51 protein-coding genes (2 of these 51 running past the window's edge) are annotated in these 57,671 nt (G+C 60.8%); 33 read left to right on the top strand and 18 right to left on the bottom strand.

Annotated features, from left to right (window positions below):
• The 5 genes in view from gpt to BM229_RS02165 are tightly spaced (at most 47 nt apart) and all read left to right on the top strand, a layout consistent with a single transcriptional unit that may run on beyond the window.
• Positions 1–230 carry the end of a xanthine phosphoribosyltransferase gene (gpt, locus tag BM229_RS02185; protein WP_093926060.1) on the top strand. It extends 304 nt beyond the left edge of the window, so only the last 230 of its 534 coding nucleotides appear in the window; its start codon lies off the left edge, out of view; its stop codon occupies positions 228–230.
• 47 nt (positions 231–277) lie between these two features.
• Entirely contained in the window at positions 278–1,459 is a 1,182-nt protein-coding gene (locus tag BM229_RS02180) for an aminotransferase (RefSeq protein ID WP_093926059.1), read from the top strand.
• A 30-nt stretch (positions 1,460–1,489) separates the two neighbouring features.
• Complete coding sequence (locus BM229_RS02175; RefSeq protein ID WP_093926058.1) at positions 1,490–3,334, top strand: peptidyl-prolyl cis-trans isomerase; 1,845 nt, start codon at positions 1,490–1,492, stop codon at positions 3,332–3,334.
• Between the two features lie 12 nt (positions 3,335–3,346).
• Positions 3,347–4,858, top strand: a complete 1,512-nt coding sequence (trpE, locus tag BM229_RS02170; protein WP_093926057.1) for an anthranilate synthase component I — start codon at positions 3,347–3,349, stop codon at positions 4,856–4,858.
• Between the two features lie 2 nt (positions 4,859–4,860).
• On the top strand, positions 4,861–5,901 hold the full coding sequence (locus BM229_RS02165) for a succinylglutamate desuccinylase/aspartoacylase family protein (RefSeq protein WP_093926056.1): 1,041 nt from the start codon (positions 4,861–4,863) through the stop codon (positions 5,899–5,901).
• A 12-nt stretch (positions 5,902–5,913) separates the two neighbouring features.
• Here BM229_RS02165 and BM229_RS02160 read toward each other — a convergent pair whose 3' ends face one another.
• Positions 5,914–7,440, bottom strand: coding sequence for a divergent polysaccharide deacetylase family protein (locus BM229_RS02160; protein ID WP_093926055.1), 1,527 nt, complete (start codon positions 7,438–7,440; stop codon positions 5,914–5,916).
• A gap of 165 nt (positions 7,441–7,605) precedes the next feature.
• Between BM229_RS02160 and BM229_RS02155 the strand changes: the two genes are divergently transcribed.
• The 7 genes from BM229_RS02155 to lexA all read left to right on the top strand — a co-directional run bounded on the left by BM229_RS02155 (position 7,606) and on the right by lexA (position 13,087).
• Entirely contained in the window at positions 7,606–8,187 is a 582-nt protein-coding gene (locus BM229_RS02155) for an anthranilate synthase component II (RefSeq protein WP_093927181.1), read from the top strand.
• The gene (gene trpD, locus BM229_RS02150; protein ID WP_093926054.1) at positions 8,184–9,200 is read left to right on the top strand and encodes an anthranilate phosphoribosyltransferase; all 1,017 of its coding nucleotides are present in this window, start codon (positions 8,184–8,186) and stop codon (positions 9,198–9,200) included. The genes BM229_RS02155 and trpD overlap by 4 nt, the downstream gene beginning before the upstream one ends.
• Complete coding sequence (locus tag BM229_RS02145) at positions 9,197–9,856, top strand: uracil-DNA glycosylase (protein WP_093926053.1); 660 nt, start codon at positions 9,197–9,199, stop codon at positions 9,854–9,856. The genes trpD and BM229_RS02145 overlap by 4 nt, the downstream gene beginning before the upstream one ends.
• 7 nt (positions 9,857–9,863) lie before the next feature.
• Positions 9,864–10,676 carry an indole-3-glycerol phosphate synthase TrpC gene (gene trpC, locus BM229_RS02140; RefSeq protein ID WP_093926052.1) on the top strand — a complete coding sequence of 271 codons (813 nt, stop codon included), beginning with the start codon at positions 9,864–9,866 and terminating at the stop codon, positions 10,674–10,676.
• Positions 10,676–11,149, top strand: coding sequence for a cyclic pyranopterin monophosphate synthase MoaC (gene moaC / locus BM229_RS02135; protein WP_093926051.1), 474 nt, complete (start codon positions 10,676–10,678; stop codon positions 11,147–11,149). Before trpC ends, moaC begins: the two co-directional genes overlap by 1 nt.
• Positions 11,146–12,318 (top strand): molybdopterin molybdotransferase MoeA, encoded by a 1,173-nt coding sequence (locus BM229_RS02130; RefSeq protein WP_093926050.1) that lies wholly within the window; start codon positions 11,146–11,148, stop codon positions 12,316–12,318. Before moaC ends, BM229_RS02130 begins: the two co-directional genes overlap by 4 nt.
• Positions 12,319–12,391: 73 nt before the next feature.
• Positions 12,392–13,087 carry a transcriptional repressor LexA gene (gene lexA / locus BM229_RS02125; RefSeq protein WP_093927180.1) on the top strand — a complete coding sequence of 232 codons (696 nt, stop codon included), beginning with the start codon at positions 12,392–12,394 and terminating at the stop codon, positions 13,085–13,087.
• On the opposite strand, the gene BM229_RS02120 is transcribed toward lexA, so the two are convergent.
• Positions 13,081–15,120 carry a ComEC/Rec2 family competence protein gene (locus BM229_RS02120; RefSeq protein WP_093926049.1) on the bottom strand — a complete coding sequence of 680 codons (2,040 nt, stop codon included), beginning with the start codon at positions 15,118–15,120 and terminating at the stop codon, positions 13,081–13,083. The genes lexA and BM229_RS02120 overlap by 7 nt on opposite strands.
• A gap of 114 nt (positions 15,121–15,234) precedes the next feature.
• Here BM229_RS02120 and gltX point away from each other — a divergent pair, with 114 nt between their 5' ends.
• The 3 genes from gltX (at position 15,235) to BM229_RS02105 (ending at position 18,826) form a co-directional block, all read left to right on the top strand.
• A complete protein-coding gene (gene gltX, locus BM229_RS02115) occupies positions 15,235–16,635 on the top strand; it encodes a glutamate--tRNA ligase (protein WP_093926048.1) in 1,401 nt (466 codons plus the stop codon).
• Between the two features lie 116 nt (positions 16,636–16,751).
• Positions 16,752–18,047: a citrate synthase gene (locus BM229_RS02110; RefSeq protein WP_093926047.1), complete on the top strand. Its 1,296-nt coding sequence runs from the start codon at positions 16,752–16,754 to the stop codon at positions 18,045–18,047.
• Between the two features lie 479 nt (positions 18,048–18,526).
• A complete protein-coding gene (locus BM229_RS02105; protein WP_093926046.1) occupies positions 18,527–18,826 on the top strand; it encodes a hypothetical protein in 300 nt (99 codons plus the stop codon).
• Between the two features lie 3 nt (positions 18,827–18,829).
• Here BM229_RS02105 and BM229_RS02100 read toward each other — a convergent pair whose 3' ends face one another.
• The 10 genes from BM229_RS02100 to BM229_RS02055 all read right to left on the bottom strand — a co-directional run bounded on the left by BM229_RS02100 (position 18,830) and on the right by BM229_RS02055 (position 30,089).
• Positions 18,830–19,603, bottom strand: coding sequence for an enoyl-CoA hydratase-related protein (locus tag BM229_RS02100; protein WP_093926045.1), 774 nt, complete (start codon positions 19,601–19,603; stop codon positions 18,830–18,832).
• 67 nt (positions 19,604–19,670) lie between these two features.
• Positions 19,671–20,123: a cytochrome c-type biogenesis protein gene (locus tag BM229_RS02095; RefSeq protein WP_093926044.1), complete on the bottom strand. Its 453-nt coding sequence runs from the start codon at positions 20,121–20,123 to the stop codon at positions 19,671–19,673.
• Positions 20,120–22,084 carry a heme lyase CcmF/NrfE family subunit gene (locus BM229_RS02090; RefSeq protein ID WP_093926043.1) on the bottom strand — a complete coding sequence of 655 codons (1,965 nt, stop codon included), beginning with the start codon at positions 22,082–22,084 and terminating at the stop codon, positions 20,120–20,122. Before BM229_RS02090 ends, BM229_RS02095 begins: the two co-directional genes overlap by 4 nt.
• Positions 22,085–22,158: 74 nt before the next feature.
• The gene (locus tag BM229_RS02085) at positions 22,159–22,734 is read right to left on the bottom strand and encodes a holin family protein (RefSeq protein ID WP_093926042.1); all 576 of its coding nucleotides are present in this window, start codon (positions 22,732–22,734) and stop codon (positions 22,159–22,161) included.
• On the bottom strand, positions 22,725–23,336 hold the full coding sequence (locus tag BM229_RS02080; RefSeq protein WP_093926041.1) for a holin-associated N-acetylmuramidase: 612 nt from the start codon (positions 23,334–23,336) through the stop codon (positions 22,725–22,727). Before BM229_RS02080 ends, BM229_RS02085 begins: the two co-directional genes overlap by 10 nt.
• An 80-nt stretch (positions 23,337–23,416) precedes the next feature.
• Positions 23,417–23,860, bottom strand: a complete 444-nt coding sequence (gene ccmE, locus BM229_RS02075) for a cytochrome c maturation protein CcmE (protein WP_093926040.1) — start codon at positions 23,858–23,860, stop codon at positions 23,417–23,419.
• Positions 23,857–24,885, bottom strand: a complete 1,029-nt coding sequence (argC, locus tag BM229_RS02070; RefSeq protein ID WP_093926039.1) for an N-acetyl-gamma-glutamyl-phosphate reductase — start codon at positions 24,883–24,885, stop codon at positions 23,857–23,859. Before argC ends, ccmE begins: the two co-directional genes overlap by 4 nt.
• 38 nt (positions 24,886–24,923) lie before the next feature.
• Positions 24,924–25,733: a glutamate racemase gene (locus BM229_RS02065; RefSeq protein ID WP_093926038.1), complete on the bottom strand. Its 810-nt coding sequence runs from the start codon at positions 25,731–25,733 to the stop codon at positions 24,924–24,926.
• 9 nt (positions 25,734–25,742) lie between these two features.
• Positions 25,743–26,615: a lysophospholipid acyltransferase family protein gene (locus BM229_RS02060; RefSeq protein WP_338117440.1), complete on the bottom strand. Its 873-nt coding sequence runs from the start codon at positions 26,613–26,615 to the stop codon at positions 25,743–25,745.
• Positions 26,616–26,672: 57 nt separating this feature from the next.
• Positions 26,673–30,089: an indolepyruvate ferredoxin oxidoreductase family protein gene (locus BM229_RS02055; RefSeq protein ID WP_093926036.1), complete on the bottom strand. Its 3,417-nt coding sequence runs from the start codon at positions 30,087–30,089 to the stop codon at positions 26,673–26,675.
• A gap of 170 nt (positions 30,090–30,259) precedes the next feature.
• Between BM229_RS02055 and BM229_RS02050 the strand changes: the two genes are divergently transcribed.
• Complete coding sequence (locus BM229_RS02050) at positions 30,260–31,171, top strand: LysR family transcriptional regulator (RefSeq protein ID WP_093926035.1); 912 nt, start codon at positions 30,260–30,262, stop codon at positions 31,169–31,171.
• Between the two features lie 284 nt (positions 31,172–31,455).
• Positions 31,456–33,615, top strand: coding sequence for a phosphoribosylformylglycinamidine synthase subunit PurL (gene purL / locus BM229_RS02045; RefSeq protein WP_093926034.1), 2,160 nt, complete (start codon positions 31,456–31,458; stop codon positions 33,613–33,615).
• A gap of 209 nt (positions 33,616–33,824) precedes the next feature.
• Here purL and BM229_RS02040 read toward each other — a convergent pair whose 3' ends face one another.
• Both BM229_RS02040 and BM229_RS02035 read right to left on the bottom strand, forming a co-directional pair.
• Positions 33,825–35,084, bottom strand: coding sequence for a vWA domain-containing protein (locus tag BM229_RS02040; protein ID WP_093926033.1), 1,260 nt, complete (start codon positions 35,082–35,084; stop codon positions 33,825–33,827).
• A 5-nt stretch (positions 35,085–35,089) separates the two neighbouring features.
• Complete coding sequence (locus BM229_RS02035) at positions 35,090–35,998, bottom strand: AAA family ATPase (RefSeq protein WP_093926032.1); 909 nt, start codon at positions 35,996–35,998, stop codon at positions 35,090–35,092.
• Between the two features lie 185 nt (positions 35,999–36,183).
• On the opposite strand from BM229_RS02035, the gene BM229_RS02030 reads away from it, so the two are divergent.
• The 10 genes from BM229_RS02030 (at position 36,184) to BM229_RS01985 (ending at position 47,123) form a co-directional block, all read left to right on the top strand.
• The gene (locus BM229_RS02030) at positions 36,184–37,203 is read left to right on the top strand and encodes a glycosyltransferase family 2 protein (RefSeq protein ID WP_093926031.1); all 1,020 of its coding nucleotides are present in this window, start codon (positions 36,184–36,186) and stop codon (positions 37,201–37,203) included.
• Positions 37,200–37,826 (top strand): sulfotransferase, encoded by a 627-nt coding sequence (locus BM229_RS02025; protein ID WP_093926030.1) that lies wholly within the window; start codon positions 37,200–37,202, stop codon positions 37,824–37,826. Before BM229_RS02030 ends, BM229_RS02025 begins: the two co-directional genes overlap by 4 nt.
• A complete protein-coding gene (locus BM229_RS02020) occupies positions 37,826–40,177 on the top strand; it encodes a glycosyltransferase family 2 protein (protein WP_093926029.1) in 2,352 nt (783 codons plus the stop codon). The genes BM229_RS02025 and BM229_RS02020 overlap by 1 nt, the downstream gene beginning before the upstream one ends.
• Before the next feature lie 3 nt (positions 40,178–40,180).
• Positions 40,181–40,870, top strand: a complete 690-nt coding sequence (locus BM229_RS02015) for an FkbM family methyltransferase (protein WP_093926028.1) — start codon at positions 40,181–40,183, stop codon at positions 40,868–40,870.
• 1 nt (position 40,871) lies between these two features.
• Positions 40,872–41,921, top strand: a complete 1,050-nt coding sequence (locus tag BM229_RS02010) for a glycosyltransferase family 2 protein (protein ID WP_093927179.1) — start codon at positions 40,872–40,874, stop codon at positions 41,919–41,921.
• 146 nt (positions 41,922–42,067) lie between these two features.
• On the top strand, positions 42,068–43,027 hold the full coding sequence (locus BM229_RS02005) for a phosphoadenosine phosphosulfate reductase (RefSeq protein WP_093926027.1): 960 nt from the start codon (positions 42,068–42,070) through the stop codon (positions 43,025–43,027).
• Positions 43,028–43,073: 46 nt separating this feature from the next.
• Complete coding sequence (pyrC, locus tag BM229_RS02000) at positions 43,074–44,105, top strand: dihydroorotase (protein ID WP_093926026.1); 1,032 nt, start codon at positions 43,074–43,076, stop codon at positions 44,103–44,105.
• A gap of 55 nt (positions 44,106–44,160) precedes the next feature.
• On the top strand, positions 44,161–44,838 hold the full coding sequence (locus BM229_RS01995) for an orotate phosphoribosyltransferase (RefSeq protein ID WP_093926025.1): 678 nt from the start codon (positions 44,161–44,163) through the stop codon (positions 44,836–44,838).
• Between the two features lie 151 nt (positions 44,839–44,989).
• Positions 44,990–46,492 carry a replicative DNA helicase gene (locus BM229_RS01990; RefSeq protein WP_093927178.1) on the top strand — a complete coding sequence of 501 codons (1,503 nt, stop codon included), beginning with the start codon at positions 44,990–44,992 and terminating at the stop codon, positions 46,490–46,492.
• 175 nt (positions 46,493–46,667) lie between these two features.
• Complete coding sequence (locus tag BM229_RS01985; protein ID WP_093926024.1) at positions 46,668–47,123, top strand: DsrE family protein; 456 nt, start codon at positions 46,668–46,670, stop codon at positions 47,121–47,123.
• Between the two features lie 42 nt (positions 47,124–47,165).
• On the opposite strand, the gene BM229_RS01980 is transcribed toward BM229_RS01985, so the two are convergent.
• Together BM229_RS01980 and BM229_RS01975 are read right to left on the bottom strand one after the other, a co-directional pair.
• On the bottom strand, positions 47,166–48,485 hold the full coding sequence (locus BM229_RS01980) for an alpha/beta hydrolase family protein (RefSeq protein ID WP_420855236.1): 1,320 nt from the start codon (positions 48,483–48,485) through the stop codon (positions 47,166–47,168).
• An 88-nt stretch (positions 48,486–48,573) separates the two neighbouring features.
• Positions 48,574–49,299: a sterol desaturase family protein gene (locus tag BM229_RS01975; protein ID WP_093926022.1), complete on the bottom strand. Its 726-nt coding sequence runs from the start codon at positions 49,297–49,299 to the stop codon at positions 48,574–48,576.
• Between the two features lie 129 nt (positions 49,300–49,428).
• Here BM229_RS01975 and alr point away from each other — a divergent pair, with 129 nt between their 5' ends.
• The 5 genes from alr (at position 49,429) to purF (ending at position 55,358) form a co-directional block, all read left to right on the top strand.
• The gene (gene alr / locus BM229_RS01970; RefSeq protein ID WP_093926021.1) at positions 49,429–50,472 is read left to right on the top strand and encodes an alanine racemase; all 1,044 of its coding nucleotides are present in this window, start codon (positions 49,429–49,431) and stop codon (positions 50,470–50,472) included.
• A gap of 280 nt (positions 50,473–50,752) precedes the next feature.
• A complete protein-coding gene (locus BM229_RS01965) occupies positions 50,753–51,553 on the top strand; it encodes a DNA repair protein (RefSeq protein ID WP_093926020.1) in 801 nt (266 codons plus the stop codon).
• Between the two features lie 104 nt (positions 51,554–51,657).
• The gene (gene radA, locus BM229_RS01960) at positions 51,658–53,025 is read left to right on the top strand and encodes a DNA repair protein RadA (protein ID WP_093926019.1); all 1,368 of its coding nucleotides are present in this window, start codon (positions 51,658–51,660) and stop codon (positions 53,023–53,025) included.
• Between the two features lie 29 nt (positions 53,026–53,054).
• A complete protein-coding gene (locus BM229_RS01955) occupies positions 53,055–53,609 on the top strand; it encodes a CvpA family protein (RefSeq protein ID WP_093926018.1) in 555 nt (184 codons plus the stop codon).
• Positions 53,610–53,873: 264 nt separating this feature from the next.
• Positions 53,874–55,358: an amidophosphoribosyltransferase gene (gene purF, locus BM229_RS01950; protein WP_093926017.1), complete on the top strand. Its 1,485-nt coding sequence runs from the start codon at positions 53,874–53,876 to the stop codon at positions 55,356–55,358.
• 82 nt (positions 55,359–55,440) lie between these two features.
• Here purF and BM229_RS01945 read toward each other — a convergent pair whose 3' ends face one another.
• Positions 55,441–55,710: a hypothetical protein gene (locus BM229_RS01945; RefSeq protein ID WP_093926016.1), complete on the bottom strand. Its 270-nt coding sequence runs from the start codon at positions 55,708–55,710 to the stop codon at positions 55,441–55,443.
• 145 nt (positions 55,711–55,855) lie between these two features.
• On the opposite strand from BM229_RS01945, the gene infC reads away from it, so the two are divergent.
• Positions 55,856–56,458, top strand: a complete 603-nt coding sequence (gene infC, locus BM229_RS01940) for a translation initiation factor IF-3 (protein ID WP_435988794.1) — start codon at positions 55,856–55,858, stop codon at positions 56,456–56,458.
• A 117-nt stretch (positions 56,459–56,575) separates the two neighbouring features.
• Here infC and BM229_RS01935 read toward each other — a convergent pair whose 3' ends face one another.
• On the bottom strand, positions 56,576–57,671 hold the 3' portion of the coding sequence (locus BM229_RS01935; RefSeq protein WP_093926014.1) for an OmpA family protein. The gene runs 875 nt beyond the window's last position; 1,096 of the gene's 1,971 nt are visible here — the last part of the coding sequence; the start codon falls outside the window, past its right edge — the gene reads right to left on this strand; its stop codon occupies positions 56,576–56,578.

Raw genomic sequence — 57,671 nt, 5'->3', positions numbered from 1 at the left:
TGGGTGACGGCACCGGCATCCTGATCGTTGATGATTTGGTCGACAGCGGCAAGACCATCGAACTGGTGCGTGAGCTTTATCCCAACGCCCATTTCGCCACCGTCTATGCCAAGCCCGAGGGCGAACCACAGGTCGATACTTTCATCACCGGCGTCAGCCAAGACACGTGGATCTTCTTCCCATGGGACATGGCCCTGCAATACGTCGAACCCTACCGCGGCAAGGACTGAGGGGCCCTAGGCCACCCTCCCTGCCCCTTACCTGACCGGATACACCCATGACGCTTTCGCGCACCGCCACCACTTTCTTCCCTCCGGTGATGGAGGCGCGGCGCTGGCTGGATGGCGTGACATTCACCGATGACCGTCCGCTGATCAACGTAAGCCAAGCCGCCCCTGTCGATCCGCCCCCAGAGGGGCTGCGCCGGGCGATGGCCGAGGTCACGCTGAACAACGATGAGGCGCATCTATACGGCCCCGTACTGGGTCTGCCGGAACTGCGTGCAGAATTGGCGCGGCAAACGGCCGAGAAATATGCGGGGGTGGTGAGCAACGAACAGGTCTGCATCACTTCGGGCTGCAACCAAGCCTTCGCCGCCGCCATCGCCACGCTTTGCGGTGAAGGTGATGAGGTGATTATCCCGACACCTTGGTACTTTAACCACAAGATGTGGCTCGACATGAGCGGCGTGACCGCCGTTCCCCTGCCCGTCGAAGCGGACATGCTGCCCGACCCGGCCCGCGCAGAGGCCTCGATCACCCCGCGCACCCGCGCCATCGCGCTGGTCACCCCCAACAACCCCGGTGGCGTGGAGTATCCCGCCGCCCTCCTGCAGGACTTCTTTGATCTGGCCCGCCGCCACGGCATCGCGCTGATCCTCGACGAAACCTACCGCGATTTTCACAGCCGCCCCGGCGCGCCGCATGCGCTGTTCAGCGACCCCGATTGGCACGACACGCTCATTCACCTCTATTCCTTTTCCAAAGCCTACCGCCTGACCGGCCACCGTGTCGGCGCGTTGATCGCCAGCACGGCGCGGCTGGCGGAGGTTGAGAAGTTTCTCGATACCGTGGCCATTTGCCCGGCGCAGATCGGCCAGCACGGCGCGCTCTGGGGGATGCAGAACCTGAGCGCGTGGCTTGCGGGCGAACGCGAAGAAATCCTCGCCCGCCGGGCCGCGATTGCCGACCTGATGCCCAAGCTCGAACCGCTGGGTTGGGAACTTCTCGGCCTCGGCGGCTATTTCGCCTATATGCGCCACCCTTTCGACATGTCGTCAGCCGACCTTGCCCCGAAGCTCGTGCGCGACGCAGGCGTGCTCTGCCTGCCCGGCACGATGTTCCAGCCCGAGGGCGACGCGCGCGGCGAAAGCCAGTTGCGCATCGCCTTTGCCAACCTCGACACCGCCGGTATTGGGGCGCTTTTCGACAGGCTTGCAGCCCTGCCACGCAACGCATAGACAGGTCCAAAATTAACGAGGGACCGTGTCATGGCCAAAAAAGGCTTCAGCTTTTCGAAAACCGCCGTTTGGGCCTTGATGGGCCTTCTGATCTTGGGTCTTGGCGGCTTTGGCGCGATCAACCTCAGCGGCAATCTGCGCAGCATTGGCAGTGTCGGGGACAAGTCCATTTCGGTCGATCAATACGCCCGCCAGTTGCAGCAGGAAATCCGCGCGATTGAAGCGCAGACGGGCGAGAGCCTGTCCTTTGCCCGCGCCCAAGAGATGGGTCTGGACCGCGCGGTGCTGCAACGCATCGTGCGCAACCGCGCGCTGGATCATGAAGCCGCCGAGATGGGCATCTCCATCGGCGATGCCACCCTGCGCGATGAGATCGTCGCGATCTCGGCTTTTCAGGGCATCGACGGCAATTTTGACCGCGAGGGCTATCGTTTCGCCCTCCAGCAGAGCGGTATGAGCGAAGCAGTCTTTGAAACCTCCATCCGCGAAGAGGCCGCGCGCGGCCTGCTGCAACGTGCGATCTTGGGCGGCGTCTCAATGCCTAACACCTACGCCCGCACGCTGGTCGACTACGTTGCCGAAGAGCGCAGCTTCACTTGGGCCCGGCTGAGCGCGGATGACCTCGACACGCCCGTCGCTGAGCCGACAGAGGAAGAGCTTCAGGCCTATTACGACGCCAACACCGATGACTTCATGCTGCCCGCCAGCAAAAGCATCACCTATGCATGGCTCCGCCCCGAAGATCTGCTGGACGAAGTTGAAGTGCCCGAAGAAGAACTGCGCGCCGAATATGATGCCCGCAGCGATGAATATGACCAGCCCGAACGTCGCTTGGTCGAGCGTCTGGTCTTTGCCAACGAAGAGGCCGCCACGCAGGCCACAGCAGCGCTCGAAGTTGACGGCACCACCTTTGAGGCGCTGGTCGAAGAACGCGGGTTGGCACTGGCGGATGTGGACATGGGCGATGTGGCCAAATCCGACCTCGACGCCGCAGGTGACGCGGTGTTTGGGGCGCAAAGCGGCGACATCGTCGGCCCTCTGCCCACTTCGCTGGGGCCGGCCCTCTTCCGCGTGAACGCGGTTCTGCCTGCACAGAACGTACCTTTCGAAGAGGCCCGTGAGGTGCTGGAAGAGACCCTCGCCATTTCCCGAGCGACCCGCGCGGTCGAAGCCCGCGCACAGGAAATCGACGACCGTCTCGCCGGGGGGGCCACGCTCGAAGATCTGGCCGAGGAAACCAAAATGAACCTCGGCACCATCGACTGGACCCAAGAGAGCAGCGACGGCATCGCGGCCTATAGCGCCTTCCGTGAGGCGGCGCCAGGCCTGAGCGCCGATGCCTTCCCGCAGATCGACCAGTTGGAAGACGGCGGCGTTTTCGCCATGCGCCTTGATGAGACCAAGCCAGAGCGCCCCGAACCTTTTGAGCAGGCCCGCGATGCGGTTGAGACCGCGTGGCGCAATGCCCAGATCGTGGAAGCTCTGACCGCCAAGGCCGAGAGCCTGACCGGCACATTGGCCGAAGCGGACGGTTTTGAGGCCGCCGGTCTCACGCCGCAGCTTGGCGAAGGCATGACCCGCAGCTCCTATGTCGACGGCACGCCCGACAACTTCATGGATCAGGTCTTTGACCTCGACGAGGGTGGCGCCGCGGTCCTGCCCGCAGGGGACAGCGTTGTGGTTCTGCGCCTTGATGCCGTGACCGCCGCGGGCGAAGACGATCAGACCCAAGCTTTGATGGACCGTCTGTCACAGCAGCTGGATCAGGCGCTGGCCCAAGGTCTTTTCGATATCTACAGCAATGCAGTGATGCGCGATGCCGATCCTCAGATCGACCAGCGCGCGGTCAGTGCCGTGCATGTGAACTTTCCCTGATAGGCAAATTTGATGGCCCTGACCCCGGATTTCGACACTTTCGCCCGCGCTTATGAAGCGGGCGAAAACCAGATCGTCTACACCCGCCTTGCTGCCGACCTCGACACGCCTGTGTCATTGATGCTGAAACTCACCGGCGCGGCAGAGAACGCCTTTGTGCTGGAATCCGTCACCGGCGGTGACGTGCGCGGACGCTATTCCATCATCGGCATGAAGCCCGACCTGATCTGGCGTTGCCGGGGGGAGACCGCCGCCCTCAATCGCGCCGCACGCTACGATGCGGACGCCTTTGAGGACATGCCCGGCGATCCGCTGGACCGTTTGCGCGATGTCATCGCAGAATCGTGCATCACCCTGCCCGATGACCTGCCCCAAGCCGCTGCCGGTCTTTTTGGCTATCTCGGCTATGACATGATCCGGCTGGTCGAACATCTGCCAAACGTGAACCCTGACCCTCTGGGCCTGCCTGATGCGGTGATGATGCGCCCCTCGGTCGTGGCCGTGCTGGATGGGGTGAAGGGCGAAGTCACCATCGTCTCCCCCGCGTGGGTGTCCGAGGGGCAGACCGCCCGCGCCGCCTATGCCCAAGCCGCCGAGCGGGTGATGGATGCGGTGCGCGATCTGGAACGCGCCATGCCGCAGACCTCCCGCGATTTGGGAGAGGCCGAAGACGCGCCGGAGTCGGTGAGCAATTTCACCCACGACGGATATAAAGCCGCCGTCGAAAAGGCGCGCGATTACATCAAGGCGGGCGACATCTTTCAGGTGGTGCCGAGCCAGCGTTGGGCGCAAGGGTTCACACAGCCCCCCTTCGCACTTTACCGCAGCCTGCGGCGCACCAACCCCTCGCCTTTCATGTTCTACTTCAACTTCGGCGGCTTCCATGTGGTCGGCGCAAGCCCCGAAATCCTCGTGCGGGTCTTTGGCAACGAAGTTACCATTCGCCCCATCGCTGGCACCCGCAAGCGCGGCGCCACGCCGGAGGAAGACCGCGCGCTAGAGGCCGATCTCTTGAGCGATCCGAAAGAACTGGCCGAACACCTCATGCTGCTCGATCTGGGCCGCAACGATGTGGGCCGGGTCGCCAAGATTGGCACCGTGCGCCCCACCGAAGAGTTCATCGTCGAACGCTACAGCCACGTCATGCACATCGTCTCCAACGTGGTCGGAGAGTTGAAGGAGGGCAAAGATGCGCTCGACGCTTTCTTTGCCGGAATGCCCGCTGGCACCGTCTCGGGCGCGCCCAAGGTCCGCGCGATGGAGATCATTGACGAGTTGGAACCCGAAAAGCGCGGCGTCTACGGCGGCGGCGTGGGCTATTTCAGCGCGGGCGGCGACATGGACATGTGCATCGCCCTGCGCACGGCTGTGGTGAAGGACGAAAAGCTCTACATCCAAGCCGGTGGCGGCGTTGTCTATGACAGCGATCCCGAGGCCGAGTTCATGGAAACCGTGCATAAATCCGGCGCGATCCGCCGCGCCGCTGCCGATGCGTCGCGCTTTGGCGGTAAAGGGAACAGCTGACCATGCCGAACCGGGCCCCCTTTCAGATTGCGGGGCATTCCGTCGCCCCCGGCAGCAGCCTTGCGGTCGACCTGCCCGTCTCAATCCTGCCGGATCACACGCCGGTGCATCTGTCGCTTGAGATCTACCACGGCAAGCGTCCGGGGCCGACGATGTTCGTCTCTGCCGCCGTGCATGGGGATGAGGTCATCGGCGTTGAGATCACGCGCCGACTGCTGCGCGCGCCGCAACTCTCTGCCCTGCGTGGCACGCTGATCGTGGTGCCGGTGGTGAACTCCTTTGGCTTTCTGAACCGCTCACGCTACCTGCCCGACCGCCGCGACCTGAACCGCTGTTTCCCCGGCTCGCCTTCGGGCAGCCTTGGCGCGCGGCTGGCGCATATCTTCCTGCAAGAGGTGGTGTTGCGCTGCGACTTTGGTGTGGACCTGCATTCGGCAGCGATTCACCGCACGAACCTGCCGCAGGTGCGCGTTTCGCCCGCTGACAAGGTGACCCAAAAGATGGCGATGGATTTCGGCGCGCCGGTGGTGCTGACCTCGCCTCTGCGGGACGGTTCTTTGCGCGCGGTCGCGGCAAAACAGGGCACGCCAATCCTGCTTTATGAGGCAGGCGAAGGACTGCGCTTTGACGAGATGGCCGTGCGTGCGGGGCTTGCGGGGATCCTGCGGGTCATGCGCGGCCAAGACATGCTGCCCGCCAAGGGCATCGCCCGGGCCCGCAGCGCGCCCTATATCTGCACCGCGTCCCATTGGCTCCGCGCCCCTGCGGGAGGGCTGCTGCGCACCTTCCGCGCCGAAGGTGAGACGGTGGCCGAGGGCGATCTTCTTGCCATCGTGTCTGATCCCTTTGGCAAAGAAGAAGCCGAGCTTCTGGCCGATGCGCCGGGGATCCTCATCGGGCGGGCGATCTTGCCCATCGTCAACGAAGGCGACGCGGTCTTTCACCTTGCCAAACTCAGCCCCCGCGCGGCGGAGGCAACGGTGGATGATCTGGCCAGCCAGTTGGAAGAAGACCCGCTGTTTGACGAAGATGAGATCATCTAAACCTGCGCGAGATCACTCCTCACGCAGCAATACTGTAGAGATCGGAACCAAGGCCACATCACTGGCCCGGTCCTGCAACCCCCAGAGCAACAGCGCCGCGACGGTATCGGGCCGCAGCCGGCCCAGCATGATCACCGCCCCCTCCTGCCCGGCCCTGAACGCCGCTTGATCGAGGAAACGGCGGATCACCCGCGCAGTCTGATCCTTGCTGTCAAAGTCACGAAACACCGGATCCGCAGGCACGCCCGCTTTCCGCGCCAGTTTGGGCATGGTGTTGAGCCCTTTATCTTGCGTAACCAGACCGTGACCTGACTGCGCGAGGATATCTGTTACCTGATCGGCCAAGGCGCGGCTGCCTTGAAAACCGCTTTCGGTCCCTTCCAGCACACCCACCACCGGACCGATCCGGTCGAGCGTGGCGGCAAAGGCGGTTTCCGCATCACTCGGCTGCGCACCCTCGGGCAGATCAACCAGCGCCAAGACCTCAAACCCGGCCGCGCGATAGGTTTCCACCCGTTCGGCGGCATCGGGCAAACGACTATCCACGGCAAAGCTCAGCGGATAGGGGAAACTGCGCAGTGCGGCCAAACCAGCACTGCCTGCAGTGACCGAGGTGCCATCGTCGATCAGCACCACGCTCATCAGCGGCTTGCCCTCGGACTGGTCACTGGCAAGGCTGTTGGCGACAATGGGACGCGGATCTTCTTCGACAGTTTCCGCGGCTTCAGAAACCTCTTCACTTTCCTCGGCACCCGGGCGGTTAATCACAACGCCAGTCTCCCGGTCGGTCAAAGTGCCGACGGGAGTGCCGATCGCGGGTCTACTCTCTGTAGGAGCCTCATCCGGTAATGGTGTCGCTTCGGCGGTCTCAGGCTCCTCCGTCGGGGCGATGCTCTCTGGCTCTGTCGCAGGCTCAACCTCTGCGACCTCGGTTTCCTCCGGAGTTTGCTCTGGCTCCGCTTGGGCAGTCTCCTCCACCGGCACCTCTTCGGCGGGCAGTGTAATCGCCTCTGCCTCGTCAGCGTCCGGCGCCTCCATCCCTTCAGGCGCATCAAAAGCCCCTTCGATATCGGTCACTTCGGGCGCGGGCGGCTGCGCGGGTTCGGTGCTGATCGAAAGTTCGTCCACAGGCTGCGGCACGCCGGGCGCCATCGCCTGCGGATTTGGCAGAACCGGCTCTTCCGCGCCGGGAGATGTTGGGGTTTGCCCTTCGGGCGCTGCGGGCGTACTTAACCCTTCGGCGCTGCCCGTTTCGGGCAGACTGGCCGAAGTCTGTGTGTCAGGGTCAAGCGCGGCAAGACTGTCCTGCTCTGGCAGATCAGCACGCGGCGCGGGCGCGTTAAGCACCGGCGCGGTATCGCCGCTGCCCCTCTGTTCGCCCGCATCTGTCACATTGATCCGCGCCGGTGCAGCGCCCGCGCCGGGCGCATCGCCCACCTCCGGCGGCAGCGGCAAAGGCGCCATCAACGACACTGCACCGGCGACGCCGATGCTGGCCACACCGCCCCAAATCAGCCCGCTTAGAATTCCGCGTGCCATCTGCGCTACTCCTGCTGTCTGCGCCACGGCCAGAAAGCCCGGCGATCCCTCAATTGGCTTGCCCCAAACTCTTGACGATAGGGTTCAAGCCTGAACATGTATGCGAAAACCTATACCGCGCCCCGGCGTGGTTTCTCCAGTCCTAATACAAAGAAATGCCTGCCTGTGCTGCTGCTCATCGATAACTACGACAGCTTTACCTATAATCTGGTTCATTACCTGGGCAGCCTCGGCGCGGATGTGCAGGTGCACCGCAATGATGCGCTTAGCGTGGATGAAGCGATGTCCATGAAACCCGCTGGTATCTTGCTGTCTCCCGGCCCCTGTGACCCTGACCAAGCGGGAATTTGCCTAGGGTTGACCCATGCCGCTGCCGAAGCGCGGGTGCCGCTCTTGGGCGTCTGCCTGGGCCATCAGACCCTTGGCCAAGCCTTTGGCGGCAAGGTCGTGCGTGCGGATGACATCGTACACGGCAAGCTGGGCCAGATGCAGCACGACGGGCGCGGTGTCTTTGCCGGGCTGCCCTCGCCCTTCGGGGCCACGCGCTATCACTCGCTGGTGGTGGAACGCGCAAGCCTGCCGGAGTGTCTTGAGATCACCGCCTCGCTCGAAGACGGCACGATCATGGGGCTGCAACACCGCGAATTGCCCCTGCACGGCGTACAATTCCATCCGGAATCGATCCGGTCCGAGCATGGCCACGCCCTGCTGCAAAACTTCCTGAATGAGATGAAGGTCACGGCATGAGCGCTGCGTTAAAACCTCTGTTGGACGCCGCCGCCAATGGGCCGCTGACCTCGGAACAAGCTGTCGAAGCCTTTGAGATCCTCTTTGAAGGCGAAGCCACGCCAAGCCAGATCGGCGGCTTTCTCATGGCGCTCCGCACCCGGGGCGAAACGGTCACCGAATATGCCGCCGCGGCACAGGTTATGCGCAGCAAATGCAACGCCGTGCGCGCGCCCGAAGGGGCGATCGACATCGTTGGCACCGGCGGCGACGGCAAGGGCACGCTCAACATCTCCACCGCTGCCGCCTTTGTCGCGGCGGGCGCCGGGGCGATCGTGGCCAAACACGGCAACCGTAACCTCAGTTCGAAATCTGGCGCTTCCGACGCGCTGTCGCAGCTTGGGATCAACGTCATGGTTGGCCCCGCCGCTGTGGAACGTGAATTGGCTGAGGCCGGTATCGGCTTCATGATGGCGCCGATGCACCACCCTGCGGTCGCACATGTCATGCCGACCCGGTCCGAACTTGGCACCCGCACGATCTTTAACATCCTCGGCCCGCTCACCAATCCCGCCGGGGTAAAGCGCCAGTTGACCGGCGCCTATACCCGGGACCTGATCGAACCAATGGCGCTGACGCTGAAACAGCTCGGGTCCGAGAAAGCTTGGCTCGTGCATGGCTCGGACGGCACCGATGAGTTGACCATCACTGGCGTTAGCTGGGTCGCCGCACTGGAAGATGGCGTGGTCAACCTGCGCGAATTGCACCCCGAAGACGCGGGTCTGCCCGTCCATCCTTTCGAGGCAATATCTGGGGGTGAGCCAGCCGAAAACACGAAACATTTCAATGCCCTGCTCGATGGGGTTCCATCGGGTTACCGCGACGCCGTCTTGTTGAACGCAGCGGCGGCGCTGGTGGTTGCCGATGTGGCACCCGATCTCAAATCTGGCGTCGAAATGGCGCGGGAAAGCATCGATAGCGGTGCTGCACGGGACCGGATCGAAAAAGTGGCGCGCATCAGTCAGGCGAAATGACGCCCTTGAACCTCAGCGCGCTTGGGTGTTGGGCAGAACTGCCCTTCTTCGCAGACGAATGGCCCGGCATCGCGGAGAGATTGGCCGCTGAGCCGCGCGAGGTTCTCCCTCCCGCGCCGCAGATTTTCGCCGCCCTTGAACATATTCACCCCGATGCGGTCGACGTTGTTATCCTAGGTCAAGATCCCTATCCCACACCGGGCCACGCCCACGGCTATGCCTTCTCAGCAGAACCTGACGTGCGTCCTATCCCGAGATCATTAGTGAATATTTTCAAAGAATTACACGACGATCTTGGCGCATCACCTCAAGATCCAGATCTGCGGTTTTGGGCCGATCAGGGCGTCTTGCTGTTAAACAGCGTTCTTACCGTGCCTGCGGGCGACCCGAATGGGCACGCCAAACTCGGCTGGCAAAAGCTGACCACTCAGGTGCTTACGCGCCTTTCGGATCGTCCTCGCGCCTATCTGCTGTGGGGCGCGCATGCGCAGAAGGCCGCGGCGCAGGTTGATCCGCTGCAGAACCTCAAGATCGAGACACCGCACCCCTCGCCGCTTTCTGCCCGGCGCGGCTTCTTCGGGTCGCGACCTTTCAGCCGCGTGAATGACTGGTTGCAGCGCCAAGGCAAGCCCGGCATACATTGGACAAACCCGTGAGGATGCCATGACCGCCACAATTCTGGAAAAAATCAAAGCCTATAAGCTGGACGAAATCGCCGCTGCCAAGGCCGAAAAATCTCAGGCTGACATGGAGGCCGCCGCCCGTGCCGCACCGCCCGTGCGCCCCTTCGCACAACGCTTGCACGAAGCCTCCCGCGAAGGCTATGGCCTGATCGCCGAGATCAAGAAAGCCAGCCCGTCCAAAGGCTTGATCCGCGAAGATTTCGAACCCGCCGCCCTCGCCCGCGCCTATGCCGCAGGCGGCGCGACCTGCCTCTCTGTTTTGACCGACACGCCGAGTTTCCAAGGCGCGAAAGAGTTCTTGGTCGATGCCCGCGCAGCCTGCGATCTGCCGGTGCTGCGCAAAGATTTCCTTTATGACCCCTATCAGGTCGCCGAAGCGCGGAGCCTTGGCGCAGACTGTATTTTGATCATCATGGCATCCGTATCTGATGCCCAGGCCGCAGAACTGGAACAGGCTGCCCAAGATTGGGGAATGGACGCGTTGATCGAAGTCCACGACGCCGCCGAGCTTAAACGCGCCGAAAAACTGACCAGCCGAATGATTGGCATTAATAACCGCAATCTCAATACCTTCGAGACCTCTCTTGATGTAACGCGCGAACTTTCAGAAGCCGTCCCACCCGATCGGATGCTGGTCTGCGAATCTGGCCTCTACACCCCCGCCGACCTCGCTGATATGGCGATTTACGGCGCGCGCTGCTTCCTGATTGGCGAAAGCCTCATGCGGCAGGAAGATGTCGAACAGGCCACTCGCGATCTGTTGGCGAGCCCGCTCGTCCCCGGAGGTATGTGATGGCGCTGACCCATTTTGACGCTGAAGGTGACGCGCATATGGTCGATGTGTCGGACAAGGCCGTCACATCACGTGTCGCCAAAGCTGAGAGCTACATCAAGATGGCCGCTGACACCTTTGATATCATTAGTGAAGGAAGGGCAAAGAAGGGCGATGTGCTGGGCGTTGCTCGGCTTGCCGGGATCATGGCGGCCAAAAGGACCGCTGATCTGATCCCCCTTTGCCATCCGCTGCCGATTACCAAGGTCAGTGTTGAGCTTACCCCCGACGCAAGCCTTCCCGGGGTCCGCATCGTTGCCACCGTTAAGACCACCGGCCAAACCGGGGTAGAGATGGAAGCTCTCACCGCGGCCTCCGTTACCGCCCTAACCGTCTATGACATGGCCAAAGCCGTGGATAAGGCGATGGAGATTGGCGGCACACGCGTCGTTTTGAAAGAAGGCGGTAAATCAGGCCGTTACGAGGCGACATGATTGGCGTCGAAGAGGCGCTAGAAGCCGTTCTGAACCTCGTTGAACCGCTAGATACCGAAAACGTTGCCCTACGCGCCGCCAATGGGCGTGTTCTGGCGCACCCCGTGACAGCACAGCGCAGCCAGCCCCCTTTCGCCGCTTCTTCGATGGACGGTTACGCCCTGAGACGGGCCGAGGTTGAACCCGATGCGATGTTTAAAGTCGTCGGCGAAGCCGCGGCGGGGCATGGATACGCAGGCACGCTGCGCGCGGGTCAAGCCGTACGCATCTTCACCGGGGCACCCGTGCCGGAAGGTGCTGATTTTGTCGTTATCCAAGAGGACGTAACCCGCCGCGGCAACCTTATCACTCTGGGCCACCGGGTTGATACCAAAGACAATATTCGCCCAGCCGGTGGTGATTTCACCATGGGCGAGCAACTGAGCGCCTCGCGTATCCTGCGGCCCGCAGATATCGCCCTGCTCGCCGCGATGAACATCGCGAATGTACCAGTAACCCGCAAACCGATCATCGCGATCCTTGCCACTGGGGACGAGTTAGTCCAACCGGGCGAAGCTCCCGGCCCTGATCAAATCATCGCCTCCAACAGCTACGGCCTTTCGGCTATGATTGAGGATGCGGGGGCCGAAGTGCGCATGCTCCCCATTGCACGGGATACCGTCGCCTCATTGAAACAGGCATTTGCATTAGCCCGGGATGCGGATCTGATTGTGACCATAGGCGGCGCGTCGGTGGGTGACCACGACCTTATCGGCCCAGTCGCCGCCGAACTAGGGATGGAACAAGCTTTCTACAAAGTCGCGATGCGTCCCGGCAAACCTTTGATGGCGGGACGTATCAACAGCACAGCGATGGTTGGCCTTCCCGGAAACCCTGTATCTGCAATGGTTTGCGGCGTAGTCTTCGTGTTACCAATGCTGCGTCGCATGTTAGGATTGACTGAGGTCTACGCACCTATACGGAGCGCACCGCTTGGGCGCGAAATAAATGCGAATGGGCCGCGCGCCCACTACATGCGTGCAACCCTTCGGGACGGTGCGCTTTACCCAGATGACCGACAAGATTCTTCGCTTCTTTCCGTCCTTGCGCAGGCAGACGCTTTGATGATCCGCCCGCCTCGCGATCCGGCGCAAAATATTGGCGATATGCAGCAGTACCTTGTGATTTAGCGCCAACCTAAGGTTGACACAAAACGAGAACATCCCTAGAACAAAACAAAGGAAAATGTGCGGGGGCCGTGTGATGCTGACCAAAAAACAACTCGATTTGCTGTCTTTCATTCATCAGCGCGTGCAACGTGACGGAGTGCCGCCGAGCTTTGATGAAATGAAACTGGCACTCGATCTGCGGTCAAAATCAGGCATCCACCGTTTGATTACGGCGTTGGAAGAACGCGGTTTTATTCGCCGACTTGCCCACCGTGCGCGCGCTATCGAAGTTGTTAAGCTGCCCGAGAGCCTTGGCGGTGCCCCGGGTTTTGCCCCCCGCGTGATTGATGGGGACCGCCCTGACAGCCCACCGCCCGCCGCTGCACAACCGGTCACGGCGCATCATGCCTTTGACGTACCGGTTATGGGCCGGATTGCTGCCGGTGTTCCGATAGAGGCGATCTCGCAAGTCTCTCACAGCGTCACTGTGCCCGGCGGTATGATCGCAGGTCAAGCGGAGCATTACGCACTTGAAGTGCGCGGCGACTCGATGATTGACGCCGGGATTAATGATGGTGACATCGTGGTGATCCGTGAAACCTCCGTCGCCGACAACGGTGATATCGTGGTCGCATTGGTAGAGGATCAGGAGGCAACGCTAAAACGGTTCCGGAGGCAGGGCTCATCGGTCGCTTTGGAAGCCGCGAATGCCGCTTACGAAACACGTGTACTGCCTTCTGACAAAGTGAAGGTTCAAGGGCGACTTGTTGGGTTGATCCGAACCTACTGACGCCCTGCCCGTCGCTTTGGCTTGGTATTCCACATTCGCGCTCCAGCGTATTCTCTTGCCGTGGTGATCTGCCAGCCCTCGGGCGACTTTCTGAGCGCGAGAGCACCTGTTTCCCGCAGGCGGCTGGGATCAAAGACCGGGCAGCCCCATTGCTGGGCTGCATCCACTTCGGCCGAAGCGATGACGATGTCACCGAGGCGACAGCCGCTGAATGCTGCAGCCGCCCGCTTTCCCGAAAGGTGAATGATGCTCGCATCAATATCTTTCCAGCGTGTGGCGGCGACGGCTTGGTCAACGCCATCGCCATCGTTTTCCAACCAATTTCGGGCGATGAACCCTGCGCCCTTTTCTTTACTAAGCGCTCTGCCCTTTGAGGTCATAACCCCTACAAGCGTGCCGGTATCGGCGACCAGTATGTCAGGCCGGACCACTCCATGCCAAAGCGTAAGGGCAAGCACCATCGCGGGGCATCCAAGCCACCGCAAGCGCCCTTGCCACAGCAGCAACCATAGAAATCCGAGCGCCAACAACGGCAGTACCCAGCCCCCCGGCCCCGGTACGAAACTACGTGCGCCAGCTAGGCCTGAGACCGCTTCTGAGACGGCGAGGATCCAGCGCAGGCCAAGCCCCATGGCCCAAAGTGGGAGCCCTTCCATGCCAAGGGGAGCCAACATGGCGGCCAATACGGCCGCTGGGATCACCAATACCCCCATGAGCGGAACCGACAGTAGGTTGGCGATCAGCCCGTAATGCGCGACCGTGTTGAAATGGGCGGCGGAAATTGGTGCCGTCGCGAACCCGGCGACAGCAGAAGAAATCACCACCGCCACGACCGGGCGTAAGCGTTGCGAGATCACAGTACCGTCAAAATCACGCATCCAACCGAAGACTGCGACAAGCGCCGTCGTTGCCGCGAATGACATCTGAAACCCCGGCCCCGTGAGGGCTTCGGGGCGCAAAGCCAAGACGATGATCCCCGCCACAGCTACTGCACGAAGCGAAATGGCACGACGGCCAGTCATCAGCGCACATAAGGCAACCGTGCACATGACATAGGCACGCTCGGTCGCGACATTGCCGCCGGACAGCGCAAGGTAACCGGTGGCGGCGATTAGCGCCGCGCCAGCAGCAATGCTGTGGCTGGGCCAGCGGGTCGCCGTGACCGGGTGTAAGGCCAGCATCAAACGCATCGCGCCAAAGACAACCGCGCTGAGCAGGCCCATATGCAACCCAGAGATTGCCAGTAAATGTGCGAGATTACTGCTGCGCAGGTCTTGCAGTGCTTCCTGAGAGATGGCGCTGCGATCGCCAGTGGTGATGGCTGCCGCGAAACCGCCGACGTCGCCGGGCAGATGCTGTCGCACACGGGCTGACGCATTCATGCGAAGGCGAAACAATACCAGAGCAGCCTCCCCCCCGATCGGCGGGGCAATGCCCAAAAGGGGCACCCGTGTGTAGCCGACCGCGCCCAATCCGGCAAACCACGCATGACGCTGGAAGTCGAAGCCACCCGGTTCTACCGGGCCGGCGGGGGGGGATAAATGAGCCGTCGTCATCACCCGCATGCCGGGTGTAGGTTGGATGGAGCCGGGGGTTTTGGAATGCAATGACACCCGTACCCTCGTTGGGGTCAGTGTGGGCGGCACACGGTCCAGCCGAACCTGATCAAGGGTAACGCGGGGCGCATCAGATTGGCTTCGGTCCAAGGCAACGACCCGCCCTTCGACGGCCCCGTAATAGCGCCAGCCGAGCACCGGGGCCGTCATGGAATGTGCGCGAAAGGCAGCAAGAAGCAGGCCGAGAAGGATCAAAGCCACAGCAATTGCAAAGGGCGAGACACTTTCAGGCAACGCCCGTGCGATACCTCCCAGCCCTGCGACGGCGAGCGCCACTCCCCAAAGGACCGGCAAAGAAGGTTCCACCGGTAAAGAAAAGAACCACCCAATTCCCATCGCAAGGCAGACCGGAACCCAGCCAAACAGATGCCCCCGCTGATGGCGCATGATGGCGCTGAAGTGGTTCAAAAGGCCCATGCTTGCCCCCGCGGATCGCACTGGGTAGACAGACATCAAATCCTAGGACCGGGGTGGTTACCAAATGGTAAACACCCTCCAAACGCCATATCTCTGACCGAAAGGCCTCCCGCCATGAACGCCCCCGTAGTAACCCGTTTCGCCCCTTCTCCCACCGGGTTCCTGCACATCGGCGGGGCGCGTACCGCCTTGTTTAACTGGCTCTATGCGCGCGGCCGGGGCGGCAAATTCCTGCTGCGGATCGAAGACACCGACCGTGCGCGCTCCACCCCCGAAGCGACCGAAGCGATTCTCAAAGGCATGGCATGGCTGGGTTTGGACCACGACGGCGAGATCGTCAGCCAGTTCGAGAACGCCCCCCGCCACGCCGAAGTGGCGAACGAACTGCTTGCGGCAGGCAAAGCCTTCAAGTGCTTCGCTTCTCAAGACGAAATCACCGCCTTCCGCGAAGCAGCCAAGGCAGAGGGACGCAGCACGCTTTACCGCTCCCCTTGGCGCGACGCCGATCCGGCCAGCCACCCTGACGCGCCCTATGTGATCCGAATCAAGGCACCGCTGGAAGGTACTACCGTGATCCGCGATCAGGTTCAGGGGGATGTCACCATCCGCAACGACCAGCTCGACGATATGATCCTGCTGCGCTCGGACGGCACACCGGTTTATATGCTCGCCGTGGTGGTGGACGATCACGACATGGGCGTGACCCATGTGGTGCGCGGCGATGACCACCTCAACAATGCCGCCCGCCAGATGATGATCTATGAGGCGATGGGCTGGGACGTGCCGGTTTGGGCGCATATCCCGCTGATCCACGGCGCGGATGGCAAGAAACTGTCGAAACGTCACGGAGCCTTGGGCGCGCAGGAATATCAGGTGATGGGCTACCCGGCCGCCGGCATGCGCAATTATCTCGCACGGCTGGGGTGGAGCCATGGGGATGACGAATTCTTTACCGACGCACAGGCGCAGGAGTGGTTCGATCTGGACGGTATCCGCAAAAGCCCCGCGCAGTTTGACCTGAAAAAGCTGGAAAACCTTTGCGGGCAGCATATCGCGCAGGCCGATGATGCTGCGCTGCGGCGCGAAGTCGAAGCCTATCTGGAGGCCGCTGGCCTACCTGCCCTTACGGCACCCCAGGCCGAGGGTTTGGAGCGGGCGATGTACTGCCTCAAAGATCGCGCGAAGACATTTCCTGAACTCCTTGAAAAAGCAGCTTTTGTTCTCGCTGAACGCCCGATCACCCCGGATGAGAAGGCCGCAAAGAATCTTGATACGGTATCCCGTGGCATACTGTCGGAATTGACGCCGCAATTGCAAAATGCTAGCTGGAACAAGGAAACGCTGGAGGAGGTACTGAATGGTTTTGCTGCCGCGCATGACACCAAATTCGGCAAGCTGGCGGGGCCCCTTCGGGCGGCTTTGGCTGGCAGGGCAGTCACCCCATCGGTTTTTGACATGATGTTGGTGCTGGGGCGCGATGAAACCCTTGCCCGACTGACAGACGCCGCGGCCTAAGTTTTGGTTCACCACTTCTTTGGGCGACTGGTTATAACTGAACGGGACAACCCCATTTGGGGCTAGACCCAGACGGCGGAGCACATCTCCGCAGCCTACATTCGGGAAGGGATTTAATGACCAATAACAATAAAACCGCAACGCTGACGATCGGCGATCAGAGCTACGATCTACCGATTCACAGCCCCACCGACGGCCCCGATGTTGTCGATATTCGCAAGCTCTATGCGCAGGCGGGTGTCTTTACCTATGATCCGGGGTTCACTTCGACCGCGGCCTGCGACAGCACGATTACTTTCATCGACGGTGACAAAGGCGTGCTGCTGCATCGTGGCTATCCGATTGAGCAACTGGCGAGCAAATCGCACTACCTCGAAGTATGCTACCTGCTGCTATACGGTGAGCTGCCCGGCCCCAAAGCCTTGGAAGAGTTCGAATGCTTGGTGACCAACCACACCATGCTGCACGAACAGATGATGAATTTCTTCCGTGGTTTCCGCCGCGATGCGCACCCAATGGCGATCATGGTCGGTGTGGTCGGCGCAATGTCGGCTTTCTATCACGACAGCACCGACATCAACGATGAGCACCAGCGCGAAGTCGCCACGATCCGTCTGATTGCCAAGATGCCAACAATCGCGGCAATGGCCTATAAATACACTATCGGTCAGCCGTTCGTGTATCCGCGTAATGATCTGGACTATGCGTCGAACTTCTTGCGCATGTGCTTTGCCGTTCCGGCAGAAGATCATGAGGTAAACCCGATCCTCAGCCGCGCCATGGACCGCATCTTTACCCTCCACGCGGATCACGAGCAGAACGCCTCCACTTCCACGGTGCGTTTGGCGTCTTCTTCGGGCGCCAACCCCTTCGCTTGTATCGCTGCTGGCATCGCCTGCCTCTGGGGTCCGGCGCATGGTGGTGCAAACCAAGCCTGCCTCGAGATGCTGAAAGAAATCGGCACGCCCGATCGCATTCCTGAGTTCATCGCCCGTGCCAAAGACAAGAACGATCCGTTCCGTCTGATGGGCTTTGGCCACCGCGTTTACAAAAACCACGACCCGCGCGCGACCGTGATGAAGGAAAGCGCCGACGAAGTTCTGGAACTGATGGGGGTGGAGAACAACCCAATCCTTCAGGTCGCCAAAGAACTGGAAAAAGCGGCGTTGGAAGATCCGTATTTCGCGGAGAAGAAGCTTTTCCCGAACGTCGACTTCTACTCCGGCATCATTCTCGAAGCTATGGGCTTCCCCACATCGATGTTCACGCCCATCTTCGCCCTTGCACGGACGGTTGGTTGGATCTCGCAGTGGAAAGAACAGATCAGTGACCCGCAGCTTAAAATTGGACGCCCGCGCCAGCTGTATCTCGGCGAAGATAAACGCGATTACGTCGACATCGAAAACCGCTGAACTGCACATTTCAAGACTTACAGACGCCCCGGACCTCCGGGGCGTTTCGCATTTAGAACTGCTTTTCAATATATCGCAGGACCCGGCGTTGTTGACCTTGGGGCAACAATCGCAGGCCAGCCTTCTCCGCTGATAGGGCTTTTCCGAATCGACCCGTTCCGGGTGTTTTTGTGGCCTGTCGGCAATGGGTCTGAAAATCAGTTAATGTTTCCAAGTGCTTTGCCAGTTTCGAAACACCGGAGCGATAAATACGGCCAAATTGCGGCACTGTTTCTCGCCGCGTGACAATAGCCCCCAGGTGCTTGACGGGATTTCCACATCAAAGTTAGCTTGATACCAAGACGTCTTTTCGGGGTGGGAAAGGCGTGATGGCGGCGGTGCCTCGGACAGTCTGGGCTCCCGCATCTCGGCGTGATCCCACTCGGAATTATTGAAAGTTTATGGCTGCTTTACAGCACGCCGTGACGAAGGAACGCGCGATGACCGCATCAGATCGGACCAAAGGCCTTCGCTGGGACTGCGCCACCGGGCTGACGCAGACAAAGGCCAGTGATGTACCCGGCCCGCAAGGCGCGCTGGTGCCCGACACGCTGCATGACTGTGATCAGATCGCGGTGGTCTATGATAAGGGTCAGACCCCGCCACAGATCACCATAGCGCGGGTCTCGAACTCGGTTCATACGGTGCTTGCGGATGGGGTCGCCGTGGCGGTGGTGGCGCGGGCCAGTGGCCCGGCGCCCTCGGCTGATGATGTCCTTTTGGTCGAACGTTCGCGCTAGTGGTTACCGACCTTCAAACTTTGGGTTGCGTTTCTGGGTAAAGGCCGCGACACCTTCAGCGAAATCATGCGATTTACCACAACGCCCCTGCGCTTCGGCCTCTAACGACAGCTGATCTTCCAAGCCATTGTCCCAAGAAGCGCGGATTGCTTTTTTCGCTTCGGCATAGGCTGCTGTTGGCCCGGCGGCCAATTGAGCTGCCTTGCCCCGCCAATGGGCATCAAAGTCCGCATCCGGCACCGCCTGCCAAATCATACCCCAGTCATCAGCCTGCTGCGCGGTGATCTTATCGGCAAAAAGCGCGGCCCCCATGGCTTTGGCCATGCCCATCTGCCGTGGCAGCGCATAGGTGCCGCCCGCGTCAGGGATCAGGCCAATACGGATAAATGCCTGCATGAAATAAGCGCTCTCACTGGCGAATACGACGTCTGCCGCCAGCGCGATATTCGCGCCTGCCCCTGCGGCTGGGCCATTCACAGCGGCAATCGTTGGCACGGGGCAATCAATGATGGCCCGTAGCAGAGGCGCATATTCTTCGCGCAGAGTTTTTTCTAGGTCAGCCACGCCGCCTGCTCGATCTGCCAGATCCTGCCCCGAACAAAAGGCCCGCCCGGCTCCGGTAAGGACCACCACGCGCCCTTCACGCCCACCCTCGGTCACCGCATGGGTCAACTCAGCCCGCATCTGCGTAGTCAGCGCGTTCATCTTGTCAGCACGGTTCAGCGTGATCAGCGCAACACCATCGGTCAGCGCATAGGTGATCGTTTCATAGTCCATCTTGGTATCCTCAATTGCTTGACCGCAGCATATCAAAGGAAGGTGCCACTGCCAGTACAACCGGGCGTCAGCCGTCGAGAATGTCGCGCAGGCGGGCTTCTTCTTCGGGTGAAAGTGGCGCTTCGCTCGCGGTTTTGCCGCGCGCACGACCGCGCAGATAGACGGCTCCCAGCCCCCCGGCCAACAAGAGCATCAGCGGCCCTGCCCCCCAAAGCAGCCAATTTGCCCCTGTGGCGCGGGGGCTCAAAAGTACATATTCCCCATATCGCGACACGATGAAATCAACGGCCTCTTCGTTGCTGTCACCCGCTACCAGCCGTTCCCGCAGAAGAATGCGCAGGTCGCGGGCAAGGCTTGCGTTGCTTTCATCAATGCTCTCGTTTCGGCAGACTAGGCATCTCAGTCCTTGGCTTAACTCCCGCGCGCGGGCTTCCAAGGCGGGATCGTCCAGCACCTCGTCGGGCTGTACCGCCCAAAGCGGGCTTGCCAACAGGGTCAGGATCAACAGCAAACGCTTCATTCCGCAGGCACTCCCGCAGGTTGCTTGCGTGCGCCAGCCGCAACACGGAAACGTCGATCGCTTAGGCTCAAAGCCCCGCCAAGGGCCATCAGCGCACAGCCGATCCAAATCCAATTGGTCATCGGCTTGATATAGGTCCGCACGGCCCAACCGCCGCCGTCCTGCGCGTCGCCGATCACCACATAGACATCGCGCGCGAGGTTATAGTCAATCGCCGCTTCGGTCGTGGGCATTTGGGCGACGGGGTAAAAACGTTTCTCTGGCTGAAGCGTGGCAATTGCCTTGCCGTCCTGCGCGAGCGAGAGGGTGGCGATAGTGGTCAAATAGTTCGGTCCGCGCTCCTCACTCACATCGTGCAGGGTCAGCGTATAGCTGCCCACCTCGAAAGGTTCGTCGATTTGGGCCACGCGGATGTCATCCACGGCCCAAGCCATCAGCCCCGCGATTCCGGCCATAGTAATGCCCAGCCCCCCATGTGCGGCGGCCTTGCCCCAATCAGCACGCGGCAATCGACGCAGGCGTGCGAGTTTGCCCGGCCCGCGGCCAAGACGTTGCATCACATCAACCACCGTGCCCATGATCAACCAAGCGCCGAGGAACATGCCCACAGGCCCCAGCAGCCCCCGCCCAGATTGCATTGCAAAGGCCAGCCCCCCAAGCGCCAACGCCAGCACAAATACATAGCGCAGCGGATAGATTGCACGCATAATCTTGGCCCGTTTCCACGGCATAGCAGAGCCAATAGGAAGGATCAGCCCAAGCGCTACCATGAAAGGCGTAAACGCGGCGTTAAAGAACGGCGGCCCGACGCTGAGTTTGCGATCAAGGAACATCTCGGCCACCAGCGGCCACATTGTGCCAACAAAGACCACGAAACAAGCCACCGCGAGCAGCAGGTTGTTCACCACGAGGGCTGTCTCACGGCTCAGCAGGCCAAAAACGCCCTTGGCCTCAAGCGCGGAGGCGCGGAGCGAGTAGAGCACCAGTGCCCCGCCGGTGAAGAAGCCCAGAATGGCCAGAATAAAGACCCCGCGCTCGGGGTCATTGGCAAAGGCATGGACGGAAGTCAGCAGGCCGGAGCGCACGATAAACGTCCCAATCAGCGAGAACCCAAAGGCCAAGATCGCCAAAAGGATGGTCCAGCTCTTCAAACTCTCGCGCTTTTCCACAACGATAGCAGAATGCAACAGAGCCGCCGCCAAGAGCCACGGCATAAATGAAGCGTTCTCAACCGGATCCCAGAACCAGAAACCGCCCCAGCCAAGCTCATAATAGGCCCACCAAGACCCAAGCGCGATGCCGATGGTCAGAAAGACCCAAGCCGCCAGCGTCCAAGGCCGCACCCAGCGACCCCAAGCCGCATCAACGCGCCCTTCGATCAGCGCTGCCACGGCAAAGCTGAACGCCATGCTGAGGCCAACATAGCCGAGATAGAGGAATGGTGGATGAAAGGCTAAGCCCGGGTCTTGCAGCAGCGGGTTCAGGTCTTGGCCGTCAAAGGGCGGCGTGTCCATGCGCAGGAACGGGTTGGAGGTGAAGAGGATAAAAGCCAGAAAGGCCACGCCAATCGCCGCCTGCACCGACAGCACCCGCGCGCGCAACCGCGGCGGCAGATTGCCGCCAAACCACGCAGCCATCGCCCCGAAGAGCGCCACGATCAGCACCCAAAGCAACATAGAGCCTTCGTGGTTGCCCCATGTACCGCTGATTTTATAGAGCATCGGCTTGGCGGAATGGCTGTTGGCCACCACCAATTGCAGGCTGAAATCCGAGGTGATGAAGGCCCACATCAGTGCGCCAAAAGACAGTGCAATCAGGATAAACTGCGCCGCCGCCGCCGGTTCGGCCACTGCCATCCAGCCCGCGCGGCCCCGCCAAGCGCCCCACATCGGCACCACCATCTGTACCAGCGCCACGCCAAAGGCGAGCACCAGCGCGAAATGTCCAAGCTCTGTAATCATGGGCCGGACTATAGGGGGCGTGCGCTCCCTAAGCCATGGCAAATCAAACGTGAAATATGGTCAATCGGTCGCAGTCAGGCGCGGCTCCGGCGCCATGCGTCTAAGGCCGGATTGCCTGAAGGTTCTACCGCGGCGAGGGCCAGACGGCTGTCGGCACCGGTGTCGGCCGCCTGGGGGCTGTCAGCGCGCATCTCGCGCAAGGCTTCGATATTCTCGACCACCTGCGGCACCCGTGCGATGGTGCCGACGATCGCACGCTGAAACTCTTGCGATTTCACCTGCTGCCGCGCACCAAAATAGAAAGAGACGATTACCCCCAACAACCACCAAAGCGGTTCGGGCACCAAGGCAATCCCCTGCATCCGTTCGGCGAACCACAGCGGATTGACCATGGCGGTGACGAAAAGGCCGAGGGTGCCGAGCGCCAGCATCGGGCGCGGCAGCCGGTTGACCCCATCCATGAAGCGGTCAAAGCCAACCTGCCGCGCTTGGGCGAATTCCGCCCCATATTGCGCCATCGCTTGGCCCTGCACCGTATGGGCGCGCTGCGCCCCGGCCTCGGCATTTTCGCGAAACACTTCGACCGTGTCGCGGATGACGTTCCGCTCGCCGCCGAAGACGGTCGTGAAGATTCGTTCGATTAGCCCCATTGTGCCACCCTCCGTTCGAAATCGGCGTCGCTCATGTGATACCGCGGCGCGATGAATTCCTCCGCGCGGCGAATCCAGCCGCCCTTGCCGCCTGCCCGGCTGCGCGCGTATTTGCGGCTGGCGGGGCGACGGTCGGCGAGACGAAAGTAGTAGTTGCGCCGCGCGATGCCGTAGGCGTCGACCAGATGATCGGGTGCGGCCTGCCATGCGGCTTGGGCGGCGCGGATCGTTTGCGGCCCGATGGCCCCGTCAACCGCGATCTCCTGCCCCATCTCGCGCAGCAAGCTTTGCAGGATCTTCACCGCACTGCTGCCCGCATTGACATACATGTCAAAAACGCTCGGCTGCAACGGCCCGGGCAATTCCGCGATGCGCGGAGCGTTGAAGTAATGTCTGACAAAGATATCCACCGCCTGCGCGCGGCTAAGGCGGCGTACGTCGGCCACATTGACCGCCCCATCGCCGGTCAGGTCCAGCCCCAATCGGCGCATGGTATGGATCGTCACCCCGAATTTCGTCGCCCCGCCGGGGTCATCGGGGTCATTCACAAAGCCGCCCTCTCGGGCGACGATGGCGCTGGCGATCTCTCGAACAGTCTGCATCGCGGGCTCTCCTGTCTTGGGTGTAAACAGGCTCGGCCGGATGGGTTAACGCAGGTTCATGCCTCCGCGCGTTGCGCGTGTCAGCCTTCTGGCTCGCGGTAAACGCCCTGCTCTTTCAGCGCGTCCGTCACTTCCTTAGGCATGTAGGTTTCGTCATGTTTCGCAAGGATTTCAGAGGCCTCAAAAACCCCGTCGACATAACGCCCGGTGCCGACCATGCCTTGGTTCTCTTCAAAGAGATCCGGCAAAACGCCTGTGAAAACAACTGGCACTGTCGCCCCACCATCGGTCACGGCAAAGCGAATCGCCTCGCCCTGCCCGCGTTTCAGCGACCCTTCTTCGACCAACCCGCCGATGCGAAACACCTCTGCCGGGCCGGGCGGTTCGGCAATCACTTGGCTCGGCGCGCGGAAATAGTTGATCCCGTCGCGCAGGGCATAGCCGATCAAGGCGGTGGACAGCACCAAGGCCACCGCCGCCACCGCGATAATCTGGATCCGGCGCTGTTTCTTGAGGCTCTTCATGGGAAGAGCGGGGCCATCATCAGCCCCTCGGTTTCCGGCAGACCCAGCATCAGATTCGCGTTCTGCAACGCCTGCCCACTGGAGCCTTTGGTCAGGTTATCGAGCGCCGCGACCACCGTCGCCCGCCCGGTCTGACGGTCAGCGACCACGCCGATATGGCAGAAGTTCGAGCCGCGAATGTGCCGGGTGCTGGGCGCTTCGCCGAAGGGCAGCACCTCGATAAAAGGCTCATCTGCATAGGCTTTCTGCATCGTCTCATGGATGATCTGTGCATCCCCTTTGACATAGCAGGTGGCCAAGATACCACGGTTCGCAGGCACGAGATGCGGGGTGAATTGCACCTGCACGGGCCGCCCGGCAATGGCCGAGAATTCCTGATCGAACTCCCCCAAATGGCGGTGCGTGCTGCCAAGCGCATAGGCGTGATAGCCCTCGCTCAATTCCGCATGCAGCAGGTTCTCTTTCAACGAGCGCCCTGCGCCCGAGACCGCGCATTTCAGGTCGAGGATGATATCGTCCAGATCAATCACCCCCGCGGCGATAAGTGGACGCAGGGCAAATTGCCCCGTGGCCGCGTTGCAGCCCGTCCCCGCCACCAGACGCGCGGCGGCGATTTCCGCGCGGTAGAATTCGGTGAGCCCATACACCGCCTCTTTCTGCACATCGACAGCCGCGTGTTTGTTGCCGTACCATTTGGCATAATCCTCGGGGTCGCGCAGGCGGAAATCGGCGGAAAGGTCGACGATCTTTAGATCTTTGGGCAGTGCCGCGATGACCTCTTGGCTGGTCTTATGCGGCAGCGCGCAGAAACACAGATCAATCTGGGAAAAGTCGATTTCTTCGATCGTGACCAATGTGGGCAGATCAAGATGGCGCAGATGCGGAAAGACCTCCGCCATGGTCTGTCCCGCCTTGGAGTTCGCCCCCAAAGCGGTGATCTTCATCGAAGAATGGCCAGCAATCAGCCGGATGAGTTCTGCCCCGGTATAGCCGGAGGCGCCAAGAATGGCGATGTTCTGGGTCATGGTCTGTCCCCTTGTTCGGAACGAAATGTAATTGGAATTCAGGCGGCGGTGAATGTGATCTGTCGTCGCAGGAACTGCGTCGCGCGGTCGCTTACGCGGGCGGGATCACCGGTGGTCAGAAGGGCCGCCTCGCCACTGCCCATCATATTGGGGTGCCGTACAAGATAGTCAGCAAGCGACTCCGCGACCAATTCGGCTTGGCTAAACACCTTTACCTTGGCCCCCAAAGCCGCCTGAAAGGCCTCTTGCATCAGCGGGTAATGGGTACAGCCCAAGATTGCCGCATCTGGATCGGGCATCTTGCGCTTCAGCGCGTCGACATGGCTGCGCACCAACGCCTCGGCAAGGATCATGTCACCTTCTTCGATGGCATCGACCACCCCGCCGCAGGCCTGCGCCTCGACATCCACACCGATCGCGCGGAAGGACAGTTCGCGTTGAAACGCGCGGCTTGCCACCGTCGCGGGCGTGGCGAAAAGCGCCACATGGTTCACGGCCACTTCGCGCGGCGGGGAATTGTCGCCCCATTGGCGTTCGGTCATCGCCTCGATCAGCGGCACAAAGACGCCCAGCACCCGTTTGTCACGCGGGATCCAGCCCTCTTGCATCCGGCGCAGCGCAGCGGCCGAGGCAGTGTTACAGGCAAGGATCACCAGATCGCAGCCCGCATCAAACAGCCGCTGTACGGCGGCACAGGTCAGATCATAGATATCATCCGCATTGCGCACGCCGTAGGGCGCATGAGTGCTGTCAGCGAGATAGACAAAATCTACCTCCGGAAGCCGTTCTTGCACCTTGTTCCAGACGGTCAGCCCGCCCAGCCCCGAATCGAAAATACCAACTGCCATGGTCTGTCGTCACCTGTCGGCTCTATGCCGTTCCTCAAACTCGTAACCGAGACCCTGATACTGGCCCGGCTTTGGTGACAACTCATAGGTGGCTTTGCGCAGGAAATCCATCATCGCTTTTGCGTCCCCCGCAAGCGGGTCAAGTGCAGCGCGCGGGATCGGGTCGCCGATGGCCACGCGCACGGGGGTATCGACACGGGCGCGGAACTCCTTAATCAGCAAGCCCATGCGCAGATTGGCGTGCAGATGGCTGGCGATTTGGAACAGTCGGCTAGTGTGGCCGTCAAAGTAGGTCGGCACGACCGTGGCGTTAGATTTGGCGATCATCCGTGCGGTGAAACTACGCCAACCCGGATCCATTGGCTGGGAAAAGGGTTTTGCCGCCGTGCTAACCGTGCCGCCAGGAAAGATGCCAATTGCCCCGCCCTGCGCCAGATAATCTAACGCGGTCCGGCGTGTGGCGAGGTTCAAAGCCAGTGCGGCGCGATCTTCGGCAAAACTGATTGGCAAGAGGTGATGGGCCAGATCCGGCGCTTGACTGAACACCGCATTGGCCATGATCCGAAAATCACCGCGCGTCCGGCTGAGGATATGCCCCAGCATCAGCCCGTCCAGAATGCCGTAGGGGTGATTGGCGATCAGTATGACCGGCCCCCGCGCCGGGATATCCGACAATGCGCCCCGCATCACGTCGAGGGTCAAACCACAACGCCGCACCATGGCATCAAAGAACCCCAGCCCCGCGGCGAGATCGTCTTCATAGCCCTCGGCTCGTTTCAGCAGAGAAACGCGTCCGGTCGTATTTTCCATCAATCGAATGAGCGCCCTCCCGCCCCGGGTTCGGGCGGAATGGGCATAGCTTATGTCACGGGCGTGGGTCACATTTCGGCCTCAGGATCGTATTGCAGCATTCCTTAAAACGGAAATGTAACAGCGGTATTACTCAGCCGCCTTGGCCGTGGCGGTGCCGCCCGCGCGGATCACCGCCAGCAGTTCCTCACGGCGCTTCGCGGCCTTTGCCTCATTCGCCTGCTTCACCGGACCGAAGCCGCGGATCTGCAACGGTAATTCGGCCAGCGCTACGATGGCATCGCGGGTCTGATCGGTCAGCTTTGGCAGCACCTCGGCCATATCGGCCTCATACTGCTTGATTAACGCACGCTCCATCTTGCGCTCGGCGGTATAGCCGAAAGGATCGAGCGGCGTGCCGCGCAGCCCCTTGAACTTGGCCATTACCCGCAACGGCCCTTCGAGCCACTGGCCGAACTCACGCTTCTGAGGACGACCGTTCGGCCCCATCTTCGAGATCAGCGGCGGCGCCATGTGGAAGGTCATTTTGAAATCACCGTCAAACTCGGCCCGCGCTTTGTCACGGCTGGTGATGAGCAGCCGGGCGACTTCGTATTCGTCCTTGTAGCTCAACAGCTTGTGATAACCCAAAGCGACAGCCGCTTTAACGTCTCGGTCCTCAATCCCGTCGAGCATCTTGGCATAGCGATTTGCAAGACCTTTGCCCTGATACTCAGTCAAATGGTTTTCGCGGAAAGCGATTTTGTCGTTCAGTGATTTGGGTAGCTCCACCACCTTATCGGGCTGGCTCACCGCTTTGGCATCTTCCGGGTAGAGAACGGCCCAACGGCCAATCTCAAAGGCGCGCCTATTACGCTCAACTGCCGCACCATTCATGCGGATTGCTTCGTGCAGGCTCTCCAATGTCAGCGGCAGCAGTCCACGCTGCCAAGCCGCACCAAAGATCATCATGTTGGAAAAGATCGAGTCGCCCAAAGCGGCCTTCGCCAGATCGGACGCATCAAACATTGCCACATCGTCCTTCAGCCGCGCTTCAAGCGCGAGGCTCAAGCGATCGTAAGGCATCTGAAACTCAGTATCGCGGGTGAAATCGCCAGTGATGATCTGGTGCGAGTTGACCACAGCCCCGGTGCGACCTGCACGGGTCAGGCCCAGGGTCTTATGCCCAGCCGAAACCACCAGATCACCACCAATCAATGCATGTGCTTCACCTGTCGCGACGCGGATCGCGCTGATGTCTTCGGGGCGCTCCGCCAGACGGCAATGGATATGAACCGCGCCGCCCTTCTGGGCGAGGCCCGCCATTTCCATCATACCCGCACCCTTTCCGTCCAATTGCGCAGCCTGTGCCAAGAGCGCACCGATGGTGACAACGCCGGTGCCGCCGACGCCGGTGATGACGACGTTATGCGTGCCGTTAATCTTGGGCAGTTCAGGCATCGGTAAGTCGGGAATGGCAAGTTCGGTTGTCGGGTCTTTGCGGACCTTGGCACCCTCCAGCGTGAGGAACGAAGGGCAGAACCCGTTCACGCAGGAGAAATCCTTATTGCAGGACGATTGGTCAATCGCGCGCTTGCGCCCCAGCTCTGTCTCATTCGGCACCACGGCCACGCAGTTCGACTGCACGCCACAATCGCCGCAGCCCTCGCAAACGTCTTCGTTGATAAAGACACGTTTGTCGGGATCGGGGAACAAGCCCCGCTTGCGGCGGCGGCGTTTTTCAGCGGCGCAGGTCTGGATATAGACAATCGCGCTGACGCCCTCATGCTCGCGGTAGGCCTTTTGCACATTTGGCATCTCATCGCGCTCATGCACTTCGACGCCTTTGAACCGCGCAAGATCCACGTCTTCTTTCTCGTCATAGACCACGGCGATATGCTTGACGCCCATCGCTTTCAGTTCTTCAACGATCCGGTAGGAATCCAGATCGCCCTCGTTATGCTGCCCGCCCGTCATGGCGACCGCATCATTGTAGAGGATCTTATAGGTGATGTTCGTCCCCGCCGCGATGGCCGCACGGATCGCCTGAACGCCAGAGTGGTTATAGGTGCCATCCCCAAGGTTCTGGAAGACGTGCTTGGTATTAGAGAACGGTGCCTCCCCGATCCAGTTCGCACCTTCACCGCCCATATGAGTAAAGCCGGTGGTCTCTCGGTCCATCCACTGCACCATGTAGTGACAGCCGATGCCGGCATAGGCGCGGCTGCCTTCGGGCACTTTCGTCGAAGAGTTGTGTGGGCAACCTGCGCAATAATACGGCAGACGCGCGGCGATATCCTCGGCATTGTCCGAACGGCGTGCCTCGTTCAGCGCCTCAAGTCCCGCCCGAATGCCGTCGGTCTCACGGCCCTCTTCCAACAAGATGCCACCAATTTTTTCGGCAATCAGGATCGGGTCAAGCGCACCACGGGTCGGGAACAGCTCTTCGCCATGCTCCATGCCCGCGCCGCTTTTATGCCAGCCATAGACCCGGCGGTGGGTGTCGTTAAACAGCGCTTCTTTGATCTGAATTTCGATCAGCTTGCGCTTTTCTTCGACCACCACGATCAGGTCCAGCCCATCAGCCCACTCATGGAACCCCTGCATGTCTAGCGGGAAGGACTGGCCGATTTTATAGGTCGTGATGCCAAGGCGCTCGGCCTCGTTCTCATCGATATTCAAAAGGCTCAGCGCATGCACCAGATCGAGCCAGTTCTTACCCGCAGCGGCAAAACCGATCTTGGCCCCGCGCTTGCCCCACATGCGCTTGTCCATCTTGTTGGCATGAGAGAATGCCTCGGCCGCGAAACGCTTATAGTCGATCATCCGCGCTTCTTGCAGGTGTGGTGTATCACCCAGACGGATGCTCAGACCGCCATCAGGCATGTCGAACTCCGGCGTAATCAGCTTCATCCGGTTCGGATCACCGTTCACGACGCTGGTCGCCTCAACCGTGTCCTTCATCGTCTTCAGGCCGACCCAAAGGCCCGAGAACCGGCTCAGCGCCCAACCATAGATACCGTAGTCCAAGATTTCCTGCACACCAGCGGGCGAAACCACCGGCATATAGGCATCCACCATGGCCCATTCCGACTGGTGCAGAACGGTGGAGGATTCGCCCGTATGGTCATCCCCCATTGCCATCAGCACACCACCATGAGGCGACGTGCCCGCCATATTCGCATGGCGCATCACATCACCGGTACGGTCGACACCCGGCCCCTTGCCATACCACAGGCCATAGACGCCGTCGTATTTCCCCTCACCGCGGAGTTCTGCCTGTTGGCTGCCCCAAAGCATCGTCGCTGCGAGATCTTCGTTCAGACCCGGCTCAAAACGCACGTTATGTTCGGCCAGTTTCTTCTCAGCCCGTTGCATTTGCAGGTCGACCGCGCCCAGCGGACTGCCCCGGTAGCCGGTCACATAGCCAGCGGTATTCAACCCCGCCGCACGGTCGCGGGCGGATTGCATCATCATCAACCGAACCAGCGCCTGCGTGCCGTTCAGCAGCACCGGGCTTTTCTCAAGGTCGAAGCGATCGTTCAGTGAAATCTTTTGCGTTGTCATGGCGGGCCCTCCCTAGCACGTCAGTCTTGCATGATTGTCACCACATATAGGTCACAAACACTGACCTGTATAGCAATTATTCCGTAACGACAGCCCGTCAGGGGACGGTTTGTGCTGTTTTCTCCCGCCTATTAAGATAGGAGAAAGGCTAGGCAAGGAAAGTACGCGCCATGGATTGGGACAAACTCAGAATTTTTCACGCCGTGGCCGATGCCGGGTCGCTGACTCACGCGGGCGACAAATTAAACCTGTCGCAATCCGCAGTCAGTCGGCAGATTCGCGGGCTGGAAGAGCAGCTGAATACCAACCTCTTCCACCGCCACGCGCGCGGGTTGATCCTGACCGAACAAGGTGAGTTGCTGTTTGACGCGACCTCAGCCATGGCCAAACGGCTTGATGCCGCTGCCGCACGCATCCGCGACAGCGAAGAAGAAGTGTTCGGTGAATTGCGTGTGACCACCACCACAGGCTTCGGCACGCTTTGGCTCGCCCCGCGCCTGCCCAAGCTTTATGAGCAATATCCCGACCTCAAAGTTGACCTGATGCTGGAAGAACGCGTGCTCGACCTGCCCATGCGCGAGGCCGATGTGGCAATCCGCATGAAAGAACCAAGCCAAGCCGATCTGATCCGCAAACGCCTGATGACCGTCCGGATGGGGATCTACGCCAGCCCCGAATACCTAGAGAAACATGGCACCCCCAAGCGGATGGAGGATATGGCCGACCATCGCCTGATTTGCCAAAACACCGACAGCGATCAAGTGGGTGCCGGGCTGCAACTCGTCAAAGAACTGATGATGTATGACCTCCGTTCGCTTTTGACGGTCAACAACTACTTTGGCGTGTTGCAGGGTGTCGTGCACCACCTTGGCCTTGGCGTGCTGCCCAATTACCTGATCCAAGATTTTCCGCATATCGTGCATGTCATGCCCGATATCGAATCCGCCGATGTGCCAGTCTACCTCGCCTACCCCGAAGAACTGCGCCAATCCAAACGGGTCGCCGCCTTCAAGGATTTCGTCCAAGAAGAGATCATAACTTATCGCAAACAATGGCGCGAACGGACCGAAGGCGAAGGCTGAACTCCACATACAACCGCAGCCATGCAATAGGCGCATATCGGCCATGATGACTTGCGATGTTAAATAGCCTTGATTTGAGCAGCGCTGCCTCCTATTTCACCATCATGAAGATTGACAGCCTGAGGGCGCGTCGCTTCATACCTCCCTGTTGGACTTGGCCGAGCTTTTAGCTCGGCCTTTTTTTTGGCTCGGCCCATTCTTTCAACCCGCAGGCGGCCAAACCCACTTCCCCCCCGGCATTTCCCCTTGTATGAGGGCGCAAACGCGCCAGCCGGGGAATTTCCATGCAAGATCCAGCCATCACGCCCGACCTCATCGCCAGCCACGGGTTCACCCCCGAGGAATACGCCGAGGTCGTCAATATCCTTGGGCGGGAGCCGAACTACACCGAGATGGGTATTTTCTCGGCCATGTGGAACGAGCATTGTTCCTATAAGTCGTCCAAGAAATGGCTCCGCACCCTGCCCACAGACGGCCCGCAGGTGATCTGCGGCCCCGGCGAAAACGCGGGCGTGGTCGACATCGGCGATGGCCAAGCGCTGGTCTTCAAGATGGAAAGCCACAACCACCCCTCCTACATCGAACCCTACCAAGGCGCCGCCACCGGCGTCGGCGGCATCCTGCGCGACGTCTTCACCATGGGCGCGCGCCCGATCGCGGCGATGAATGCGCTTAGCTTTGGCCGCCCCGACCACCCCAAGACGCGCCAGCTCGTGCATGGCGTCGTCGAAGGCGTCGGCGGCTACGGCAACTGCTTCGGCGTCCCGACCGTTGGCGGCGAAGTGCGCTTCGATAAAGCCTATGACGGCAACTGCCTCGTGAACGCCTTCGCAGCCGGCCTCGCCGATGCCGACAAGATCTTCTACTCCGCCGCTTCCGGCGTCGGCATGCCCGTGGTTTACCTCGGTGCGAAAACCGGCCGCGACGGCGTCGGCGGCGCCACCATGGCCAGCGCCGAATTCGACGACACCATCGAAGAGAAGCGTCCCACCGTGCAAGTCGGCGATCCCTTCACCGAAAAGCGCCTGATGGAAGCCACCCTGGAGCTGATGGCAACCGGCGCCGTGATCTCCATCCAAGACATGGGTGCCGCGGGCCTTACATGCTCTGCCGTGGAAATGGGCGACAAGGGCGGCCTCGGCGTGCGTCTCGACCTTGAAAAAGTGCCGACGCGCGAGCCGCATATGACGGCCTATGAAATGATGCTCAGCGAAAGCCAAGAGCGTATGCTCATGGTGCTGCGCCCCGAACTTGAGGCCGAAGCCAAGGCCGTCTTCGACAAATGGGACCTCGACTTCGCAATCGTCGGCGAAACCCTCCCCGAAGACCGTTTCCTCATCTGTCTCGATGGCGAGGTCAAAGCCGACCTGCCGCTGTCGAAACTCGCCTCCACCGCACCCGAATACGACCGCCCCTGGGTGGAAACACCCGCCGCCACCGCGCTGACCGACGCGCCCAGCATCGACCCCATCAAAGGCCTGCGCGCGCTAATCGGCTCGGTGAACCACAGCTCCAAAGCATGGGTCTATGAGCAATACGACACCATGGTCATGGGCGACACGGTCCGCCTGCCCGGCCTCGGCGCTGGCATCGTGCGGGTCCATGGCACCGACAAGGCGCTGGCCTTCACCTCCGACGTGACCCCGCGCTACGTCAAAGCCAATCCTACCGAAGGCGGCAAACAGGCCGTCGCCGAAGCCTATCGCAACCTCTGCGCTGTGGGCGCCAAACCATTGGCGACAACCGACAACCTCAACTTCGGCAACCCCGAAAAGCCCGAGATTATGGGCCAGTTCGTCGGCGCGATCAAAGGCATCGGCGAAGCGGTCGGCGCGCTCGACATGCCCATCGTCTCCGGCAACGTGTCACTTTATAACGAGACTGACGGCAAAGGCATCCTGCCCACGCCCACCATCGGCGCGGTTGGCCTGATCGACAATGTCGACAGCATCATCAGCAACCAGTTGCGCGACGGCCATGTGGCCCTCCTGATCGGTGCAACGGGCAGCCACCTCGGTCAATCTGCCCTACTCGCCGAGGCCTTCGACCGCGCCGAAGGCGACGCGCCCCATGTCGACCTCGCCACCGAACGCCGCCACGGCGAATTCATCCGCGCCCAAGCCAGCCAAATCTCCGCCTGCACCGACCTCGGCGACGGCGGCCTCGCCCTCGCAGCCTTCGAGCTGGCCGAAACCGCTGGCATCGGCGTCGAGATCGAAAGCGACGACACCGCAACCCTCTTCGGTGAAGACCAAGCCCGCTACCTCGTCGCCTGCACCGCCGAGGCCGCGGAAACCCTAATCGCCGCAGGCAAAGAAGCCGACGTGCCGGTCACCGCCGTCGGCGCCTTTGGCGGGGACAAGGTCAGCTTCGGCAGCGCCTCTGCCCCCCTGTCAGACCTGCGCGAGACCTACCGGACCACTTTCGCCAAGACCTTCGCCTGAACCTCTGGTTTCGGTGCCGCCCTTGCTTGAGACCAAACGGTCGCGCGCAGGGCGGCGGGGCAAGCTAAATCGCCGAGGGGCCCCTTCAGGGGATACGGCTATTTCGCTTGAGCCGACGACAGGCGGGTGACAGGCCGGGATCAATCAAGGGTGGTTCCGAAACCTTCTGGTTTTGGAGAGACCCGCAGCCGCCTCCCTCGGCCTCGCGCCTAGCCTTCCGCGTTCAACCCCGCCAACATCCGCGCCTTTTCGCCCAGATCATCGGGGCGCGAGATCGCCTCGGCCAAGGCCTCCAACGACGCAATCGAATGCCCTGCGCGAAAACTATCGACATAGGGCAGCATTGCGCGGATGCCCGCAGCCTTGGGCGCGAAACCGTCCCAGCGGAGCAGCGGGTTCAGCCAAATCATACGCCGCGCGGTCAATTGCAGCCGCTGCATCTGCCGTGCCAGTTCCGCCGGATCGTCCCGGTCCAGCCCGTCGGTGATCAGCAAGACTACCGCCCCCTGCCCCATAACCCGCCGTGACCAATCGCGGTTGAACGCTGCTAATGCTGCACCGATCCGCGTGCCGCTCTCCCAATCCTGTGCTTGCGCGCCCGCCGCTGCCAGTGCGGCGTCCACGTCGCGGGTGGCGAGATGCCGGGTGATATTGGTCAGCCGCGTACCAAAGGTGAACCCATGCACCTGCGCCCAGCCCGCGCCTTTGCGGTTGGCCACCGCGTGCAGGAAATGCAGGATCACCCGGCTGTATTGGCTCATCGAGCCTGAGATATCACAGAGCACCACAAGGTTCGGATAGCGCGCGCGCGGCTTCATCCGGTAGAGCCGCTCCATCTCCCCCCCGCGCCGCAGCGCCGCTTTCATCGTGCGTGCCACATCAACCCGCCCCTGCGCCGCCGCCGCATTCCGCCGGCTGGGCATCGGCGGCACCGGGAGTTCCAGCTTAGCCAACATACGTTTCGCCTGCGCCATCTCGGCAAGGGTCATCTGTTCGAAATCCAGCGTCCGGAGCCGCTCGCGCGCCGACATGGTGAGGCTCGCATCCACTTCAATGAGGGTCTCTTCCGGTTCGGGCTGCTCTTCTCGCTCCGGCGCTTCGGCCCCATCCAGTAAAGCCTCCGCCGCGCGTTTTTCGGCAGGGGTTGCGGGACGGTCCTCCTGCACACCGCGAATGGCGGGCAGCATCGCGGCCATCATATGTTCCAGATAGCGCGGATCGCGCCAATAAAGCCGGAATATCTGCGCAAAAACCCGCGCCTGTTCAGGGCGGTTCACGAAACAGGCGTGCAGCGTCCAATAGAAATCGCGGCGGCTGGTGAAGCCAACGGCAGCGACCGCCTCCACCGCCTCCACCACGCGCCCCGGTCCAATCGAGAGCCCCGCCCGCCGCAGGGCGCGGGCGAAATGGGTGATATTGCCCGCAAGCTTCGGATCGTCCGGCAAGATGAGGGGAAGCTGGTCAGCCATCCTGCTCAGGCAGGCACCAGCGAGGCGCGGGCCTGCTCAAGAATGCGCGCGGCCTCAGAGCCTTGGAGCTTAGCGATGTCGTCTTGGTATTTCAGCACGGCCCCCAGCGTATCGGCGATGACCTCGGGGCTCAGGGTCGTCACATCCAGGGCCAGCAGGCATTTCGCCCAATCAATCGTCTCTGCCACGCCGGGTTTCTTGAACAGATCCTCGGTCCGCAATTGCTGAACAAAGGCCACAACCTCGCGGCTGAGCGCCTCTGCCGCCTCGGGCGCGCGGGCGGCAAGGATCGCCATCTCGCGTTCCACATCCGGGTAATCGACCCAATGGTAAAGGCACCGCCGCTTCAACGCGTCATGCACCTCCCGCGTGCGGTTTGAGGTCAGGATCACAATTGGCGGCTCGGGCGCACGGATCGTGCCGAGCTCGGGGATCGTCACCTGAAAATCACTCAGCGCCTCCAACAAAAACGCCTCAAAGGGCGCATCGGTGCGGTCCAACTCGTCGATCAGCAGCACCGGTGCGCCATTCTCATCCGGGCGCAGCGCCTGCAGAAGGGGGCGTTCGATTAGGTAGTCGTCGCTGAAAAGCTCCTGTGTCAACGCACGCCGGTCCGCGCCGCCCCCGACTTCTGCCGTGCGGATCGTCACCATCTGCGCCGGAAAATTCCACTCATAAACCGCGCTCGACGCATCAAGACCTTCGTAGCATTGCAACCGGATCAACCGCCGCCCCAACCCGGCGGCCAGCGCCTTGGCGATCTCGGTCTTGCCGACACCCGCCTCGCCCTCCAAAAACAAAGGCCGCCCCAGCGTGAGGCTGAGGAAAACCACAACCCCAAGCGCGCGGTCGCAGACATAGCCCTCTGCGCTCAGCATCTTTTGGACCGCGTCGATGGTATCAATGTTTTTCATGGCCCCAGTGGTGCATTCCCGCCCCGCCCCGTCAAGGGGTCTGAGAGGGCGCGGGCAGATTGACGTGATTTACCCGCGCTGGCATAGTCTTAAGCAATAATTGACGGTCACCGGGAACAACGGGGCCACAGGGGCGGATATGGGACCGAGCATTTTCATCGCGATACGGCGCGTCGGGGTCTGACATGCGCATCACCGCTATCACCTGCGTCAAGAACGAGGGCCCGTTTCTGCTGGAATGGATTGCCTTTAATCGGGTGATCGGGGTTACGGATTTCCTATTCTACTCCAATGATTGCACCGATGGGACTGACCGGTTGCTCGACGCCCTTGGCGCGCAGGGCATCGTTACCCATCTGCCCAACCCGGCCACCAACCGAAACTACCAGATGCAGGCGCTCAAGGATGCCCGGCGCCAACCCGTCGTCACGCAGGCCGATTGGGTCTGGGTCGCGGATGTGGACGAGTTTCTAAACATCCATGTAGGCGACCACCGCCTGCCCGCGCTCATCGAGGCTTGCGGCGATCCGCAGGCGATCTCGCTGCATTTCCAGTTCTTCGCCAATGGCGGGATCGAGGAGTTCGTCGATGAACCGATCATCGCGCAATTCACCCGCAGCCATAACCCCGACATCTGGTGCGCCGATACGGCGATTGAGGTTAAATCATTGGTCCGACAAGATTTCCCCTTGGGCTATTACGGCGCGCACCGCCCCTTTCATGATGACAGCAAAGTTCAACCGCATTGGACCGATGGCGCAGGCAGGCAGGTGCCCGCGCCCTTCCGCAGCGCTTCCAACAAACGCCGCATCCGTGCCTTTCCTGCCCGCGGCGCGCGGCGTTTTGCGACGTTAAACCACTACGCCCTGCGCTCGCTCGACAGCTATCTGGTCAAGAATGATCGGGGTGACGTGAACCGCGAACACCGCGCCTTTGACGACACCTATTGGCGCGACCGCAATGATGCAGCTTGGGAGGATCGCTCGATCCAGCGTTACCTGCCCGCCCTGCGCGCCGAGATGGACCGCCTCAAAGCGCTGCCCGGCATCGCAGAACTTCACGCCAATGCCGTGGCCGCCCACCGTGCGCGCGGCGATGCGCTACTGGCCGATCCGGCCTACCGCGCAATGCAGGCGCAACTGCGCGAGGCCAGCCCCTACTCCGCCGCCGAAGCGCAGGTCCGCGCAGAGATTGGACTGAAATGACCGGCCCACGGATCATCAACCTTGGCCTGCCCAAGACCGGCACCACCACGCTCACCGATGCGCTGCGCCACGCGGGGCTTAAGGTCGCCGATTGGCGCATCCGCAAAGGGCAAAGCGCCCTGCCTGACATTACCGGAGAGCATGTCGGCCGGATTATCTATGCCGATTATTTTGCCAACGGCGACCCGCTGGCGCGGCTGCAAGAATTCGACGTGATCAACGAGATGAGCGCCGTGCGCCACGACCGCAGCCTCTGGCCGCAGACCGATTGGGGGCTGCTGACCGCCATTCAGCAACATCACCCCGACATCAAGTTCCTGCTGTCGCACCGCGATCCGGCAAAGACGGCGAACAGCATGATGCGCTGGAACAATCTGGGCCGCCGCCGCCTGCCACAGGCCGATGTGCCGGGCCTGCCCCGCGGCTTTGGCCGCAGCGAAGCCGAGCTTGCCAAATGGGTCGAGGGGCATTTCACCTTTTGCCGCCGTGTCTTTGCCGGATGCGCCAACTTCTTGGAATTCGACATCGAAGACCCCGGCGCGCACGACAAGATCGCCGCCTACCTCGATATCGATCTGCCATGGTGGGGCCAAAGCAACACTGGCAAGGTGGAGGTCGAGTGATGCGTCTCACCCTTTTCATCGGCCCGACCGAGAAAGCTGCCGCGCGGCTGCGCAATATCCTGCAGCAGCAAAAGGACGCGCTTCTGAAAGAAGGAATTTTGGCCCCCGATTGGAACCATGTCCGCCTCTATGCCGCCTGCGCCGCGCCCGATGCGGTGGGGCTGCTGCGCCATCGACGTGGGCTCGACAGTGCGTTGATCGGTGCCACGCTGCGCGATGAATTCCACGCGCTGATCCCCCGCGACTTGGCCGAGACCCGCGCCGATCATGTGGTGCTCAGCGCGGCGCAACTCGGTAATCTGCTGTCGCGGCCTGAAGAGCTTACCCGTCTGCGTGATCTGCTCAGCCCCTATTTCGACGATATCCGCATTATCGCCCATCTTGAGGAACAGGCTCGCCTTCTCACCGCGCATTATTCCTTTGCCGTGACCGAAGGCCGGCGCCATCCGCTGACGCAGGAACTGGCCTTGGCGGAGCGTGGCAAGTGGTGGCAAGGCGCGCTTGAACCGGCAGAGAATGCCCCTGATTTCGGCCTGTTCCCCGACGTGCATGACTCGCCCTTCTGGCTGGATTATCAAGCGCTTCACACCCATTGGGCCGAGGTCTTTGGCGCAGAGAGCGTGCAATTTCGCCCGCTTGATCTGCCGCATCTGCTGTCCAAAGACGGCGGGCGTGAGGTGTCGGTCAGTCTCGACCTCGTTCCCCTCGGTCCAGTTGACCCGGGCCGCACGCTTGCCCCTCTGCCCGCGCCTTGGCTGGCCCGAATGCGCGCGTTTAACGATGTGCTGATCCGCTATCTGCAGGCGCATGACCTGTCCTGCCCGCGCAGCACTTGGAGCCAGATGTTGCAAGCGCTGCAAATCGGCGGCGCACCGATCAAACCCGGCAGCCTCGCCCCGATCTCTGACCATTTCGCCGATGACAACGCCGCACTGATCGCCCAATTCCCCGCGCTGGCCGAGGCGCTTACCCCCGATGCGCCGGAACCTCTCTGGCGCGAAGCAGACCCCGAGCTCGGCTTTCGCACCACACAGTACCTTGCCGCCTTCGCCCATCGCATCTGCACCACGGCGACCCCTCTGGCGCAGAAACGCGCGGAGGCTAAGATGGCCGGCCAGTCGGCCCGCAAGTTCGAAGCGATGCTATCGGACCCCGCAGCGTCGGAAGCCGACCGCGAGGCCAATGCCCACCTCTTGAATCGGGTGAAGGTCAACCATGAGATGATCCTCAGCAGCCCCTTCCGCCCGCACAACCGCGCAGCACCCGAGGGCGAGGATCAGCCCGCGCCCGCCTATACCACTGTCGCACCGCGCGAATTGCCCCCCGGCAGCAGCGGCAATGTCATCGTCGGCTGTATGAAAAACGAGGCCCCCTATATCCTTGAGTGGGTCGCCTATCACCGAACTGTCGGCTTTGATAACTTCCTGATCTACACCAATGACTGCACCGACGGCACCGATGCTGTGTTGGGGCGGTTGCAAGAGATGGGCATCCTGCAACACCGCAACAACAACGACTGGAAGGGCAACTCCCCCCAGCAGCATGCGCTGAACCAAGCGCTGAAAGAGCCGCTTATCCGGGACGCGGACTGGATCGCGCATATCGACGTGGATGAATTCGTGAACATCCGCACCGGCAATGGTCGGCTTGAGAATTTCTTCGCCGCCGCGCCGGACGCCACCAATGTCGCGATGACATGGCGTCTCTTCGGTCATAACGGGGTGCCCGCGCTTTCAGAGGCCCCGGTGATCGGCCAATTCGACCACTGCGCGCCCAGCTTCTGCCCAAAGCCCCATACCGCATGGGGGTTCAAAACGATGTTCCGCAACATCGGCGCCTATGAAAAACTCTCCTGCCACCGGCCCAACAAGCTGGACGATGCGCGGGCGGAGCGTGTCAAATGGGTCAACGGCGCGGGCCGCGACATGACGCGCGACGCGCTGCGCAACGGTTGGCGCTCTTCCAAAAGCAACATCGGATACGACCTGCTGCAACTGAACCATTATGCGCTACGCTCAGCCGATTCCTTCCTTGTCAAACGCCAACGCGGGCGCGCGCTGCATGTCGACCGCTCCATCGGTATCAACTACTGGATCCGCATGGATTGGAACGACCACCGCGATCTCTCAATCCAGCGCAACCTACCACGTCTCCACGCCGAGATGGACCGGCTGCTGGCAGACGAACAACTGCGCACACATCACCAAGCGGGCCTTGCTTGGCATCGCGCCAAGGCAGAAGAACTGCACCAAATACCAGAGTTCCGCGATCTCTACCGCCAAGCGCTTAACACCAAGTTAAGCGCGACTGAGCGGGTTGCCTATGCCCTCGCCCTCGACATGGAAAGCTGACCCGTGACCGACACCCCGCCTGACCCAAATTATATCCTTTCCCGCGGCATGAAGTTCCCCGACGATCCCACGATCCTGCGCGGGCGGGTCCGCAAACTGCTGCGCCAAAACGCTTATGAGGCGAAAGAGAGCGAAGCCGCCCTGCGCGTATGCCGCGAGGGCGACCGAGTGGTCGAACTGGGCGGCGGAGTTGGCTATATGTCGACACTGGTGGCCAGCAAACGCAAAGTCGCCTCGGTTCATTCCTTTGAAGCGAACCCCAACCTCATCCCCTACATCCGCCGGGTCCACGCGGCCAATGGGTTGAGCAATGCCCATGTCACCAATGCCATCCTAGGCCCCGCGCCCGGCAAGGTCGACTTCCACGTGCGCGAACAGATCCTGTCGTCTTCGATGACCCGCTTCGACGGCGAAGTACCGCCCGAGACTCACCAGATCGATGTACTGGATGCCGCAAAGGTCTTCGCCGATCTCACCCCCACGGTGTTGATCTGCGACATAGAAGGTGCCGAGGTTGACCTGATCCCGGCGCTGCCCCTAAATAATCTCCGCGCCGCCATTATCGAACTACATCCGCAGTGGATTGGCCCCGCGGGGGTTAACAAGGTGTTCAGCGCCTTCATGCAGGCCGGCATGGCCTATTACCACCGTGGTTCGCATAACAAAGTCGTGGCCTTCCGCCGTGAATGGTAAGATCTCTCACCTCGCGATCCTTTGTGTCCGCAACGAGGGTGCATTCTTGCTGGAATGGCTGGCGCATCACCGTGCCATCGGCTTCGACCATGTGCTCGTCTTTTCCAACGATTGCGACGATGGCACGGATGTGATGCTCGATCGGTTGCAAGCGCTTGGTGGCGTTACCCACATCCGCAACGACGGCCCCTATGAGAAAGGTGGCATTCAGTTCACCGCGCTGAAAGCCGCTGCCAAATTGGAGGTGGTGCAACAGGCAGAATGGATCTTGCCTCTTGATGTTGATGAATTCGTCAACATCCATTGCGGGGATCACAGCCTTGCTGCACTGCATGCAGCCCTCCCTAACGCCACCGCGATCACGCTCACATGGCGGCTGTTTGGCAACAACGATCAGGTCCGCTATGCAGACCATCCAGTGACCGAAAGCTTCACCCGCTGTGCGCCCAACGTGATGCATTGGCCCTGGCGCGCCGCGATGTTCAAGACGCTTTACCGCAACGATGGCACCTATGCGCAGCCCGGCGTGCACCGCCCGCGCAACCCCGATCCGGCAAAGATCGACCAAGCCCGTTGGTTCGACAGCCATGGCCGCGCCTTGCCGGACCTGTTCAAGACCAAACGGATTTTTTCCAATTACGGGCGCCAGAACCACGGGCTGGCCCAGATCAACCACTATCCTTTAGGCGCGATGGAGACCTATATCCTCAAGGCCGATCGCGGTCGCGCAGTACACAGTGACCATCTGCTGGGGCTGGACTACTGGGTAGAGCGGAACTTCAACACTGACACAGACACGTCAATCAGGGCCACAGCCCCGGCACGCAACCGCGTGCTTACAGGGCTGAAGGCTGACCCCGAACTCGTCACGCTTCACGAAAGCGCGGTCGCATGGCGCCGTGCCCGCTTTGATACACTGATGGAACAAGAACCCTTCCGCGCTCTGTTTGGACGCCTGCTCATGACCCCACCAAGTCGCCCGGTCACTGCCAAGGCAGCACGGCTTATGGTAGAATACGCAAGACGCAACCGAATGCACGCAGGCCAATAACCGCGCGCCAATCGCCGCACTGCCCCCGGAAAACCGTCACATTCTCTTCAAATTCTCACTGTTTTTCCGCATTTTCGCCCTATTTTCTGGCTACCACTAGCTGAAATGGCAGTTCTGCTCTGCCGCGACTAGCCCGAGGATGCCCGATGCCGAGCGATACGCCCACGATCGACAGTTCACTGGCCGATATGCCCAAACGCAAGTGGTTGCGCGCGGTAGAGGCCGTGGCCGAGGAAGATGGATATTTCCAATCGCTCGGCAAAAGCCATTTCTCGGCCTTCATTGAACGTGACACCACGCTGCTTGTCACCTTTGAAACCTACCAAGGCATGCACGCGCTTTCCGATAAGGCGCAGCCCTTAGGCTGGGACATGGTGCGCAACCACGATTGGTCGCATCTGTGTCTTGCCAGCGATGGCGACACATGGTTCCGCGCTGAAGAGGTCTATGCCTATTTTGACCGACTGATTGATGACGGTTTCTTCGACGAATTCGAACAGGTGCTGTTTTATGGCGCTGGCCCCTGCGCCTATGCCGCCGCCGCCTACTCCGTCGCCTCCCCCGGTGCGGCGGTCGTAGCGATCCAACCACAGGCCACGCTCAACCCGCGCATCACCGAATGGGACGAACGTTTCGCCGATATGCGCATCCTCGATTTCACCTCCCGCTATGGCTATGCACCGGATATGCTCGACGCCGCGGAGCGGGTTTTTGTTCTCTACGACCCGAGAGAGAAACTCGATGCGATGCATGCGGCGCTCTTCACCCGTGCCAATGTCACCAAACTGCGCATGCCCTTCATGGGCGACGCGCTGCAAACCGACCTGCTGGAAATCGACCAACTTGACCCACTGCTGCAAGCCGCCGCCGAAGGCTCGTTGGACGCGGCACGGTTCGCCGCCCTCTACCGCGCGCGCCGTGACTACCTGCCCTATCTGCGCAACCTCAGCCAAGCGGTGAACGCCCAGGGGCGCGAACTGCTGCTTGAAGCGGTCTGCGCCAATGTCAGCGCGCGGATGAGCGCCCCGCGCTTTGCCCGCCGCCTTGAACGCATCCGCGCCCGCCGTCAGGCAGATGTGGCCGAGGTTGCAACCGCCAGCGGATAGGTTTTCAATCTGGCGCGTGCTCGCGCTCTGTGCTAGCCCCGCGCCCATGACACAAAGCCTCACGATCCGCCGTCCCGACGACTGGCACCTGCACCTGCGCGACGGCGACATGCTGCGCGCCGTGCTGCCCCATAGCGCCAGCGACTTTGCCCGCGCTATCATCATGCCAAACCTCGTCCCCCCCGTGGTGACAGGCGCCCAAGCCGCCGCCTACCGCGACCGGATCATGGCGGCCCTGCCCGAAGGCGCGGATTTCACCCCGCTGATGACCCTCTACCTGACCGAGGATACAGACCCCAACGACGTGGCCCGCGCCCATGCCGAGGGCCTGATCCACGCCGTCAAACTCTACCCTGCGGGCGCCACCACCAACTCCGCCAGCGGTGTCTCAAACTTCGACAAGGTCGCCCCAGTGCTCGACCGTATGGCCGAGATCGGCCTGCCCCTTTGCACCCACGGCGAAGTCACCGACAGCGAGATCGACATCTTCGACCGCGAGGCCGTCTTCATCGACCGCGTGCTCGACCCGATCCGCCGCGCGCATCCTTCGCTGCGCGTGATCATGGAGCATATCACCACCTCTGACGCCGCCGACTATGTACGCAGCAACGACAGCGGGCTTGCCGCCACGATCACCACGCATCACCTCGTGATCAACCGCAACCACATCCTCGCCGGTGGCATTCGCCCGCATTACTACTGCCTGCCCGTGGCCAAACGCGAGACCCACCGCCTCGCCCTCCGCCAAGCGGCCACTTCCGGCGATCCGCGCTTCTTCCTTGGCACCGACAGCGCGCCCCATACCGATGGCGCCAAGCTGCAGCCCTGCGGCTGCGCAGGTTGCTTCACCGCGCCCAACACAATGTCGATCCTCGCCCAAGTCTTTGAAGAAGACGGCGCGCTCGACAAGCTCGAAGCCTTCAGCTCCCTCAACGGCCCCGCCTTCTACGGCCTGCCGCCAAACGAGACACGGATCACCCTGCGCCGCGAAGCGCCAACCCACCCCGCCAGCATCGACACCCCCAACGGCCCGGTCACGGTCTTCGATCCCGGTTTCGATCTGAACTGGACCACCTGATCTTCATCCTTTCTTAAATACCGCTCCGACCTCTCCCCAGCCAAGGACGCCTGCCATGATCCCCACCAGCCACCCCAGCCCCGAAGAAATGGCCCGCCTCACCGCGCGCATGCTGCTGGAGATCGGCGCGGTGCATTTCAACGCGGATGAACCCTTCACGCTGGCCTCAGGCCTGCCAAGCCCGACCTATATCGACTGCCGCAAGTTGATCTCCCACCCGCGCATCCGTTCGACACTGATGGATTTCCTGACCGTCACCGTGATGCGCAACGCGGGCTTCGAGGCCTTTGACAACATCGCCGGAGGCGAGACTGCAGGCATCCCCTTCGCCGCCATGGTCGCCGAGCGGATGGCGCTGCCGATGACCTATGCGCGCAAAAAACCCAAAGGCTATGGCCGCAACGCGCGGATCGAAGGCGAGATGACCGAAGGCCAGCGCGTGCTGCTGGTTGAGGATCTGACCACCGATGGCGGCTCGAAACTCAGCTTCGTCGACGCGATTCGGGAAACCGGGGCGACTTGCGCCCACACGGCGGTGATCTTTCACTACGGCATTTTCCCGCAAACTGAAAAGACCCTTGGCGACCATGGCGTTACGCTCCACGCGCTTTGCACATGGTGGGATGTACTGGCCGAAGCCCGGGCCCAGAACGCCTTCGATACGGCCACGCTGACCGAAGTCGAAGCCTTCTTGAACGCCCCGCGTGAGTGGCAGGAATCCCGCAAAAGTTAAGCGTTTTTCCGCAAGATGTTGACCCTAGGCCCCACCACAAGGCAAAATGTGGTGGGGCCTTTTTGTCGATCAAGTTATCCACAAAAGATACAATTTGCGCCGGACGACCCCACTGGTTATGACGACCATCTGGGCAAATATGGGTGAGGTCATGAACGAGATTACATCGCTGAACGCGAACCAATTGGCTGTACAAGCACCGGAATCGATGCCGCATTCGATTGAGGCCGAACAGCAATTGCTGGGCGCCATTCTGACCAACAATGACGTCTATGACCGCGTCGCCTCCGTCATCGGGCCAAAGCATTTCTACGAACCCGTCCATGCGCGGATCTTCGATATCGCGGCCCAGCGGATCGCCAAGAACAACCTCGCCTCCCCGGTCACGCTCAAGGCCTTCATGGAAGACGATGAAGGGCTCAAAGAACTCGGCGGCCCGGCCTATCTCGCCCGTCTTGCGGGTGCCGCGATCAGCGCCTTTGCGGTGCGCGACTATGCGCAGATGATCTACGATCTCGCCGTGCGCCGCGATCTGATCCAACTGGGTCGCGACATTTCTGCAAAGGCCGCGCAGGTGGATGTTTCCTCCGAGCCGCGCGAGCAGATTGTCGAGGCGGAACAGGAACTCTACAAGCTGGCCGAACAGGGTCAGGTTGAAAGCGGCTTCCAGTCCTTTCTCAAGGCGGTGACCGATGCGGTGAACGTCGCCAATGCCGCCTATCAGCGCGACGGCGGGCTCTCGGGTGTCTCTACCGGTCTAATCGACATGGATAAAAAACTCGGCGGGTTGCACCGCTCTGACCTTTTGATCCTCGCCGGGCGTCCGTCTATGGGGAAAACCTCGCTCGCTACCAACATCGCCTTTAACGTCGCCAAAGCCTACAAGCGTGGGACAAAGCCTGACGGTACGACCGGCGCGGTCGACGGCGGGGTCGTGGGATTCTACAGCCTTGAGATGAGCGCCGAACAGCTTGCCGCGCGGATCCTGTCGGAAGCCGCCGAAATCCCCAGCCAGCAGATCCGTTCGGGGGATATGACAGAGACCGAGTTCCGCCGTTTCGTCGATGCCGCCAAGGCGCTGGAGGCCTGCCCGCTGTTCATCGACGACACGCCCGCCCTGCCGATCAGCCAGCTTGCCGCCCGCGCGCGGCGGCTCAAACGGACGCACGGGCTTGATGTGTTGATCATCGACTACCTGCAGCTGGTGCGGGGCACGGGTAAATCGGAAAACCGGGTGAACGAAATTTCGGAAATCACCATGGGTCTCAAGGCCATCGCCAAGGAACTCGACATTCCGGTGATCGCCCTGTCACAGCTCTCGCGTCAGGTGGAGAGCCGCGAAGATAAACGTCCGCAGCTGTCGGACCTGCGCGAATCCGGCTCGATCGAGCAGGATGCTGATGTGGTGATGTTCGTCTACCGTGAGGAATACTACAAAGAACGTGAGAAGCCCGGCGATCACGAGTTGGACAAGATGGCCGCGTGGCAGGAAGAGATGGAGCGCCTGCACGGCCGCGCCGAAGTGGTGATCGGCAAGCAGCGTCACGGCCCGATTGGGACGGTAGACCTTAGCTTCGAGGGCAAGTTCACCCGCTTCGGCAACCTTGTGCAGCCGTGGCAGCAAGGCGGCGGCAACGACGATCAGGAATTTTAATCTCTCGATTTATGGCCACTGCTCTTTTGGGGGCGGTGGCGCTCTCCTACCGGTCCCCTCCTCATCAAATTCACATACTTGAATAAATGATTTGGATTGCCCCCCATTGCCGTTAGGCTAGATGGGCGGTTCTGCGCATCGCGCCAGTACCGTCACTCACCTTGGGAGGACCAAAATGACCAATATCATCCGCGCCATCTGCCTGATGCTCGCCGCCACCTTCGCCTTCGCGCTCCACGCCGAAGAGTCCGAGCGTTACGGCAAGCAAAAAGTCGTCTACCACATCAACTATAACGGCGGCGAAGGCTCCAAGGCGCATCTGGGGGCCATGCGCAACATCCAGAACCACATCAACGCTGTCGGGGCCGAGAATATCGACGTGAAGGTCGTGTTGCATGGCAATGGGCTGAGCCTCTTGGCCGATGCCAAGGGCAACGACAAGATGCAGACAACCGTATCATCGCTCAAAGGGCAGAACGTCAGCTTTCATGTCTGCAACAACACCCTGCGCGGCCGCGAGATCAGCTATGAGGATGACCTCTATGACGTGTGGGAAGAAGACATCGTGCCCTCCGGCGTCGCGGAACTCTCGCGTCTGCAACAGATGGGCTATACCTACATCAAACCTTAAAACCCACCGCCCGGGGGGCAACTCCCCCGGGCGTTCGTTTTGTCACTCTCCCGCCGCGCGGGTCTCATACATTAGCCCCTTGGCGCTGCCTTCGGCGAAACCTTTCCAATAGCTGTGGTCGTCCTTCTCGGTCCCGTCTTCTGCGACCGACCAGACACCTGCGTTGGATTCCTCTACCAGATCAAGGTAGCTCCCCTTCTCGGCCTCATCCTTCAGATGGCTATCCAGCCATGCGGTCACGAAATGCTGGGCGATATTGTTCATCCGCACCGTGTCCCAAACCGCATCCGTGTAATGTTCTGAAATGTTGAACCCTTTGTCCTCGCTGAAGTAATAGGACTCCTCTGGCGCAGGCATTGGCGCGCCGGCGTTATGGCCCGCGTTCATATAGGTCAGCAGCGCACGGTCGACGTTTGAGGTGTTTTGCCAGATTGCGCGAATGCCATCTTCGTACAGCGATGTGTCATCCTGAGATCCGGCGATAAAGAGCATCGGGATCTGCACCCCCGATAGACCCTTGGCATCCCAGAAGCCACGGTTCATGCCCCACGGTCCAAAGGCCACGGCCGTCTTGATGCGCGGATCGGGCAGCGCGTTGTGGGTCTCGGACCCGGCCTGATGAATGCCCAATGTGCCATGCGGCCCACCCCATGTGTAGCCGACCGACGCCTCGGTCACGCCACCGCCTGCGGTGATGATCGCGCCGTAGCCGCCCATGGAGTAGCCGATCAGCCCGGTGTTCTCCGCATCATACAGGCCTGCGAAATCGCCACCCTCTGCGGCTTTCTGTGCCATCTGCTCCAGCACAAAGAGTTGGTCCAGAGAACGGTTCACCAGCGTCGAGCCAAAGGCCGCCTGCGTGCGGTAGGTGCTGTCGGTGTGATCGATCGACGCCACGACATAGCCTTTAGAGGCGAGGTTCTCGGCCAGATGCGACAGCAGATAGCGGTTGCCCGGATAGCCGTGGCTGATCAGGACCAGCGGAAAAGTCTCTCCCGAGGCCGGATCGACGTCGCGCATCGCCTGCCCCTGCAACGTGACCTCGGTGGTGCCGTCGCGCAGATAGGCTTTGAAGGCGGTTTCGCCCTGCGCGCCCTCGGCGGCAGGGTAGTACATCTCTACGGTAAGGGGCCGATCATAGCGCGGCATCTCGGCAGGTTTGTCGGCGGCGGGGTCAATCGCCAGAATGTCGATCTGGCCGGGGTTCACCATCTCAAGTGTGCGCACGCCCACCGCGTGATCGCCATAGGCCGCGAGTTCCGGCGCATTCGGCAGCTGTCGGTCGATCCGGTTCTCCGCCTGCGCCGCCCCGGCGGCAAGGCTGGCGGCAAACAGGGCTGTGGTGGTCATATGTCGATGCATGGTTCGTCCTCCCTTGGGTACGCCCGACCCTACTCGCGCCACCAATAGTCACAAGCGCCTTGCCCATGACGTTACGGAAGCTTCACATTCACCCCCGCGCGGCGCGGGCTATTTCAGCGTCAGTCAGCCCGTATTTCCCGGCGAATTTGGCGCGGGCTGCCAACAGCCTTGGGTCATCAGGTTTCATCCCTAATGTTCGGATAAAGGCGATGCGCTGCTGCTGTTTCAACGCCTCGGAGTCGATATCCGTGCCCATGGCGCGGTCGATGATCTCTCCACCCGGGCTGACGTGGAACCACTTGTTGAAGTCGCGAAAATGGTGCTGGTTGTGCAGCCGCGTGACATGGCGCTCAACCGCCGTTTTGGGGAGGGTCAGATGCGCGGTCATGTGGAACCACTCATAGCCCAGAAAGGCCAGCACCCCGCCAAGGGGCACAATTGCCATGGCGATCCAAATGCTTGCGTCAAACCCCAGCAGCACCGCAATGCCCCAAACCAAGAGAAAATTTCCCACAAGCATCGGCAAAGCGACCCAGAGCGGCACAAAGAACAGCCCGTAATTAGTAGGAAAATCATGGTGCCCGTAATGCGCGCGGTAAAGCAAATCAAAGGCCCACTGCCGTTTCGGCGGGTCAAGGTGGAAGATATGGCGGTGCAGATTGTATTCATTGAGCATCTGCGCCGCGATCCCCAGTGGCACCAGCGCCCAGCACCACAGCGGTGCCCCCCAGAGCATCGCCAGAAAGGCCACCGCGCAGGCCAGCGCCATGAGGGACACACCTGCATGGCCGAACATAATCCTGATCCGTGACATCCGCCTGACCTCCCCATCCTGCGCATCCGGTAGGCAAAACTGTATCAAATCGCCCTCGCCCCTGTCGCGCATGACGTTAGGTGCGCTTGGCTGCTTGACCTCGCCCCGCATTCTGGCCCACATCCGCCCATGAGCAAAGCAACACTGACCATCGACCTGCAAGCCATCGCCGACAACTGGCGTGCCCTTGACCGCATGACGGAAGCCGAGACCGGCGCGGTCGTCAAAGCCGACAGTTATGGGTTGGGCGCAGCCCGCGTGGCGACAGCCTTGGCCGAGGCAGGTGCACGGCAGTTCTTTGTAGCCTTGGCCGAAGAAGGTGTGGCGCTGCGACAGGCCTTGGGCGAAGGCCCGGTCATCAATGTCTTTTCCGGCCATATGGCAGGCGACGCCGAGGCGATTGCCGGTGCCGCCTTGACGCCAATGGTCAACTCGACCGAGCAGCTTTTGCGACAGCTTGAGACCCTGCCCGGCCATGGCTTTGGCATCCAACTCGACAGCGGCATGAACCGGCTGGGGATGGAGCCTGCGGAATGGGCCGCCCTGCGCGACATCGCGCTGAGCCAAGGCCCTTCTCTAATCATGTCGCATCTGGCCTGCTCGGATGCGCCGGATCACGAGATGAACGATGCGCAGCTGCGTAGCTTTCGGGAAATGACCGAAGGGGTCGACGCGCACCGGTCGCTGTCAGCCACCGGGGGCATCCTATTAGGGTCTGATTATCACTTCGATGTCACCCGCCCCGGCATCGGTCTCTATGGCGGCCGCCCCTTCACTGACGCGCAGCCTGTGGTCACCCTTGATGTGCCGGTCATCCAGACCCGCAGCATCACGCCGGGCGAGACTGTGGGCTATGGCAACACTTGGACGGCAGAGAGCACGGTAAAGCTCGCCACCGTGGCTGCGGGCTATGCCGACGGGTTGGCTCGCGCTATGGGAAATGCGGTGGGTCACGCCTGTTTCCAGCATGATGGGATACCACTGCCTATTGTTGGCCGCGTGTCGATGGACCTGATTACAGTCGATGTATCGGCTTTGTCCGAAGTACCTGCGACATTGCAACTGTTGGGGTCAACGCAGGGCGTGGATGATCTTGCCGACTGGGCGGGCACCATTGGCTATGAGATGCTCACATCGCTTGGCGCCAGATACGCAAAGCAATACGCCAGCTAGGTCGGCGATTTTCCACCGCTTTCCCGTTATCCTCTGTAATTTTCGCTCTGACTGTGCGGCCGTAACCTGCGCAAACGGCCGTTTCCGGCGCAGGGCGGTTGACAGATAGTTCGGGGATAATCGTGCAAAAAAGTTTCCGAAATACCGGAGGTTGTGCCATACTATGGGCAACACTTTGTTAAATCCTCAGCATAATTCCGCGCAGAACGGGAACAAAGAAGGATAAAGAGGCGTTGGTCGGCAGAAACTTGCTTAGTAGCTCTTCCAGGGGGGAGAAAGTATGTCCCAGCTTCGTTCCTTTGCCTACCTCGTTCAATTTGCATTTCAGCGACTAGCCTTGGTAGTTTTTGCACTCGCAGCACTTTCGCTGACAGGCGCCAGCATCATGGCGGCCTTCGGCCTTTGGAACTGGGTCAGTCTTGATTTGCAATATGCTGGTGCACCTGTTGAGGACGCTGGGATGTACGCCCAGATTGCGCTAACCGTTCTGGCCGTAGGTCTGTGTTTTTTCCTCCCCACCAACCGTCGCATCATGCAGCTTGAAACCTCGCACCGTCAGTTCAATGTCGGGATGCAGGACGTGGCCCGCGCCTATGGTGCCGTGCATGCCGCTGACCGGGCGGAAACCTTCCAGATGAGTTCGGAATTTGATTCGGTGCGTGAGCGTCTTGCCTATCTGCGCGATCACCCCGATCTCAGCACGCTTGAGCCCGCTGTTCTGGAAATGGCCGCGCAGATGAGCCATGTGGCCCGCGATCTGGCGGAGGTCTATTCTGATGAGAAACTGGCGCGTGCACGCAGCTTCCTGAAGCAGCGTCAGGAAGAGGTCGAACTGTTCAACAGCCGCCTCAACCAAGCTAAGGGCATCTCGACCGAGATGAAGCATTGGTTGCATGAGGTCGAACTCGAAGAGAGCGTCGCAGTGGCACAGCTAGAGCGTTTGCGCGATGAGATGCGTGAAATCATGCCAGAGCTGGGCCTTGAACGTGTGGTGCCAACCGAAGCGCCCGCCAACCGCAGGCCCGACCCCACTTCGATTGATAACATTGTGATCGACCTCCCCCCCAAGGCCGCCGAATAATCTGCGCGGCAGCATCCGGCCTATGGGCTCCCCCCCCGGGATCATCGCCTACAGGCCGGATGCTTTTCCTTTGACGCCATCCGACCCTTGGGTGAAAAGGGCGCATGGCAAAATCCTCTTCCAGTTTTTCATGTACCGAATGCGGTGCAAAACACTCCAAATGGTCCGGACGCTGCGACGCCTGTGGTGCTTGGAATTCAATCGTCGAAGACAAAGGCATTTCATCCGGCCCGCCCAGCAAATCCTTGGGTGCCCGCCGCGGCTCTTCCATTGAACTGACCGACCTCGCCACCCAAGAAACTCCCCCTTCCCGCGCACAATCCGGCATTGCCGAGTTGGACCGCGTTTTGGGCGGCGGGCTCGTGCCCGCCTCGGCGATCCTTGTGGGCGGTGATCCGGGGATCGGGAAATCGACTCTTCTGTTGCAGGCTGCCGCCCAGTTCGCGAAATCGGGGCTAAAGACTATCTATGTCAGCGGCGAAGAAGCCAGCGCTCAGGTCCGCATGCGCGCGCAGCGACTAGATTTGGCCGAAGCGCCGGTGAAACTGGCAGCAGAGACCAACCTGCGCGATATTCTGACCACGCTAGAAGCCGAACGCCCGCAACTGGCGATCATCGATTCCATCCAGACCATGTGGGCCGATAATGTCGAAAGCGCGCCCGGTTCTGTCAGTCAGGTCCGTGCGGCGGCGCATGAACTGACCAGCTTTGCCAAACGCCGCGGTGTGGCGGTGATTCTGGTGGGTCACGTGACCAAAGAAGGCCAGATCGCAGGCCCGCGCGTGGTAGAGCATATGGTCGATACCGTACTCTATTTCGAAGGCGAACGCGGCCACCAGTTCCGCATCCTGCGCGCCGTCAAAAACCGTTTCGGTCCAGCGGATGAGATCGGCGTTTTTGAGATGACCGGCGGCGGTTTGGCCGAAGTTACCAACCCCTCGGCCCTGTTCCTGTCAGAACGTGGACAACCCTCGCCCGGTTCGGTTGTCTTTGCAGGTATCGAAGGTACGCGGCCCGTTCTGGTCGAGCTTCAGGCGCTTGTTGCCCCCTCCCCCCATTCCCAAGCGCGGCGCACCGTGGTCGGATGGGATTCGGGCCGATTGGCGATGATCCTTGCTGTGCTTGAAGCGCGCTGCGGCATCCCCTTTGCCGGGCTGGATGTCTATCTTAACGTTGCAGGCGGGATGAAAATCTCTGAACCCGCAGCCGATTTGGCCGTCGCCGCCGCGATCCTTTCGGCCCGCGAAGACGTGGCGCTTCCCGCCGAAACCGTTGTTTTCGGGGAAATCAGCCTTTCCGGTGCGCTGCGACCTGCAAGCCAGACGGAAAACAGGTTGAAAGAGGCGCAAAAACTTGGTTTTACGAGCGCTATTGCACCGCGCGGCGGAAAAGCCGTGGGTGTGACCGGAATTGCGCTGAATACGATGAGCGATCTGACCGGATTTGTTGGCGAAATTTTCGGGGCGGGCTGATCCCCCCTTACACGAGGGCAAGAACGCGCATGGACGGTTTTACCATTATTGACGGTGTGGTTGCGGTGGTCATCATCCTATCGGCACTGCTGGCCTATGGCCGCGGGTTGGTACGCGAGTTGATGGCGATTGTCGGCTGGATTGCAGCAGCTGTATTGGCATTCCTATTTGCACCACAGGTAGAGCCACTGGTACGTGAGCTGCCTTATGTCGGTGAATTTCTCGCCGATAGCTGTGAGCTTTCGGTCATCGGTGCCTTCGCACTTGTTTTCGCTGCGGCGTTGATCATCGTCTCCCTCTTTACCCCGCTGTTCTCCTCGCTCGTGCACCGCTCGATATTAGGTGGCGTGGATCAGGGTCTTGGCTTTGTCTTTGGCGTGGTGCGTGGTGTGTTGCTCGTCGCGATTGCGTTCTTTGTCTATGATACGGTCATCACCGGCGAACGTGCGGCAAGCGTGGATAACAGCCGTTCGGCTGCTGTATTTTCTCGCTTCACCGGCCAGATCGAAGAGAAAGACCCGCAAGAGGCGCTCGGCTGGATCACCAACCGCTACGAAGCGCTGGTTGGGAAATGTAGCGCCTAAGCCTTCACAATCTCTTAACAAACTCCTTTTAATCAGGCGGCCAGAACATAGTGGCCGCCTGTTTTGCATTTGGCGAAACGTGTATCATAGTCATGTGTTAAGGGGCTATTGGCTCAATTAACGCTGCCTATCTTAAGGTCATATGCCGTGTGTATTTGAGTCCGATTCCCGCTGCGTGCGACATGCGGGGTGACAGTCGCCTGTGAAGCCCCTACATAGGCACCGACCTCACCCGGATTCGGAGTTGCCCCGTTGTCCAAGCTCATGCCACCTGCCCATCCTTTTGACACATCCTATCTGCGCGACAGCGGAGATGAAGACAAACTGAAGGAGGAATGCGGCGTTTTCGGCGTGGTTGGCGTTGCCGATGCCGCCACTTTCGTGGCCCTTGGCCTCCACGCCCTCCAGCACCGCGGACAAGAAGCAGGCGGCATCGTCAGCTATGATCCCGAAGCTGGTTTCCAATCTGCCCGCCGCTTTGGCTATGTCCGCGATAACTTCACCTCGCAGGACATCATGCAGACCCTGCCCGGCGAATTATCGATCGGCCATGTGCGCTATTCCACCTCTGGTAACAAAGGCCCAACCGCGATCCGCGACGTGCAACCGTTCTTTGGCGAATTTGCCATGGGTGGTGCCGCGATTGCGCATAACGGCAACATCACCAATGCCAACGCGCTGCGCCGTGAGTTGATCGAGCGCGGCTCGATCTTTCAGTCGTCCTCGGACAGTGAGTGCATCATTCACCTGATGGCGCGGTCCTTGCAGCAAAATATCCCCGAACGCATGGAAGACGCGCTGCGCCGTGTCGAAGGTGCCTTCTCTGTCGTGGCGATGACCCGCACCAAACTGATCGGCGTGCGTGACCCGCTGGGCGTGCGTCCGCTGGTTCTGGGCCGTGTCGGCGATGGCTGGGCGTTGAGTTCCGAGACCTGCGCGCTCGACATCATCGGTGCCGAATTTGTGCGCGAGATTGAGCCGGGCGAGATGGTCGTGATTACCGAGAAAGGGGTCGAAAGCCACTTCCCCTTCCGCCGTGTGCCATCACGTTTCTGCATATTTGAGCATGTTTATTTCAGCCGACCTGACAGTATCCTCGGCGGTCGGTCAGTCTATGAAACGCGCGAAAACATCGGCCGGGAACTGGCCAAGGAAAGCCCCGTTGACGCCGATCTCGTCTGCCCCGTCCCCGACAGCGGCACCCCTGCGGCGATTGGTTTCAGCCTCGAATCCGGCATTCCCTATGCGATGGGGATCATCCGCAACCAATATATGGGCCGGACCTTCATCGAGCCGACCGAGCAGATCCGCAACATGGGTGTGCGCCTGAAACTTAACGTCAACCGCGCACTGATCAAAGGTAAGCGGGTAATCTTGGTCGACGACTCGGTCGTGCGCGGCACCACCTCTCGCAAGATCAAAGAAATGATCCTTGATGCGGGCGCGGCCGAAGTTCACTTCCGCATTGCCTCGCCCCCAACCGCATGGCCCTGTTTCTACGGCGTCGATACCCCGCAGCGTGAAAAACTGCTGGCGGCGACCATGTCAGAGGAAGAGATGCGCGACCATTTACAGGTCGACAGTCTCAAGTTCATCTCGCTTGATGGTCTTTACCGCGCGGTCGGCGAAGCCGAGGGTCGCAAGGCGGACTGCCCGCAATACTGCGACGCCTGTTTCTCTGGCGATTATCCTGTGACACCTGCCGATCAGGTCAAAGAGGGTTTCCAGATGAAGCCTGCCGCAGAATAAGTTAGCGCAGGTTTTGAATTTAAACAAAAGCCGCGCCCGGAACCCCGGACGCGGCCTTTGTTTTTCGCTTTGCAGCCGTTGTTTAGTTCTGAACCGCAGGCTCTGCCGCGTCATTGGCGCTTTCAGTGGCGTCATCTACCGCCTCTGTGATCGCATCACCCGCAGCATCTACCGTGTCAGTGATCGCATCAGCGGCCTCTCCCGCAGCCTGTGTCACATCATCTGCCACGGCAGGCGCATTGATCGCATCCGATGCTTCGATTGCCACCTCTTGCGGCCCTTTGCCCGTGAAAAGCATATAGCCTGCCAGCGCAATCAACACCGCTACGACCAACCAAACCAGATTCTTCATTCCATTCCCCTTAATCAATGCCCCGCGAAGTCAAAGATTACCCCCGTGGCCGCATACCCGTCAATTGCGCCACAATGGCCCCGGATCAAGGGGAAATCGGCGCAAACCCCACTTATAGCGCGATTTTGCGGCTTGAAGATGACCCCTGTCGGGTTTACCTTGCATTCTCGGAATAGGTAACAATCAAAGGACCATCACCATCGCTCGCAGACCTCATAACGCGCCGCCCCAACGTGACACCGGCCCGCGCGTCAACGACAAGATCCGCTCCAATGAAATCCGCCTGATCGGTGCGGACGGCGAAAACGTCGGCGTTGTGACGCCTCAGCGTGCCATGGAAATGGCCGACGAGGCCGGGCTCGACCTTGTCGAGATTTCGCCAAACGCCAACCCGCCCGTGTGCAAGATCATGGACTTCGGCAAGTTCAAATATGAACAGCAAAAGCGCGAGAGCGAAGCCCGTAAGAAACAGAAGATCATCGAGATCAAAGAAGTCAAATTCCGTCCGAATACGGATACGAATGACTACGATGTGAAGATGCGCAATGTCTTCAAGTTTCTTGAAGGTGGCGACAAGGTTAAGGTGACTTTGCGGTTCCGTGGCCGTGAAATGGCGCACCAGAACCTTGGTCGTGAGCTTTTGGAACGCGTTGCTGCGGATACCAAAGAAATTGGCCGGGTTGAGAACTTCCCCAAGATGGAAGGCCGCCAGATGGTCATGGTTATCGGGCCCCTGCCTAACAAATAAGTTGACTGGTTTCGGGCCGGGACGGCTGGCCCGCTCTCCGGCTCACATCACGATCAGACAACGCAAAACGCCCCCAAATTGCTCTGGGGGCGTTTTCTATTTCTAGGGTAGCGTTGCTTAGCGCAGTAGACCCGAGATGTTGCGAACCACAGCGCGGCGATTGGCAGGCTCTGCCGCTGTCGTCGGCACGCGCAGTTGGCTTTCACCATAACCTTGCGTAATCAGGTTTGCGGGCGGAACATCAAAATACTCGGTCAGGGCCAAAGCAACGGTTTCTGCACGACGGTCAGACAGCGCAAGGTTATAGCTCGCGTCGCCCACCGCATCTGTATGTCCTTCAACAAGGATCACGGTCCGCGGATCCTTTTGGATCATGTCGCGCAGGGTGGTGCCGATATTGGCCAGCGACCGCGCTTGCTCGGGCTGGATCGCTGCAGAACCGGTCGGGAAGCGGACGGCGTCCAATTCCAACTGTGGTGCAAGCGAACGGACCTCACGAATTTCGCGCACCTGACGGAGCGAGAATGTCCGGCCTTGATCATTGCGCATCTCAGCTTGCAAAGCCTGCCGCAAAGCGGCTTCGTCCTGTGTGCTGCTACGCTGGGCCTGCTGGTTTTCTTGGACCTGCGGCAGGTCATTCACGACAACTTCGCGTTCTTCTACGAGGTCATCGACCAGCACATATTCCCGGCCTTCCGCGTCAAAGTTGGTACGGCGCAAAACGCTACCATCCCGCGAGCGGATGGTTTCGATCCGGCTGCCATCATTCTTCGTCACAATCGTACGGGTAGAGCCATCATCGAAGGTCTGGGTTTGCACCTCGTCACCAGGGCGACGGATCAGGGCGTTATCGTCTTTCAACACGCGCAATTCGCCCGTGTCATCCTGAACCACCACACGGTCACCCGAGCGACTGACGACCTTTTCGCCATTGTTCAAAACCGACCCGACAGCAACAGCGCCAAGGCCAACAAGCAGAGCTTTTTCGAAGTCAGACAAACCACCGTCGTCATCATCCGAGGCGGCAGCTTCATTGTCGGCTGCGGCTGTTACCTTGGTGTCAAAGTCTTCGTCCGAAGTGCGAACATCGTCTTCGCTTACCTCTTCGGTCACGACCTCGGCGTCCGACTCGTTTTCGGCAGCAGCTAATGCAGCAGCCGCTGCTGCCTCACGCTCGGCCTGACGCTCGGCGCGGCGTTCTTCACGACGCTCC

This window comes from Sulfitobacter dubius (genome assembly GCF_900113435.1).
Classification (GTDB): domain Bacteria; phylum Pseudomonadota; class Alphaproteobacteria; order Rhodobacterales; family Rhodobacteraceae; genus Sulfitobacter; species Sulfitobacter dubius.
Note: the sequence above shows the minus strand (reverse complement) of the source record. Positions and strands in the feature narration are given on the sequence as shown.

What these genes read in the sequence shown, in the direction of transcription:
- gltX (WP_093926048.1), top strand. Translation starts at nt 15,235, where the DNA reads ATGAACGCCCCCGTAGTAACCCGTTTCGCCCCTTCTCCCACCGGGTTC.
- ccmE (WP_093926040.1), bottom strand. Translation starts at nt 23,860, where the DNA reads ATGAAGAGCCTCAAGAAACAGCGCCGGATCCAGATTATCGCGGTGGCG.
- BM229_RS02065 (WP_093926038.1), bottom strand. Translation starts at nt 25,733, where the DNA reads ATGGCAGTTGGTATTTTCGATTCGGGGCTGGGCGGGCTGACCGTCTGG.
- moaC (WP_093926051.1), top strand. Translation starts at nt 10,676, where the DNA reads ATGGCGCTGACCCATTTTGACGCTGAAGGTGACGCGCATATGGTCGAT.
- radA (WP_093926019.1), top strand. Translation starts at nt 51,658, where the DNA reads ATGGCAAAATCCTCTTCCAGTTTTTCATGTACCGAATGCGGTGCAAAA.
- BM229_RS02025 (WP_093926030.1), top strand. Translation starts at nt 37,200, where the DNA reads ATGACCGGCCCACGGATCATCAACCTTGGCCTGCCCAAGACCGGCACC.
- BM229_RS01965 (WP_093926020.1), top strand. Translation starts at nt 50,753, where the DNA reads ATGTCCCAGCTTCGTTCCTTTGCCTACCTCGTTCAATTTGCATTTCAG.
- BM229_RS02130 (WP_093926050.1), top strand. Translation starts at nt 11,146, where the DNA reads ATGATTGGCGTCGAAGAGGCGCTAGAAGCCGTTCTGAACCTCGTTGAA.
- BM229_RS02105 (WP_093926046.1), top strand. Translation starts at nt 18,527, where the DNA reads ATGACCGCATCAGATCGGACCAAAGGCCTTCGCTGGGACTGCGCCACC.
- BM229_RS01990 (WP_093927178.1), top strand. Translation starts at nt 44,990, where the DNA reads ATGAACGAGATTACATCGCTGAACGCGAACCAATTGGCTGTACAAGCA.
- BM229_RS02110 (WP_093926047.1), top strand. Translation starts at nt 16,752, where the DNA reads ATGACCAATAACAATAAAACCGCAACGCTGACGATCGGCGATCAGAGC.
- BM229_RS02030 (WP_093926031.1), top strand. Translation starts at nt 36,184, where the DNA reads ATGCGCATCACCGCTATCACCTGCGTCAAGAACGAGGGCCCGTTTCTG.
- BM229_RS02005 (WP_093926027.1), top strand. Translation starts at nt 42,068, where the DNA reads ATGCCGAGCGATACGCCCACGATCGACAGTTCACTGGCCGATATGCCC.
- BM229_RS02020 (WP_093926029.1), top strand. Translation starts at nt 37,826, where the DNA reads ATGCGTCTCACCCTTTTCATCGGCCCGACCGAGAAAGCTGCCGCGCGG.
- BM229_RS02120 (WP_093926049.1), bottom strand. Translation starts at nt 15,120, where the DNA reads ATGGGCCTTTTGAACCACTTCAGCGCCATCATGCGCCATCAGCGGGGG.
- BM229_RS01945 (WP_093926016.1), bottom strand. Translation starts at nt 55,710, where the DNA reads ATGAAGAATCTGGTTTGGTTGGTCGTAGCGGTGTTGATTGCGCTGGCA.
- BM229_RS01975 (WP_093926022.1), bottom strand. Translation starts at nt 49,299, where the DNA reads ATGTCACGGATCAGGATTATGTTCGGCCATGCAGGTGTGTCCCTCATG.
- BM229_RS02095 (WP_093926044.1), bottom strand. Translation starts at nt 20,123, where the DNA reads ATGAAGCGTTTGCTGTTGATCCTGACCCTGTTGGCAAGCCCGCTTTGG.
- BM229_RS02035 (WP_093926032.1), bottom strand. Translation starts at nt 35,998, where the DNA reads ATGAAAAACATTGATACCATCGACGCGGTCCAAAAGATGCTGAGCGCA.
- BM229_RS02100 (WP_093926045.1), bottom strand. Translation starts at nt 19,603, where the DNA reads ATGGACTATGAAACGATCACCTATGCGCTGACCGATGGTGTTGCGCTG.
- BM229_RS02145 (WP_093926053.1), top strand. Translation starts at nt 9,197, where the DNA reads ATGACGCCCTTGAACCTCAGCGCGCTTGGGTGTTGGGCAGAACTGCCC.
- BM229_RS01980 (WP_420855236.1), bottom strand. Translation starts at nt 48,485, where the DNA reads ATGCATCGACATATGACCACCACAGCCCTGTTTGCCGCCAGCCTTGCC.
- BM229_RS02090 (WP_093926043.1), bottom strand. Translation starts at nt 22,084, where the DNA reads ATGATTACAGAGCTTGGACATTTCGCGCTGGTGCTCGCCTTTGGCGTG.
- BM229_RS02050 (WP_093926035.1), top strand. Translation starts at nt 30,260, where the DNA reads ATGGATTGGGACAAACTCAGAATTTTTCACGCCGTGGCCGATGCCGGG.
- alr (WP_093926021.1), top strand. Translation starts at nt 49,429, where the DNA reads ATGAGCAAAGCAACACTGACCATCGACCTGCAAGCCATCGCCGACAAC.
- trpC (WP_093926052.1), top strand. Translation starts at nt 9,864, where the DNA reads ATGACCGCCACAATTCTGGAAAAAATCAAAGCCTATAAGCTGGACGAA.
- pyrC (WP_093926026.1), top strand. Translation starts at nt 43,074, where the DNA reads ATGACACAAAGCCTCACGATCCGCCGTCCCGACGACTGGCACCTGCAC.
- BM229_RS02040 (WP_093926033.1), bottom strand. Translation starts at nt 35,084, where the DNA reads ATGGCTGACCAGCTTCCCCTCATCTTGCCGGACGATCCGAAGCTTGCG.
- BM229_RS02175 (WP_093926058.1), top strand. Translation starts at nt 1,490, where the DNA reads ATGGCCAAAAAAGGCTTCAGCTTTTCGAAAACCGCCGTTTGGGCCTTG.
- BM229_RS01995 (WP_093926025.1), top strand. Translation starts at nt 44,161, where the DNA reads ATGATCCCCACCAGCCACCCCAGCCCCGAAGAAATGGCCCGCCTCACC.
- BM229_RS02085 (WP_093926042.1), bottom strand. Translation starts at nt 22,734, where the DNA reads ATGGGGCTAATCGAACGAATCTTCACGACCGTCTTCGGCGGCGAGCGG.
- purF (WP_093926017.1), top strand. Translation starts at nt 53,874, where the DNA reads ATGCCACCTGCCCATCCTTTTGACACATCCTATCTGCGCGACAGCGGA.
- BM229_RS02080 (WP_093926041.1), bottom strand. Translation starts at nt 23,336, where the DNA reads ATGCAGACTGTTCGAGAGATCGCCAGCGCCATCGTCGCCCGAGAGGGC.
- BM229_RS02055 (WP_093926036.1), bottom strand. Translation starts at nt 30,089, where the DNA reads ATGACAACGCAAAAGATTTCACTGAACGATCGCTTCGACCTTGAGAAA.
- trpD (WP_093926054.1), top strand. Translation starts at nt 8,184, where the DNA reads ATGAGCGCTGCGTTAAAACCTCTGTTGGACGCCGCCGCCAATGGGCCG.
- lexA (WP_093927180.1), top strand. Translation starts at nt 12,392, where the DNA reads ATGCTGACCAAAAAACAACTCGATTTGCTGTCTTTCATTCATCAGCGC.
- BM229_RS02180 (WP_093926059.1), top strand. Translation starts at nt 278, where the DNA reads ATGACGCTTTCGCGCACCGCCACCACTTTCTTCCCTCCGGTGATGGAG.
- BM229_RS02160 (WP_093926055.1), bottom strand. Translation starts at nt 7,440, where the DNA reads ATGGCACGCGGAATTCTAAGCGGGCTGATTTGGGGCGGTGTGGCCAGC.
- trpE (WP_093926057.1), top strand. Translation starts at nt 3,347, where the DNA reads ATGGCCCTGACCCCGGATTTCGACACTTTCGCCCGCGCTTATGAAGCG.
- argC (WP_093926039.1), bottom strand. Translation starts at nt 24,885, where the DNA reads ATGACCCAGAACATCGCCATTCTTGGCGCCTCCGGCTATACCGGGGCA.
- BM229_RS01955 (WP_093926018.1), top strand. Translation starts at nt 53,055, where the DNA reads ATGGACGGTTTTACCATTATTGACGGTGTGGTTGCGGTGGTCATCATC.
- purL (WP_093926034.1), top strand. Translation starts at nt 31,456, where the DNA reads ATGCAAGATCCAGCCATCACGCCCGACCTCATCGCCAGCCACGGGTTC.
- BM229_RS02165 (WP_093926056.1), top strand. Translation starts at nt 4,861, where the DNA reads ATGCCGAACCGGGCCCCCTTTCAGATTGCGGGGCATTCCGTCGCCCCC.
- BM229_RS01985 (WP_093926024.1), top strand. Translation starts at nt 46,668, where the DNA reads ATGACCAATATCATCCGCGCCATCTGCCTGATGCTCGCCGCCACCTTC.